The sequence below is a fragment of the Streptomyces sp. NPDC052101 genome, from assembly GCF_040680235.1.
Lineage (GTDB): Bacteria > Actinomycetota > Actinomycetes > Streptomycetales > Streptomycetaceae > Streptomyces.
Genome location: NZ_JBFAWH010000033.1, coordinates 1 through 57671, shown reverse-complemented (window position 1 = coordinate 57671; position 57671 = coordinate 1). Strand labels below are relative to the sequence as shown.

At 69.7% G+C, this 57671-nt stretch carries 40 protein-coding genes and 3 pseudogenes; 19 read left to right on the top strand and 24 right to left on the bottom strand.

The features are described from left to right. Positions 1 to 16: 16 nt before the first annotated feature. The 13 genes from AB0L75_RS36565 to AB0L75_RS36505 all read right to left on the bottom strand — a co-directional run bounded on the left by AB0L75_RS36565 (position 17) and on the right by AB0L75_RS36505 (position 12716). The gene (locus AB0L75_RS36565; protein ID WP_365190111.1) at positions 17 to 580 is read right to left on the bottom strand and encodes an MBL fold metallo-hydrolase; all 564 of its coding nucleotides are present in this window, start codon (positions 578 to 580) and stop codon (positions 17 to 19) included. A gap of 82 nt (positions 581 to 662) precedes the next feature. Continuing rightward, positions 663 to 1556 carry an amidohydrolase family protein gene (locus AB0L75_RS36560; protein ID WP_365190108.1) on the bottom strand — a complete coding sequence of 298 codons (894 nt, stop codon included), beginning with the start codon at positions 1554 to 1556 and terminating at the stop codon, positions 663 to 665. 317 nt (positions 1557 to 1873) lie between these two features. After that, a complete protein-coding gene (locus AB0L75_RS36555) occupies positions 1874 to 2569 on the bottom strand; it encodes a FadR/GntR family transcriptional regulator (protein ID WP_365190105.1) in 696 nt (231 codons plus the stop codon). Next, positions 2560 to 3573, bottom strand: a complete 1014-nt coding sequence (locus AB0L75_RS36550) for an aldo/keto reductase (RefSeq protein ID WP_365190103.1) — start codon at positions 3571 to 3573, stop codon at positions 2560 to 2562. The genes AB0L75_RS36555 and AB0L75_RS36550 overlap by 10 nt, the downstream gene beginning before the upstream one ends. Before the next feature lie 34 nt (positions 3574 to 3607). Beyond that, on the bottom strand, positions 3608 to 4645 hold the full coding sequence (locus AB0L75_RS36545) for a sugar kinase (RefSeq protein WP_365190100.1): 1038 nt from the start codon (positions 4643 to 4645) through the stop codon (positions 3608 to 3610). After that, positions 4642 to 5301, bottom strand: coding sequence for a bifunctional 4-hydroxy-2-oxoglutarate aldolase/2-dehydro-3-deoxy-phosphogluconate aldolase (gene eda, locus AB0L75_RS36540; protein ID WP_365190098.1), 660 nt, complete (start codon positions 5299 to 5301; stop codon positions 4642 to 4644). The genes AB0L75_RS36545 and eda overlap by 4 nt, the downstream gene beginning before the upstream one ends. Next, the gene (locus AB0L75_RS36535) at positions 5298 to 6059 is read right to left on the bottom strand and encodes an SDR family oxidoreductase (protein ID WP_365190096.1); all 762 of its coding nucleotides are present in this window, start codon (positions 6057 to 6059) and stop codon (positions 5298 to 5300) included. Before AB0L75_RS36535 ends, eda begins: the two co-directional genes overlap by 4 nt. Further along, positions 6056 to 7108 carry an alcohol dehydrogenase catalytic domain-containing protein gene (locus AB0L75_RS36530; protein WP_365190094.1) on the bottom strand — a complete coding sequence of 351 codons (1053 nt, stop codon included), beginning with the start codon at positions 7106 to 7108 and terminating at the stop codon, positions 6056 to 6058. The genes AB0L75_RS36535 and AB0L75_RS36530 overlap by 4 nt, the downstream gene beginning before the upstream one ends. Continuing rightward, positions 7105 to 7542: an RbsD/FucU domain-containing protein gene (locus AB0L75_RS36525; RefSeq protein ID WP_189956716.1), complete on the bottom strand. Its 438-nt coding sequence runs from the start codon at positions 7540 to 7542 to the stop codon at positions 7105 to 7107. Before AB0L75_RS36525 ends, AB0L75_RS36530 begins: the two co-directional genes overlap by 4 nt. Before the next feature lie 33 nt (positions 7543 to 7575). After that, entirely contained in the window at positions 7576 to 8910 is a 1335-nt protein-coding gene (locus AB0L75_RS36520; protein ID WP_365190091.1) for an L-fuconate dehydratase, read from the bottom strand. Between the two features lie 95 nt (positions 8911 to 9005). Beyond that, positions 9006 to 10040 (bottom strand): ABC transporter permease, encoded by a 1035-nt coding sequence (locus AB0L75_RS36515; protein ID WP_365190143.1) that lies wholly within the window; start codon positions 10038 to 10040, stop codon positions 9006 to 9008. Positions 10041 to 10044: 4 nt separating this feature from the next. Beyond that, positions 10045 to 11607, bottom strand: a complete 1563-nt coding sequence (locus tag AB0L75_RS36510; protein ID WP_365190089.1) for a sugar ABC transporter ATP-binding protein — start codon at positions 11605 to 11607, stop codon at positions 10045 to 10047. Positions 11608 to 11651: 44 nt separating this feature from the next. Next, the gene (locus AB0L75_RS36505) at positions 11652 to 12716 is read right to left on the bottom strand and encodes a sugar ABC transporter substrate-binding protein (protein WP_365190086.1); all 1065 of its coding nucleotides are present in this window, start codon (positions 12714 to 12716) and stop codon (positions 11652 to 11654) included. Between the two features lie 461 nt (positions 12717 to 13177). Between AB0L75_RS36505 and AB0L75_RS36500 the strand changes: the two genes are divergently transcribed. From AB0L75_RS36500 to AB0L75_RS36490, 3 genes and pseudogenes are all read left to right on the top strand, one after another. Then, entirely contained in the window at positions 13178 to 15409 is a 2232-nt protein-coding gene (locus tag AB0L75_RS36500) for an alpha-L-fucosidase (RefSeq protein WP_365190084.1), read from the top strand. A 129-nt stretch (positions 15410 to 15538) separates the two neighbouring features. After that, positions 15539 to 17092 carry an RICIN domain-containing protein gene (locus tag AB0L75_RS36495; protein ID WP_365190081.1) on the top strand — a complete coding sequence of 518 codons (1554 nt, stop codon included), beginning with the start codon at positions 15539 to 15541 and terminating at the stop codon, positions 17090 to 17092. A 232-nt stretch (positions 17093 to 17324) separates the two neighbouring features. Further along, positions 17325 to 19780 (top strand): annotated as a pseudogene (locus AB0L75_RS36490) (SpoIIE family protein phosphatase). Between the two features lie 210 nt (positions 19781 to 19990). On the opposite strand, the gene AB0L75_RS36485 reads toward AB0L75_RS36490, so the two are convergent. After that, the gene (locus tag AB0L75_RS36485) at positions 19991 to 20488 is read right to left on the bottom strand and encodes a hypothetical protein (RefSeq protein ID WP_365190078.1); all 498 of its coding nucleotides are present in this window, start codon (positions 20486 to 20488) and stop codon (positions 19991 to 19993) included. A 557-nt stretch (positions 20489 to 21045) separates the two neighbouring features. Continuing rightward, on the bottom strand, positions 21046 to 21831 hold the full coding sequence (gene trpC / locus AB0L75_RS36480) for an indole-3-glycerol phosphate synthase TrpC (protein ID WP_365190075.1): 786 nt from the start codon (positions 21829 to 21831) through the stop codon (positions 21046 to 21048). A 765-nt stretch (positions 21832 to 22596) separates the two neighbouring features. On the opposite strand from trpC, the gene AB0L75_RS36475 reads away from it, so the two are divergent. From AB0L75_RS36475 to AB0L75_RS36455, 5 genes are all read left to right on the top strand, one after another. Then, complete coding sequence (locus AB0L75_RS36475; RefSeq protein ID WP_365190072.1) at positions 22597 to 23016, top strand: beta-galactosidase; 420 nt, start codon at positions 22597 to 22599, stop codon at positions 23014 to 23016. Then, positions 23013 to 25148, top strand: coding sequence for an alpha-galactosidase (locus AB0L75_RS36470; protein WP_365190070.1), 2136 nt, complete (start codon positions 23013 to 23015; stop codon positions 25146 to 25148). Before AB0L75_RS36475 ends, AB0L75_RS36470 begins: the two co-directional genes overlap by 4 nt. 44 nt (positions 25149 to 25192) lie before the next feature. Continuing rightward, positions 25193 to 26704: a glycoside hydrolase family 43 protein gene (locus AB0L75_RS36465; protein WP_365190068.1), complete on the top strand. Its 1512-nt coding sequence runs from the start codon at positions 25193 to 25195 to the stop codon at positions 26702 to 26704. 116 nt (positions 26705 to 26820) lie between these two features. Continuing rightward, complete coding sequence (locus AB0L75_RS36460; RefSeq protein WP_365190066.1) at positions 26821 to 28590, top strand: cellulase family glycosylhydrolase; 1770 nt, start codon at positions 26821 to 26823, stop codon at positions 28588 to 28590. A gap of 527 nt (positions 28591 to 29117) precedes the next feature. Then, a complete protein-coding gene (locus tag AB0L75_RS36455; RefSeq protein WP_365190063.1) occupies positions 29118 to 30065 on the top strand; it encodes an expansin EXLX1 family cellulose-binding protein in 948 nt (315 codons plus the stop codon). A 101-nt stretch (positions 30066 to 30166) separates the two neighbouring features. On the opposite strand, the gene AB0L75_RS36450 is transcribed toward AB0L75_RS36455, so the two are convergent. The 7 genes from AB0L75_RS36450 to AB0L75_RS36420 form a co-directional block, all read right to left on the bottom strand. Further along, entirely contained in the window at positions 30167 to 30883 is a 717-nt protein-coding gene (locus AB0L75_RS36450) for a hypothetical protein (RefSeq protein WP_365190061.1), read from the bottom strand. Positions 30884 to 30926: 43 nt separating this feature from the next. Then, positions 30927 to 33131: a glycoside hydrolase N-terminal domain-containing protein gene (locus tag AB0L75_RS36445; protein ID WP_365190058.1), complete on the bottom strand. Its 2205-nt coding sequence runs from the start codon at positions 33129 to 33131 to the stop codon at positions 30927 to 30929. Next, the gene (locus AB0L75_RS36440; protein WP_365190056.1) at positions 33128 to 35095 is read right to left on the bottom strand and encodes a beta-galactosidase; all 1968 of its coding nucleotides are present in this window, start codon (positions 35093 to 35095) and stop codon (positions 33128 to 33130) included. The genes AB0L75_RS36445 and AB0L75_RS36440 overlap by 4 nt, the downstream gene beginning before the upstream one ends. Then, positions 35095 to 35250, bottom strand: a complete 156-nt coding sequence (locus AB0L75_RS36435; protein WP_365190054.1) for a hypothetical protein — start codon at positions 35248 to 35250, stop codon at positions 35095 to 35097. Before AB0L75_RS36435 ends, AB0L75_RS36440 begins: the two co-directional genes overlap by 1 nt. 79 nt (positions 35251 to 35329) lie before the next feature. Beyond that, on the bottom strand, positions 35330 to 36256 hold the full coding sequence (locus AB0L75_RS36430) for a carbohydrate ABC transporter permease (protein WP_365190051.1): 927 nt from the start codon (positions 36254 to 36256) through the stop codon (positions 35330 to 35332). Continuing rightward, positions 36253 to 37305 carry an ABC transporter permease subunit gene (locus tag AB0L75_RS36425; protein WP_365190049.1) on the bottom strand — a complete coding sequence of 351 codons (1053 nt, stop codon included), beginning with the start codon at positions 37303 to 37305 and terminating at the stop codon, positions 36253 to 36255. The genes AB0L75_RS36430 and AB0L75_RS36425 overlap by 4 nt, the downstream gene beginning before the upstream one ends. After that, positions 37305 to 38969 (bottom strand): extracellular solute-binding protein, encoded by a 1665-nt coding sequence (locus AB0L75_RS36420; RefSeq protein ID WP_365190046.1) that lies wholly within the window; start codon positions 38967 to 38969, stop codon positions 37305 to 37307. Before AB0L75_RS36420 ends, AB0L75_RS36425 begins: the two co-directional genes overlap by 1 nt. Positions 38970 to 39293: 324 nt before the next feature. On the opposite strand from AB0L75_RS36420, the gene AB0L75_RS36415 reads away from it, so the two are divergent. Next, a complete protein-coding gene (locus AB0L75_RS36415; RefSeq protein WP_365190043.1) occupies positions 39294 to 42134 on the top strand; it encodes a glycoside hydrolase family 3 C-terminal domain-containing protein in 2841 nt (946 codons plus the stop codon). Positions 42135 to 42486: 352 nt separating this feature from the next. On the opposite strand, the gene AB0L75_RS36410 is transcribed toward AB0L75_RS36415, so the two are convergent. Beyond that, a complete protein-coding gene (locus AB0L75_RS36410) occupies positions 42487 to 44628 on the bottom strand; it encodes a beta-galactosidase (protein WP_365190040.1) in 2142 nt (713 codons plus the stop codon). Between the two features lie 982 nt (positions 44629 to 45610). On the opposite strand from AB0L75_RS36410, the gene AB0L75_RS36405 reads away from it, so the two are divergent. The 6 genes and pseudogenes from AB0L75_RS36405 to AB0L75_RS36380 form a co-directional block, all read left to right on the top strand. Further along, positions 45611 to 46036 carry an acetylxylan esterase gene (locus AB0L75_RS36405; RefSeq protein ID WP_365190038.1) on the top strand — a complete coding sequence of 142 codons (426 nt, stop codon included), beginning with the start codon at positions 45611 to 45613 and terminating at the stop codon, positions 46034 to 46036. Then, positions 46033 to 47460 carry a GH1 family beta-glucosidase gene (locus AB0L75_RS36400; RefSeq protein ID WP_365190141.1) on the top strand — a complete coding sequence of 476 codons (1428 nt, stop codon included), beginning with the start codon at positions 46033 to 46035 and terminating at the stop codon, positions 47458 to 47460. Before AB0L75_RS36405 ends, AB0L75_RS36400 begins: the two co-directional genes overlap by 4 nt. Further along, positions 47457 to 49739: an alpha-xylosidase gene (gene yicI, locus AB0L75_RS36395; RefSeq protein ID WP_365190036.1), complete on the top strand. Its 2283-nt coding sequence runs from the start codon at positions 47457 to 47459 to the stop codon at positions 49737 to 49739. The genes AB0L75_RS36400 and yicI overlap by 4 nt, the downstream gene beginning before the upstream one ends. A gap of 460 nt (positions 49740 to 50199) precedes the next feature. Further along, on the top strand, positions 50200 to 51633 hold the full coding sequence (locus AB0L75_RS36390) for a glycoside hydrolase family 43 protein (RefSeq protein WP_365190034.1): 1434 nt from the start codon (positions 50200 to 50202) through the stop codon (positions 51631 to 51633). Between the two features lie 170 nt (positions 51634 to 51803). Continuing rightward, positions 51804 to 51989 carry an RICIN domain-containing protein gene (locus tag AB0L75_RS36385; protein ID WP_365190139.1) on the top strand — a complete coding sequence of 62 codons (186 nt, stop codon included), beginning with the start codon at positions 51804 to 51806 and terminating at the stop codon, positions 51987 to 51989. 13 nt (positions 51990 to 52002) lie between these two features. Then, a pseudogene (locus AB0L75_RS36380) lies at positions 52003 to 52244 on the top strand (IS701 family transposase); the annotation flags it as partial. Positions 52245 to 52267: 23 nt separating this feature from the next. Here AB0L75_RS36380 and AB0L75_RS36375 read toward each other — a convergent pair. Beyond that, positions 52268 to 53773, bottom strand: coding sequence for an alginate lyase family protein (locus tag AB0L75_RS36375; protein ID WP_365190032.1), 1506 nt, complete (start codon positions 53771 to 53773; stop codon positions 52268 to 52270). Positions 53774 to 53959: 186 nt separating this feature from the next. Between AB0L75_RS36375 and AB0L75_RS36370 the strand changes: the two are divergent. From AB0L75_RS36370 to AB0L75_RS36355, 4 genes and pseudogenes are all read left to right on the top strand, one after another. Continuing rightward, a pseudogene (locus tag AB0L75_RS36370) lies at positions 53960 to 54661 on the top strand (sigma-70 family RNA polymerase sigma factor); the annotation flags it as partial. A gap of 25 nt (positions 54662 to 54686) precedes the next feature. Beyond that, a complete protein-coding gene (locus AB0L75_RS36365; protein ID WP_365190030.1) occupies positions 54687 to 56627 on the top strand; it encodes a radical SAM protein in 1941 nt (646 codons plus the stop codon). Between the two features lie 199 nt (positions 56628 to 56826). Then, a complete protein-coding gene (locus tag AB0L75_RS36360) occupies positions 56827 to 57246 on the top strand; it encodes a helix-turn-helix domain-containing protein (protein ID WP_365190027.1) in 420 nt (139 codons plus the stop codon). Between the two features lie 331 nt (positions 57247 to 57577). Continuing rightward, positions 57578 to 57671 (top strand): VOC family protein (locus AB0L75_RS36355; RefSeq protein ID WP_365190137.1); only part of this gene is annotated, 94 nt, incomplete at its 3' end.

The following is a 57671-nucleotide window of genomic DNA, read 5'->3' as shown; positions in this document are numbered from 1 at the left end:
CACGCTGCCGGGCAGGCTAGACCGGCGTGGACGACGACGGCACGAACGGTGCTCCGTGTCCGGGCACGATCAGGACCGGGCCGAGGGCCAGGACCTTCTCTCTGGCCGCCCGCAGCTGCTCGCGGTCGGGGGCGAAGGGGTCGTCGGCCGGTCCCTCGGCGGTCCACCACAGGTGCGTCAGGACCACCAAGCCCTCGGCGGCCGTGACCAGGGTGCTGACGTCCTGCGCGGTGTGGCCGGGGGTCGTCATGAGCGCGATCGACGGGGAGAGCCGGTATCCGTCGGCATCACGGTCCTCCCAGATGTCGTCGTGGTAGATGGCCATGTGGTCGTGGAAGCGGGCTGCGGGGAACAGGGCCGCGTTCAGCGTGTGGTCCGGGTGGTGGTGGCTGAAGATCACGTCGGTGACGTCTTCCGGGCTCAGCCCATGGTGCGCGAGCGGATCCAGGATGAGTCGGCGGTCCGCCACCATGCCCGGATCAACGATCGCGACCGTCTCGCCGTCGACGAGCAGGGTGACCGTGCCGGCCACCCGCGTGTCGGCGTAACCGGTGGTCAGGACGTGGAAGGCGGCGGTCATCGGAGACTCCTCGGGTGAAGGGTGTGTGGGGCGTGCGAACCGCGCCGAGCACAGTCTGACTGCCCGTAGGCCGAACGGACTCTCACAGGTCTTCCTTCCTCAGTCGGTAGGCACGGGCCGCCGTACCGCCGAAGACCTCGGAGCGCTCGGCTTCGGTGAGGCCCGCGGTCAGCTCTTCGGCTACGGCGACGACCTCCTCGTAGGAGGCGGCCAGCAGGCACACCGGCCAGTCCGAGCCGAACATCACCCGCTCCGGGCCGAAGGCATCCAGCACCACGTCGGCGTACGGGCGCAGGGCGACCGTGTTCCAGTGGTCCCGCTCGGCCTCAGTGACCATGCCGGACAGCTTGCAGAACACGTTGGGCTGCGCGGCCAGTTGGCGGATCAGTGACGCCCACGGCTGGAGTTCGCCCCGGGCAATGGGGGGCTTGGACAGGTGATCGAGGACGAATGTCAGCTCAGGCAGCGCTCTTACGGTGGCGATGGCGGCGGGCAGTTGATGCGGAAGGGTGAGCAGGTCGTAGGTGAGACCCGCGGTGGCAACCGTGTGCAGGCCCCGGTGTACGTCAGGCCGGTTCAGCCAGTCGGGGTCCGGCTCACTCTGCACCAAGTGGCGTATGCCTACCAAGAGTTCACCACCGGGCGCCGACCGTAGGGCGGCCAGGGTGTCGGAGAGGCGGTTCGAGGTGAGGTCGGCCCAGCCGACGACACCTGCCACCAGGTCGGTCCGCACGGCCAGGGCCAGGAACTCCGCGGTCTCGTCCGTCTCGGGCAGGACCTGGACCAGGATCGTGCGGTCGATGCCCTCCGCCGAGGTCTCCCGTGCCAGGTCCGCCAGGGTGAAGTCCCGCCGTACGGAAGCCATTTCCGGCGCGTCGAGCCAGTTGTGTGCGCGGCGGCGGGGGCCGGGGCCCGTCGCCGGACGGGAGGCGGACATCGGCCGCCAGATGTGATGGTGTGCGTCGATCCTGGTCATGGTCTTTCCGGTCCGAGGGGTGCGGTGGAAGGTCGTGCGGTGCCAGGCGGTCCTGTTCCGCCCCCCAGCGATCGCCGCCGATCGGCAGGGCAGCGTTCCAGGATCTCGATCAGAGAGCGGTAGACGCCCCGGCGCCGTCGTGAGGAGCGCTGCCGACGTAGGTGATGCCGTCGGCCAGGCGGCGTCGAGGACAGTCTTAGGACCTGCCTCAGGACGTGAGTGCGCCGTCCTGGCTGTCCGACGCCCGCGAGAGATGCCTGATGCGGTCGATGGCCAGGTCGGTCAATGTCATGATTCGCCACTCCCCGCGGTCAACGTCAGACCAAGGGATCGCGCAGGTGCTCCCTCAGCCACTGCTCGGTGTTGCTCACGTGCAGCAGCGCGGCGGCCTGGCTGAGGGCGGGATCACGGGTGGACAGGGCGTTGAAGATCGCCTCGTGCTCGGCGAGGGTGCGGCCCGAGGCCTTGTCGTCGACCAGACCACGCCAGATGCGGGCGCGCAGTGTGCGCCCGGAGATGCTTTCCAGGAGCGTGAGCAGGGTCTCGTTGCCCGTGGCAGAGACGACGGCGCGATGGAAGGCCACGTCGTGGGCGTTCAGCTGTTCCACGTCGTCGCGGGCCTCGCGCATGGCGTCCAAGTGCCCTTCCAACTCGGCCAGTTGGGCGTCGGAGATCCGAGTGGCGGCAAGGGCCGTGGCGACCGGCTCCAGGAGCCGCCGCACCTCCATGAGGTCCCGCAGGGCGACCGAGTCGCCCTGGAGCAGTTCCACCGCCCCGCCGAGCCCCTCCAGGAGCAGGCTCGGCTGCAGGCTGGTCACATACGTGCCGTCGCCCCGCCGGACATCCAGGACCCGCGCGACCGCCAACGCCTTGACCGCCTCGCGGGCGAGGTTACGGGAGAGCCCCAGCTGGGCGGCCAGGTCCGACTCAGGCGGCAGCTTTGAGCCCGGAGGCAGGGCGCCGGTCCGGATCAGCTCACGGATCTGTTCGATGGCCTTGTCCGTCAGAGACAACGTGGCTCCCTCCCCCGGCCGTGCTCCGCGGGCACGTCCGACCTGATCAGCCCCTGAGCGCGGAGATCGGCCCAGAGCCCGTCGGGGATGTGCTGACGATGGAGTTCCACGTTTCGTACGACCTGTTCCGGGTTCCGCATGCCGAGGGTGACGTTGATGATACTGGGATGCGTGTGGGGGAAGGCGATCGCGGCGGCGGGCAGCGTGGTGCCGTGGGCCGTGCAGACCTCGGCGATCGCCCGTGCACGGGCGACCAGAACCGGTGGGGCGTCCTGGTAGTCGTATTTCATACCCTCGGTGGGCCGGTCCTGGGACAGCAGTCCCGAGTTGAAGACACCCACCGCCACCACGCTCTTGCCCAGTTCCCGCGCGGCGGGCAGCACGTCGTCCAGCGCCGACTGGTCCAGGAGGGTGTAACGGCCGGCCAGCATCACCACGTCGGCCGCGGTCTCACGCAGGAAACGTGCGAGCATCGCCGACTGGTTCATGCCGGCGCCGATCGCGCCGATCACGCCCTGGTCGCGCAACTCCGCGAGCGTGGGCATGGCCTCCTCGGCCGCCTGCCTCCAGTGGTCGTCCGGATCGTGCAGGTAGACGATGTCGAGGCGGTCCAGGCCGGTGCGCTCCAGAGTGTCCTCGATGGACCGGAGCACTCCGTCCCGGCTGAAGTCCCACTGGCGGCGCAGGTCGTCCCGTACGACGAAGCCCTCGGTGTCGACGCCGCGTAGCTCCGCATTGGGCACCAGCAGTCTGCCCACCTTGGAGGAGATGACGTACGCGTCACGCGGGTGGCCCCGCAGGGCGGCGCCCAGACGGCGTTCGGAGAGGCCTAGGCCGTAGTGCGGTGCGGTGTCGAAATACCGCAGGCCGGCCTCCCAGGCCGCGTCGACGGCGGCCCTCGCGTCGTCGGCCGGGGTGACGTGGTAGAGGTTGCCGATCACGGACGCCCCGAAGCCGAGTTCGGTGAGCGAGACGGAGGTGTTCTGGATCTTTCGCTGGTGCAAGTGGTGCTCCTGGGATACGGATGGCGGGTGCCGGTCAGCGTCTGACGTGGGCCGACCCTCCCGTGATGAGCGCCTCGACCTCGGCGAGCGAGGCCATGGAGACGTCTCCGGGCGTGGTCATGGTGACCGCGCCGTGGGCGGTGCCGTAGGCCAAGGCGCGCTCCAGGCCGGTGCCTGCGAGCAGTCCGTGGATGAGACCGGCGGCGAAGGCGTCACCGGAGCCGATGCGGTCCAGGACGTGCAGGCCGGTCATCCGGGGGCCGGTCACGAAGCCGGTGTCGAGGGACCAGGCGGCCGAGGACCAGTCGTTGACCCCGGCCGAGGGCACGTCGCGCAGGGTCGTGGCCAGTACTTTCACCTCGGGCAACAGAACGGCCACCTCGGCGAGCGCGCCCGTCACCTCCTCGGCCCCGATGCACGCCTGCCCCGGGTAGGTCCCGGCCAGGCCCAGGGCACCCACCACGACGTCGGCGTGCCGGGCGAGCCGCAGGTCGACCTCGCGGGCCCGGTCCGCGCCACCGCGGCCGGCCCAGAGGCTGGGGCGGTAGTTGGGGTCGTAGGAGACGGTGACACCGTGGCGGCGGGCCGCGGCCATGGCCTCGTCCGCGACGTCCGCCGTGGTGTCGGACAGGCCGGCGAAGACACCGCCGGTGTGGAACCAGCGCACCCCGGCAGAGAAAACGGCGTCCCAGTCGACGTCCCCTTTGCACAGCTGGGAGACGGCGGTGTGCGCGCGGTCGCTGACGCCGAGCGCGCCGCGGATGCCGTAGCCGCGTTCGACGAAGTTGAGGCCGTTGCGGGCGGTGCGGCCGATGCCGTCGTCGGGCACCCAGCGGATCAGTGAGGTGTCGACACCGCCCTGGAGGATCAGGTCCTCGACGAGTCGGCCGACCGCGTTGTCGGCGAGGGCGGTGACAACGGCCGTGCGCAGCCCGAAGCAGCGGCGCAGTCCGCGGGCGACGTTGTACTCGCCGCCGCCCTCCCAGACCTGGAAGGAGCGGGCGGTTCGGATCCGCCCCTCCCCCGGGTCGAAACGCAGCATCACCTCGCCGAGAGCCACCACGTCGATCACGTCATGCTCCTCTCCACTGCCTCCACGGCCTCCACGGCCTGCACGGCCTCCGCGGTCAGCCGACGGATCTCCTTGTAGTCGCCCCGCCGAAGGTGGTCGGTGGTCGCCATCCAGCTGCCGCCGACGGCGAGGACCGCCGGGTGGGCGAGATAGGCGGCCAGGCGGGAGGCCTCGATCCCGCCGGTCGGTACGAAGCGCGCCTGGGGGAAGGGAGCCGCGAGCGCCCGCAGCATCCGCAGGCCGCCGAGCGGTTCGGCGGGGAAGAGCTTGACGGTGTCGAGGCCCGCCTTCAGAGCGCGCATCAGCTCGGTGGCGGTGGCGATGCCGGGCACCACAGGCACGCCCAGCTCGCGGCACGTGGCGACGACCTCCGCGTCGAAGCCGGGCGAGACCACGAAGCGGGCCCTGGCTGCCACGGCCCGTTCCACCTGCTCGGGCGTGAGGACCGTGCCGGCGCCGACGGCCAGACCACCGTGGGCGGCCATCTCCTTGAGCACCCGCTCGGCGTCCGGTGTGCGGAACGTGACCTCGGCGCACCGGGCACCACCCGCCGCAAGCGCGTCGGCCAGCGGGCCGGCGGTCGAGACACGCTGCACCGTCAGTACCGGCATCACACGGGCTCCGGCCAGCACGGAGGCCAGGTCGGTGGCGGTCATCGGCCGAGCCATCCCCCGTCCACGGGCAGGACGACGCCGTGGACGTAGGCGGCGGCGTCCGAGGCGAGAAACACCGTGGCGCCCGCCAGGTCGTCGGCATCCCCCCAGCGGCCGGCCGGGATGCGGTCCAGGATCGCCTTGCTGCGCACCGGGTCGTCCCGCAGGGCCTGGGTGTTGTCGGTGGCGATGTAGCCGGGCGCGATGGCGTTGACGTTGACGCCGTGCGGAGCCCACTCGTTGGCCAGCGCTTTGGTCAGACCCGCGATGCCGTGTTTGGCGGCGGTGTAGCCGGGAACGGTGATGCCGCCCTGGAAGCTGAGCAGGGACGCCGTGAAGATGATCTTCCCCTGGCCGCGGGCCACCATCGACGCGCCCACCGCACGGCTCAGCGCGAACTGCGCGTTGAGGTTGACCTGGAGCACCAACTCCCAGTCGTTGTCCGGGTGTTCGATGGACGGAGAGCGGCGGATCGTGCCCGCGTTGTTGACCAGGATGTCCACTGGCCGCTCGCGCCCGGCGAGGTCCGCGCCCAGGGCACGTACGGCCTCGGGATCGGCGAAGTCGGTGCGGATCGCCTCGAACGTACGGCCCGCGGCGACGACGTCCTTCTCCACCGCGCTGCCGGATTCCTCCAGCGAGGCGCTGACGCCGATGACGTCCGCGCCCGCCTCGGCGAGCGCGCGGGCCATGGCCCGGCCGATACCGCGCCGGGCTCCGGTGACGACGGCGAGCTTGCCGGTGAGGTCGAAGGCGGTCATACGGCGCCTCCCTGGGCGTCGTCGGTTTCGTCCGTGCAGTCGACGAGGATCTTCATGACGTCACCGCCGCCCTCCAAGGCCTCGAAGGCGGCGGGCGCCTGGGTGAGCGGCACTACCTTGCTGATCAGCCGCTCGGCCGGGATCGTCCCGTCCGCCACCAGGGTCACCGCCTTCTCGAAGTCACCGCGGTCGTACAACCGGGCACCCACCAAGGTCAGTTCCCGCCAGAAGAAGCGGTGCAGGTTGACCTCGCGCGGCCGGGGGTGGATGGCGACGAGGCAGAGACGGCCGCGCACACCCAGCACGTCGACCGCCGTGTCCACGCCGCCCGCCGCGCCGGACACCTCGAAGGCGACGTCCGCGCCCGCGTCCCCGGTCCACTGCCGCACCAGCGCCGGCACGTCGTCGTCACCCGGACTCCACACTGTCAGCCCCAACTCCTGAGCCAGCAGACGGCGGTGGGCGTTCAGCTCCACGACCCGGACGTCAGCGCCCGCGGCTCGCGCGACCAGCGCGATCAGGACTCCGACCGGGCCGCCGCCGACCACGACGGCGTTCTCACCCTCAGCGACCTGAGCGCGGCCCACGTCGTGCACAGCGACGGCAGTGGGCTCGACGAGCGCGGCGAGGTCCAGGGGCAGGGAGTCGGGCAGCCGGACGAGTGTCGAGGTGGGCACGGTCCAGCGCTGCTGCATCGCGCCCGGGGAGTCGATGCCGATGAAGTCCAGGTGCTGACAGATGTGCTGGTGCCCGGAGCGGCAGGCCGGGCAGGTGTCGTCCCAGCGCAGCGGCATCACGGTCACCGCGTCGCCTGGCTGCCAGTCCTCGACGCCCGGCCCGACGCGTACGATCCGGCCGGACATCTCGTGTCCCAGGACGACGGGCGCCGCGACCCGGGCGTCCATGTCGCCGTGGAAGATGTGCAGATCGGTGCCGCAGATACCGACGTAGGCGGGGGCCAGCTCCACCTCGCCGGGTCCGGGCGGCGTACTGGGTGCGACGGCTGTGTCCAGGGTGCGGGCGGCCGTGTAACGGACGGCGAGTGTCATCGTGTCGTCAGGGTCCCTTCAGCGCGGACGCCGATGGTCAGCAGCAGGTTGGCGTAGGTACGGGTGTCGGCGGTGACGATCGCCAGCGCCAGGTCGGGCGAGCGGGCGGCGTCGTAGAACTCGAAGCGCCCGAGCGTGTCGACCGGGAGGGGCGCCAGCATCGAGCGGTACTCGGCGATGGCCGGTGGCTCCGGTTCGCCCTCGGGCGGGACCATCACGTGGGCCGACTCGACGGGCAGGGCGCGCAGCAGGACGTCGAGCACGGTGGTGACGTCCAGGAGGCCGGGGGCCAGGTTGAGGTGGACGGTTCTGGCGCGCGCGCCGGTGGCGGTGCTGGCCGGGTAGTGGCCGTCGGCGAGCAGGACGCGGGCGCCGTGACCGGCTCCGGCCAGCGATTCGAGGATGCCGGGATGCAGTAGTTCGGTCAGGAGCACGGGAGTTTCCTCTCCTTCCAGAGGTTCGGCCCGTCAGACACGGGAGGACCAGACCGGACCGTCGGGGTACGCGAACTCCTTGAGGGACTCGGGGTGCATCTGCGCACTCAGGCCCGGCAGCGTCGGCGTCAGGTAGTGGCCGTCGACGATGCGCACCGGCTCGACGAAGTGCTCGTGCAGGTGGTCGACGTACTCGATGACGCGGTCCTCGGTCGTGCCGGAGACGGCGACGTAGTCGAACATCGACAGGTGCTGGACCATCTCGCACAGGCCGACGCCGCCGGCGTGCGGGCACACCGGCACCCCGAACTTGGCGGCGAGCAGCAGGATCGCGATGTTCTCGTTGACGCCGCCGACCCGCGCGGAGTCGATCTGCACGATGTCCACCGCGCCCGCCTGGAGGAGCTGCTTGAAGACGACCCGGTTGGCGACGTGCTCGCCGGTGGCGACCTTGATGGGGCTGACGGCCTTGCGCACGGCGGCGTGGCCGAGGATGTCGTCGGGCGAGGTGGGCTCCTCGATCCAGTACGGCTGGTAGGGGGCCAGGGCGCGCATCCAGTCGATCGCGGCCTGGACGTCCCATCTCTGGTTGGCGTCCACCGCGATGCGGATGCCGTCGCCGACCGTCTCGCGGGCGGTGCGCATGCGCCGTACGTCGTCCTTCAGGGACGCGCCGACCTTCAGCTTGATCTGGGTGAATCCGTCGGCGACGGCCTCGCGGGCGAGGCGGGCCAGCTTCTCGTCGGAGTAGCCGAGCCAGCCGGGTGTGGTGGTGTAGGCGGGGTAGCCCTGGTCGATCAGGTGGCCGATGCGCTGTTCACGGCCGGCTTCGGCGCGGCGCAGGATCTCCAGGGCCTCCTCGGGGGTGAGGGCGTCACTGAGCCAGCGGAAGTCGACCTGCGCGACCAGCTCCTGCGGGGACATCTCGCCGAGGAAGCGCCACACGGGCTTGCCCGCACGCTTGGCAGCCAGGTCCCAGGCGGCGTTGACGACCGCTCCGGTGGCCATGTGGATGGCGCCCTTCTCCGGGCCCAGCCAGCGCAGTTGGGGGTCGTGGACCAGGGTGCGGGAGAACGCACCGAGGTCGGAGCAGACCTCCTCGACCGAGAGGCCCACCACGTGCGGGGCGAGAGCCGCGATGGCGGCGGCCTGTATGTCGTTGCCGCGGCCGGTGGTGAAGGCCAGGGCGTGGCCTTCGAGTCCGTCGCCGGCGTCGGTGCGCAGGACGACGTAGGCGGCGGAGTAGTCGGGTTCCGGGTTCATCGCGTCCGACCCGTCCAGGTGCTCGGACGTCGGGAAACGCACGTCCAGCACGTCCAGGGCGGTGATGCGGGCAAAGGCCGGGGAAGCGGGCAGGGCGGATGACATGGCGGCAACTCCTGTGAGGGCAGGGGCGGTACGGCCCCTTGCGACGAGGTGTGGGGCGGCGGAGGGTGTCGGGGCGGCCTGGACGACCGCCCGGATCACTCCTGGACCTTGCCGCCCGTGATGCGGGAGATGGTCAGCGCGACCAGGATGATCAGGCCGTTGAGGGCGCCGATCCACTGGGCGGGGACCCCGGCCAGCGTGAGCACGTTCTGGATCATGAACAGCAGCAGGATGCCGCTGAACGCCCCGAACATGGTGCCCTTGCCGCCATTGAGGCTGATCCCGCCGATGACGGCGGCGGCGAAGACGGTGAAGATGTAGCCGTTGCCCTGCGCCGAGGCTACGGAGGCCAGGCGTCCGGAGAGCATCAGCCCGGCGAGGGCCGCGAGCACGCTGCCGGTGACGATGACGATCCACAGCACCCGGTCGGTGTGGATGCCGGCCGCCTTCGCGGCGTCGACGTTGCCGCCGATGGCGTACAGCGAGCGGCCGAAGCTGGTCCAGCCGAGGACGACGATGGCGACGGCGAACAGCAGCAGGCAGATCCAGATGGACGCGGGCATCCCGAACCATTCCGCCGTGCCCAAGTACAGCATCGAAGGCGGGAGTTGGAAGAAGGTCTGACCGCCGGAGATGCCGGTGAGGACACCGCGCAGGACGATCAGCATGCCGAGGGTGACGATGAAGCCGTTGAGGCCGAAGCGGATGATCAGCAGGGCGTTGACCACGCCGACCAGCGCGCCCACGGCGAGCGTGACCGGGACCGCCCAGGCGCCGGGCAGGAGCCCGAGGCCGTGTCCCGCGCCGGTCGGCACCACGAGCCAGGCCGCCACTCCGGGCGCGAGGCCCATGGTGGACTCCAGGGAGAGATCCATCTTCTTGACGATCAGGATCACCGCCTGGGCGAGGACCAGCAGGGCCATCTCGGACATGGTCTGCAGGACGTTGATGAGGTTGTCCGCCTGCAGGAAGACGGGGTTGACGATCTGGCCGACGATCGCGATGACCACGATCGCCGGTACGAGTGCCAGATCGCGCAGTCGCGCCAGGGGTATCCGGCCGCCGAGCAAGGCCGTCCGCTTGGCCCGCGGCTCGGCGGCGGCCGTGTCCGCGAGGACGGTTTCAGGCATCACCTCAGGCATGCAGGTCCACTCCTTCCATCGCGGCCACGAGGTCGTGGTCGTGCCAGCCGCGGGCGATCTGTGAGGTCACACGGCCCTGGAACATCACCAGGACCCGGTCGCACATGCGCAGGTCGTCGAGCTCGTCGGAGACGATGAGCACCCCCGTGCCGGCCTGCGCGGTCTCCTCGACCTTGCCGAGGAGGAACTCCTTGGAGCGCACGTCCACGCCCGCGGTCGGGTTGATCAGGACCAGCAGACGCGGATCGTCGGCCAGGGCGCGGGCCATGACGACCTTCTGCTGGTTGCCTCCGGACAGGGCGGAGACGGGCAGTTCGGGCCCGGGAGTCTTGATCGCGAGGTTCTCGATCAGGCCCTCGGCGAGCCGGTCCCGGCGGCCGCGGCTCAGGAACCCGCCCGGCCCGAGGCGCTTCGGTACGGACAGTGTGGCGTTGTCGGCGATCGACATATCGGGGACGAAGCCCTGATGGTGCCGGTCCTCGGGGACGAACCCGGCGCCGGCGGCGAGCGCCGCGGGCACACTTCCCGGCCGTGGCCGGTTTCCGGCGATCTCCACCTCGCCTGCCGTCGGCGCCCGCAGACCTACGACGGTCTCGGCGACCTCGGTGCGCCCGCTGCCGGCGGCGCCCGCGAGGCCCACGATCTCCCCGGCGGCCACCTCGAAACCGACGTCGTCGTAGGCGTCGCCCCGCAGAGCGCGGACGCTCAGTGCGGCCGTGGCGCCGGGGGTGAGGGTGCTCGCCCGTTGGCCCTGCCGGTGGGCCGCCGCCTCGCCGGTCATGGCGGCGACAAGCTCGGCGCGGGGCAGTTCCGCGACCGGCGCCGTGATGACGTGCCGGGCGTCGCGGAACACCGTCACCATGTCGCAGATCCCGTAGATCTCCTGGAGATGGTGGCTGATGAACAGGAAGGTCACGCCTTGGCGCTGCAGGTCCCGGATGCGGCCGAACAGACGGTTGACGGCAGAGCCGTCGAGTTGGGCGGTCGGCTCGTCGAGGATGATGAACCGCGCCCCGAAGGACAACGCGCGGGCGATCTCGACGAACTGCCTCTGTTCTACGCTCAGTTCTCCGGCCGGGGCGTGCGGGTCGACGTCCACCGACCAGGTCGACAGCACATCCTGTGCGCGGCGACGGGTGGCCTGCCAGCTGATGAGCCGGCTGCGTCCGTGGTCGTGCCGGTTCAGAAAGAGGTTCTCGGCGACGGTCAGCGCGGGAATGATCGTCGACTTCTGGTAGACGCAGGCCACATGTTTCCGCCAGCCGTCTCGGTCGCTGGGCCGAGGAGCGGGCTCGCCGCCGAAGGTCACCGTTCCCTCGTCGGGGGTCTGCAGGCCGGTGAGGACCGATACCAGGGTCGACTTGCCGGCTCCGTTGCGGCCGACGAGCGCGTGGGTCTCGCCGGGCCGGACGGTGATCCGGGCGCCGTTCAGAGCCACCGTCGGACCGAATCGTTTGACTATGCCCGTCGCCTCGACGACGGGCGGGTCCACCAGGACCCGTCCGTCGTCCGCCGGGGCGGGCGCGGGGGTGACTGCTCGCTCCCCGTCGCTCATCTCAACCGCCTTGTGTTCGTGGGCCGTCGCGGACCGGAAGGGGATCAGCCGAGGTTGTTGCCCCACAGGGACTTGTCGTCGCCCTTCAGGCTCGGGACCCCGCCGTAGGTGCCGCCGTCGGCCGTGACCAGCGGGGCGGAGAGCTGGTCCTCAAGCAGGCCGTCGCGGACCTGGATGATCGTGCTGTCGTGGTCGGTCTTGCCGGGCTTGAACGTCTTTCCGTCGATCGCGGCCTTGAGGTAGTACAGGGCGTACTTGGCATAGAGGTCGGCCGGCTGGGAGACGGTGGCGTCGATCTCGCCGGCGGCGATGTCCTTGAGTTCCTCGGGGATGCCGTCGTTGGAGACGACGAAGACGTGCTTCTTGTCCTTGGGGCCGACCAACAGGCCCTTCTGCTTGAGCACTTGGAGGCTGCCGGAGAGGGCGAAGCTGGACTGCATGTAGATGCCCTTGATGTCCGGGTTGGCGGTCAGATCGGTCTGGAGCTTCTGCGCCGCGACTGCCCCGTCCCAGTTGGTGGCCTCCCCGAAGACCTTGATCCCGGGGTAGTTCTTCTTCATGCACGCGTTGAACGCCTCAGTGCGGTCACGGCCGTTGATGGAGGACAGGTCGCCCTGCAGCATGGCGACCTTGCCCTCGCCGCCGAGCTTGGTGCCGAGGAACCGGCAGGCCTTCTCGCCGTAGGCACGGTTGTCGGCGCGTACGACCATGTAGACCTTGCCGGTGTCGGGGCGGGTGTCGACGGTGACGACCGGGATGTGCTTCGCCTCCATCTGCGCCAGGGTGGGCGCGATGGCGGCGGTGTCCTGCGGAGCCATCGCGACGCCCTTCACGCCCTGACTGATGAACGTCTGTGCGTTGGCGGTGAGTTTGGCGACGTCGTTCTGCGAGTTGGTGGTCTTCAGCTCCAGGCCCAGCTCCTTGGCCGACTGGGGCGTGTACTTGATGTACGAGTTCCAGAAGTCGGTGTCGGAGCGCGGGTAGTCGACGCCGACCAGCGGTGTGCCACTCGACGACCCCGCACTGGTGGCGCCGCTGCCGCACGCGCTGAGCAGCGCCAGTGCGGACAGGGCGGTGACGGCGGAACAGAGGGCGTGTCTGACTCTCATCGGTGCTTCCTCGCGCCGGTCCCGTAGCGGGAAATGTTGCGCCTCGACGACATCTGCGCATCGCCGCGCGCTAGAGATGGGATGTTTATAGAGCCACGATCGAGGGCCTGTCCAGACCTCCGTACAAGTAGCACTGATTGCCCAGGTCATACGTGTTCACAAGTCGAAGGGTGGTGACCGAAGGGGATATCCATCCCATCAATAGCCATCGCCTGATGGCCTGAGTTGGTCACAACACGCCGCAAGACATTCCATGTTTGCACGCTCTCGATATATGACAGAGCGAATTAAATGGTGCAACTCGCCTGACCTTGCGGCCGCTTTCATCCCTGCACACCGGTTGACATCCCAGGGATACATGACGGACCTTCATGCGTAACAAGCGGCGCCTCATGCACAGCAGCCACGCCGACTCGTGTTGGCCTGTGTCCCCCTTTCCCCTTCGCACCAGGGATGTCTCCATGTCGAGTTCGATCAACAGACGCCACTTCCTGGCCGGTGCCACCTGCGTGGCCGCAGCGACCGTCGCCGGAGGTGTGTTCGGCGCCGACGTCGCCCAGGCGGCGCCCAGCACATACACACCCGACTGGAACTCGGTCGACCAGCACCCGCCAGCCCCGGGGTGGTTCCAGGACGCGAAGTTCGGGATCTACTTCCACTGGGGCGTCTTCAGCGTCCCCGCCTTCGACAACGAGTGGTACCCGCGCAACATGTACCAGGCCGGAAGCAACGCGAACCAGCATCACATCGCGACGTACGGCCAGCCGTCGGCATGGCCGTACCACAACTTCATCAACGGGGCACAGGACCTCGCGGGCAACTTCGTGAAGTTCGAGCCGAAGCTGAAGTCGGCCGGCGGGAAGTTCGACCCCGACGAGTGGGTGCAGTTGTTCGTCGACGCCGGCGCCCGGTTCGCCGGCCCGGTCGCCGAGCACCATGACGGCTTCTCGATGTGGGACAGCCAGGTCAACGAGTGGAACTCGGTGAACAAGGGCCCGGGACTCGACCTGCTGCACCTGTTCTCCACGGCCATCCGCGCCAAGGGACTGAAGCTGCTGGTGGCCATGCACCACGCGTACCACTTCAACGGCTACTACGAATTCGTCCCCGCGCAGACGGATCCCAGCCTCAAAAAGCTCTACGCGCAGACGGGTTCGGCCGCGGAGAACCAACGCTGGTTCGACAAGCTCAAGGAGGTCATCGACCGCGCTCAGCCCGACATCCTGTGGCAGGACTGGAAGCTGGACGCCGTCGACGAGACCCAGCGCCTGAACTTCCTGGCGTACTACTACAACCAGGCCATCAGCTGGGGCCGTGAGGTGGTCGCCACCTACAAGGACGGCATGGACAACAAGGGCGAGGTCTTCGACTACGAACGCGGCGGCCCTGCCGACCTCACCACTCCGTACTGGCTGACCGACGACAGCATCTCCAGCAGCAGCTGGTGCTACACGCAGGGCATCGGCTACTACAGCATCCAGCAGATGCTGCACTCGTTCATCGACCGGGTCAGCAAGAACGGCAACGTGCTGCTGAACATCGCGCCGATGGCCGACGGCACCATCCCCCAGGCCCAGAGGGACATCCTGCTCGGCATCGGCGACCATCTGAAGCGCTTCGGCGAGTCGATATACGCGACCCGCGCCTGGACGGCGTACGGCGAGGGCCCGACGAAGATGGGCGGCGGCGCGTTCACCACCCCGCATGCCGGCACCGCGCAGGACATCCGCTTCACCCGCAACAAGGCCGACAACGTCCTGTACGCCACCGTCCTGGGCTGGCCCGCCAGTTCGCTGACGATCAAGACCCTCGGCTCGGACCGGATCAACCTCTCCTCGCTGACCTCCGTGCAGCTCCTCGGCGACACCGCCGGCACCTACATCGACCTGCCGACGCCGACCCAGAGCTCCTCCGGCCTCACGGTCACCCTGCCGTCCTCGGCGCCGTACAACGCCAACGCCTACGTGCTGAAGCTCGCCTTCTCCGGTGCGATCCCCGTCCTGAAGCCGCTCGTCGGCGCCGTCGTCTTCGCGGACGTCGACTACACCGGCAAGGCCGCCGTGCTCACCGTCGGCGACTACACCGCGGACGACCTGACCGCTGCCGGACTGGGCGCGCGCACCATCTCCTCCCTCCGGCCGGCCGCCGGCTACCAGGTGATCGGCTACTCGGAAGACAACTTCACCGGCACCTCCTGGACCTTCACCGCCGACGACCCCGACCTCCGGGTCACCGGCAACAACGACCAGATCACCTCGCTGAAGGTCCAGTTCAACCCGGCGACGTACTTCCGGATCACCAACGTCACCAACGGTCTCGCCCTGGACAGCGGCGGCGGCGTGGCCTCCGGCGCCAACCTCAAGCAGTGGACCTGGGACGACAGTTCGAACCTGCAGTGGCAGGTGGAGGCGGTCGGCGGCGGCTACTACAAGCTGGTCAACCGCACCAATGGCATGGTCGCCGACGGCTGGGGCGCCACCGCCGACGGCTCCGCCGCGAGGCAGGCCCCCTGGAACGGTGGCACCAACCAGCAGTGGACGATCACCCACCGGGGCGGCGACCGCTACTCGATCGCCAACCGCACCACCGGCCTGGTCCTCGACGGCGGCGGCAACGTCGACTCGGGCTCCGTCACCAAGCAATGGACCTACGGCAGCAGCACCAACCTGCTGTGGACCTTCACGGCGCTGTAGTCGGCGAAGCCCGCTGCCGACAGGGCGGGCGCAGTTCGACGCTGCTGGGCCCTGCCTCGGGGCACGTGTCCCGGGGACTGGCAGCCTCACTCGGTGAAAGAGAAACGAATGCAGATGGATGACATGTATATGACAGTCAAGCGGGTTCCGTGGTGGGGGCGTGGGAGGCGTGCGGGGGTGCTCGCCGCGGTGGCCGCCCTGCTGGCGGCGCTGCTGACGGGGTTGGGCACGGCCGGGACGGCGCAGGCGGCCACCGTGGATACGAACGCGTGGTACGTGCTGGTCAACCGGGGCAGCGGCAAGGCGCTCGATGTGTCCGGTGCGAGCAGCGCCGACGGGGCGGCCGTCCAGCAGTGGACCCGCAACGACGGGGCCAACCAGCGGTTCCAGTTCGTGGACTCGGGCGGCGGTTACTACCGGCTGAAGGCACAGCACTCCGGCAAGGTGCTGGACGTTTCCGGCTACTCCACGGCCGACCATGCCGGCGTCGTGCAGTGGAGCGACACGAACGGGAGCAACCAGCAGTTCCGGCTGGCCGACTCGTCGGACGGTTACGTGCGACTGCTCAACCGCAACAGCGGCAAGGCCCTCGAGGTGGACAACGCCGGCACCGCGGACGGTGCCAAGGTCGTCCAGTTCACCGACTGGGGCGGGGCCAACCAGCAGTGGCAACTGGTCCGCGCGACGGGAGTACTGGCCCAGGTGCACACCGCGGGGCGGGTCAAGGACGCCGGAAACACCGTGCAGTACAGCTGGCCCGGGGTGTACTTCGAGGGCCGCGTCAGCGGCACCGGCGTCGGGATCGTACTCAACGACTCGGCCGCCGACTACGACGTCCAGGTCGACGGAACCACCGTCACCACACTCGTCACACCCGGCGACACCACGCACTGGATCAACGGCCTGCAGAACGGTGAGCACACCGTCCGGCTCGTCAAGCGCAACGACACCCCGGGGGACATCAGTACGTTCGGAGGCTTCGTGGCCGCGCCCGGCGGTGCCGTACTGACCAAACCGGCGGCCCGCAACCGCCAGATCGAGTTCATCGGTGACTCCCTCACGGTGGGCTACGGAAACCTCTCGAACTCCAGAGACTGCACCTCGGACCAGCTCAAGCGGACCACCAACGCCGACGTGAGCTACGGCGCCCTCACCGCGCGGCAACTGAACGCCGACTACCAGATCAACGGCTTCTCGGGCCTCGGCATGGTGCGCAACTACGGCGGAGGCTCCCCGGACGTCACCTACCGGACCTTCTATGACCGTGCCCTGCAGAGCGTCTCCGGCGACGTCTGGCAGAACCCGGGCACCTGGCGTCCCCAGGTCGTGGTGGTCAACCTCGGCACCAACGACTTCTCCCCCCTCAAACCCGGTGAGTCGTGGACGCCCGACAGCCTCGCGGCCGCCTACCGCAGCGCCTACACCGACTTCCTCCAGAAGCTGCGGACACGCTACGGGGCCGGTACCACCATCGTGGTCGTCGGCACCGGCCAGTACGCCGAGCACGTCCAGCAGGTGGTCAAGGCACGCAACGACGCCGGCGACAGCGGGGTCCGCTACTGGCCCCTCGACAGCTCGGGCCTGGACTTCCTCGGCTGCAACTACCACTACTCGGTCCACGACGACCGGATCATCGCCGACCGGCTCACCTCGTTCCTCTCCGGTCTGCCGACAGGCTGGTGACGGCCCCACCGCCCAGCCGCGCCACCGTGTCCGTGCATGCTGCACTCAGGGGCGAGACGCCGTTGTCGTCGAGCAGGGCGCGGAGGCGCCGGCCCCGCCCACTCCGACACCCGGCGTTCCGGAACGCACCGGCCGGGGCGCCGTGGAGCGGAAGTGGATCTAGGCTGGAAGCTGTGGCTGGGAACCGGCCCTGACGGGCCCGGCTGTCCGGACGGAGGTGTCGCGCGTGGACATGGCCGGCAAGCAACATACCCCCATTGCCGCGCTTGTGCTGGGCCCGGACGGCGTGGTGAGTGGCTGGAGCGAGAGCGGGCACCGGCTGCTGGGCTGGACGGCGGAGGACGCCGTCAGGCGCCCCGTGACCGACCTGCTGGCCTCTCCCCCACCACCCGGCTTCCCCGACAGCGACGGCAGCGGCCCCGACCATCCGGGGCTCATCCCCCTGCGCCACCGGGACGGTTCCACGCTGGACGCTCTCGTGTCGGCCCACCCGCTGTTCGACGCCGACGGCCGGGCGCTGGGCCATGCGGTGACCGTCCAACGCTGGGAACTGCGCCCGCTGATCGCCGACCTGGCCTTCGAACAGTGCCCCTTCGCTCTGGGCGTCTACGACCCTGAGCTGCGGTTCCTGTGGATCAACGCCTCCTCGGGCCGGGTGATCGCGCACTCCGAGGAGCAAGTGCTGGGTAAGAAGTACCGAGAGGTGCTTCCCGAATTTGACCGCTCGCTGTTTCCCGAAAGGGACGACAAGCCCTACACCGACCAACTCTCCGAAGTGGCGAGGACGGGCAAGCCCGCGCGTCTCATCACCGTCTTCCGCCCCCTCGGCAGTAACTACGCCAACGCCTGGGCCACCAGCATATGGCCCGTCCGGGACGCCGAGGGCAGGGTCCGCGCGGGTCGCCAACTGGGGATTCGACATGAGCGCCGAGTACTGGGCCCGGCAGCGCCTGCTCATGCTCAACGAGGCCAGCGGCGGCATCGGCCGGACACTCGACGTGATCGGCACCGCCCAGGAACTGGCCACGACCCCGGTGCCGGCGTTCACCGACCTCGTCACCGTGGATCTCTTCGACGAGGTGCTGCGCGGAGAGGAGCCGCCCTCCGTGTCCGAGTTCACCCCCGGCGAGACCGTCGTGCTCAGCCGTGCCGCCCAGCACAGCGCGAAGGAGGACACCGACCGGGCTCCCGGGCCCACGACGCCGGTCAGCCACGCTCCCGGTTCCGTCGCCGCCCGCTGCATGGCCACCGGCAGGTCCACGGTCCAGCTCGCGGCCGAACCCGGCCAGGGCGGCGAATGGGCCTTCGGGCCCGGCCTCGCCGCCGACCCGGCTCACTGGCCTCCGGGCAACCCGTTGATCGACGAATCCATCGCCGCGCACGGGCTGACCGGCCGGATCACCGTGCCGCTCCGCGCCCGCGGTACGCTGCTCGGCGTCGTCGAGTTCTCCCGCAGCGACCGGCCCGAGGCCTTCACCGCCGACGACCTGATCCTCGCCGAAGAGCTGACTGCCAAGGCAGCCATCGCCATCGACAACGCCCGCCGGTATGCGCGCGAGCGCACGACCGCGCTGACCCTGCAACGCAGCCTGCTGCCGCAGGGGCTGCCGAGCCAGGAGGCGCTCGAGGTGGCATCCCGCTACCTGCCCGCCGGGACCGGCGCGGAAGTGGGCGGTGACTGGTTCGACGTCATCCCGCTCTCCGGTGCCCGGGTCGCCCTGGTCGTCGAGGATGTCGTCGGTCACGGCCTCCACGCCTCGGCCAGCATGGGCCGGCTGCGCACGGCGGTCCGCACCCTGGCCGACGTGGACCTGCCGCCGGACGAGTTGCTGACCCACCTGGACGACCTGGTCATCCACCTTTCCAGCGACCTGCAGCCCGCCGGTGGCTTCCAGCCGACCGGCGAGTTCGGGGCCACCTGCCTGTACACCGTCTACGACCCGGTTTCCCGCCGCTTCGCGGTGGCGAGCGCAGGTCATCCGCTACCGCTGATCATCTCCCCGGACGGCACCAGGCTCCCGAGCTCCGCACAGCCGGGACCGCCGCTCGGCGTCGGTGGGCTGCCTTTCGCAGGCGACCGAAGTCGAGCTGCCCGAGGGCAGCCTGCTCGCCCTCTACACCAACGGGCTGGTGCAATGCCGCGAGCGCGACGTCGACCAGGGCATCACCGAACTGCTGCGTGTCCTGAACCACTCGGCCACCTCGCTGGAGGACCTCTGCGACACGGTGATGGACGCCATGCTCCCCGAACGCCGCACCGACGACGCCGCTCTCCTGCTTGCTCGCACTCTGGCGCTGAATCCCCAGCACGTCGCCGACTGGGACGTCGAAGCCGACACCGCGCAGGTGCCGCACGCCAGAAGATTCGCCGTCGACCAGGTGGATGCCTGGGGCCTGGAGGAGATGTCGTTCGTCACCGAACTGGTCGTCAGCGAGCTGGTCACCAACGCCATCAGATACGGCGAGCCCCCGATCAGGCTACGGCTCATCCGCGACACCTCCCTGATCTGCGAGGTCTCCGACGCCAGCAACACCGCCCCGCACCTGCGCCGGGCGCGCGCCTTCGACGAGGGCGGTCGGGGCCTGCTGCTCGTCGCCCAGCTCACCCAGGGGTGGGGCACCCGGCACACCACCGAGGGCAAGACGATCTGGTGCGCGCAGACCCTTCCCGAGCCCGAGCCGCGATGAGGTCCGAGCCCGGCGGGCCGTCGCCAGGCTCCCGGCAGGGCGACGACGGCCTGCGCGTCAGTGGGGGCCGTTCCGGAGGACCCGGCACCGGCCGCTACGCGATCGGCACGCTGGTGGAGCCGCACGATCGGGTTCGCCATGGCAGTCCCAGCTGTTCCACCCCACCGGCACACGCGCCTGGTGCGGGGGGGATCGGGCGGGGCTGTCGGGTCATCGCTGATCGCGTTCGGAGCGAGCGCGCACGACGCTTTCCGTGCGGGTGCGCAGCACGGTGAAGGAGCAGGGCGGGAGGTCGCGGACCGGGCCGGTCACGCGGTCCTCGACCGGAGAGGCACGGGCGGGCGCGAAGGGGCTCGTGGCGTGCGGCCGGGCCGCGAGCATGGTCCGCGTGAACTGCGTGTCGCCATCCGTGCCGGCCAGGCGCAGCCGTGCGGTGACGGTCTCGGCCGTGGCATGCGCGATCTCGGTGATCACGTCGCCGTGCGCGCTGCCGCGGACCGCTGACACCGCGAGGACTTCCGGCTCGGGCCGCACGTCCTCGATGTCGTGGAGCAACTCGCCGTCGCGGTAGCAGCGGATGTGCCGCCCGTCCACCTCGACCCGCAGGTCGTACCAGCGGCCGGCATCGACGGGGCCGGCTCGGCGTCGGTGATGTCGTGGTGGATGCCGTCGTCCACGCGGCGCCGACCGACCACGGGTACCAGTCATCGGCGGAGGTCCCGGCGAAGCCGAGGACGAACCCTTCGCCTCCGGCCGTCTTCCGAATCCGGGGCCGCCTCCGCACCCAAGGAACCCAGGCGGACGTCCGTGAACTACGCAGATCTGTCCCCCGGAGTGACGGGCAGCGCTGTATCGCCGGAGTCGACCGAATGCATGCACGGGACGTGGCAGTGGAGCGTGGGCCAGACGTGGATGTTGTCGAAGTAGCCCAGGTCGGGCGCCCAGTGGACGTCGTCCTGCTTGCCGAGCAGCTGGAGCAGGAGGCGAGCCGCCGACGGATGGTGGTCCTATTGCCTGACGGACCCGGACGGTGCCGCAACATCTCCCAGGCGTTCCCGCGCAACGCGATCCGCCCAGCCGGTCCCGTCGAGGTTCGGAGTTCGAAGCGGTCGGCCCCGCGACCACCATCCGGCTGTGCGCAGTACGTCTGCTGCGCTGACGTGGCCGGGCAGCCGTGCTGCACCTGAGCGTCAGTGAGGGGCCCTGCCACGGAGCATGGCTCGGCTCGACATTGCCAGGCATGCCATTGGCCGAGCCATGCGCCATCACGCCCCGGCAGCCTCGATGAACTCGCCCACGGCGCTTCGCGGGTCCCCCGACCGCACCAGTGCCTCGCCGACCAGCACCACGTCGGCTCCCCAACCGCGGTACTCCGCGACATCCTTCGGGCCCGTCACTCCTGATTCCGCGACCCTGACCGTGCCTTCGGGGATGCCGGTCACGAGGTCGGCGAACACTGTGCGATCCACGTCCAGCGTGGTCAGGTCCCGCGCGTTGATTCCGAGGAGCTCAGCTCCCGCGGCGACGGCGCGCCGTACTTCGTCGGCCGTGTGAGCCTCCACGAGCGGCGTGAGGCCCAACTCTTCGCACAGCCTCATCAAGTCGGTGAGCCGGCCGTCGTCCAGCGACACGACCATGAGAAGCGCGAGATCGGCGCCATGCGCGCGAGCTTCCCACAGCTGATAGGGGTCGACGATGAAATCCTTGCGCAGGACGGGCACGTCTACCCGGGCACGTACGGCGTCCAGATCAGCGAGGGAGCCGCCGAAACGCCTGCTCTCGGTGAGCACGCTGATCGCGGCGGCGCCCCCGGCCGCGTACTGGGCCGCGAGGGACGCAGGGTCGGGGATGTCCGCCAGCGCGCCCTTGCTGGGGCTCTTTCGCTTCACCTCGGCGATGATGGACACCCCAGGCGCGCGGAAAGCAGGCAGGGGATCAAGCGCGGGTGCCACGTCAGCTGCCCGCGAGCGCAACTCCGCCAACGGCGTCGCACGCTTACGTTGTTCCAAGTCTTCGCGAACTCCCGCGAGGATCCCGTCGAGAACGCTCATCAGCCTCTCCTCGTCGAACCGTCCGACGCTCCGGACGTCCCCCGGTTTGTGCGACCGTCCATCACCCACGTCCAAGCCGTACTCGGAACGGAGGTTATTCGAATCGATCATGGCGTGCGTATCGGCCGGCCTCGGGGGACGGGCGGGGACGGGCATTGAACTTCTCGTGGATGCCCGGTGAAATGCGGTGGCACCCGACCTGGCGACCTCTGCCACCGGCCGGCGGCCATCCGTACCGAAGCATGAGCGCGAACCGGGAATCACGGCGCCTGGCCCCTCAGGCTGCATGAAGGCGATGCTTCCCATCGGCACCACCGGGTCATCACAGTCGTCGGCCTTCTCTTCACCTCCGCTCGCCGGTGCTCGGGCGCAGCGGGCCGGCGCGGCCTCCGGGATCACCGGGGTCATCTTGCCCGGCGTGATCGACGAACCCGCCTGCACCGGTGGCAGCTTGATCGCGCCCAGACCCGCGGTGTGGCCGGATCGGGCAGCGGGCCAAGCGGCGGTCCATGACCATGAGGTCTAGGAGTCGAAGCGCTTCGACACTGCCAGTTTCACTCTCGAGCTGTCAATGCCCCAGCATGGAAAGTTTCCTACGGGAGAAGCCCTTGTTTCACGCGAAAGCTGTCCGTTAACTTTTCTGCCTAAGTGAAGCGCTTCGACACTCGCCTGCGAGGCGAGCGCCCGGGACGAACCAACACTGTTGACACCAACCTTGAGGGGCCGTCACAGCACAACTCACCTTTCGGTAGCCAAGGAACCGGAATGACGGCACGCAGCATCACCGCCCGCCTGGGCGGCCTCGCCTTCGGCGGTGACTGCCACCCCAAGCAGTGGGACGAGCCGGTCCGGAAGGAGGACGACGAGCGCAAGCGCCGGGTCAGGGTCAACCTGGCCGCCGTGGCGGCATTCTCCTGGACCCTGCTCGAACCGCAGGAGGAACGCTACGACTTCGCCTGGCTCGACGCCCACATCGACGAGCTGCCGGGTCTGCCGGCCGTTGTCGAAACCGTCACCCGGCACGCACCCGACGGCCGCCACCAGCACTTCCTGATCGACCACGGCACCGCTGCCGTGCCTGCCGAAGCCCGCCCATGGCCTGCTCACCGGTGCAGTCACGCACGAAGTCCCGCCCGGTGGCTGCGCCGTCCTGCGCGGGCACTGACCTCGAAAGGGCCGCCATGACCAAGGAACGAGAGACCTTCCATTGGGGGCACGAGGCCGTTCAGCTCGAGATCGTCCTCGATGACGACGGCAGCCCGCGCCTGACGCACCTCGGGCTGCCCGGCGAGGCGCAGAGCATCCCCTGTGCGTCCCTGTCCCTGGTGGAGGTGACGGCCGCGGGACACGGCCGCGGCTGGTCGGGCAACCGCCTCGTGGACACTGCTCTCGGCCGGCGTCTGCGCCACCGGACCCACCGCGCGACCCGCGACGGCGACTGGCACACACTGACCGTCCACCTCCACGATCCGGAAACCGGGCTGGTCGCGGAGGTGACCTACCGGTCACCGAACGGCATCCCCGTGCTCCGCAGCGAGGTGACCCTGCGCAACGAGGGGCAGACCACGCTGCACGTGGAGTCGGTCAGCTCGCTCGTGGTGGGCTGCCTCACCCCGCAGGTCCCGGCCGCCGTCGACGCCGCGGACCTGCTGTGGGCGGAGAACGACTGGCTCGCCGAATGCCGCTGGCGGCGCCAGCCGATGCGTCTGACCACACCGGCCCACAGCGGACGCGTGAGCCACGCGAACGGCAGAGCCGGCTTCGTCCTGAACGGGCAGGGCACCTGGTCCAGCTGCGGACACCTCCCCATGGGCGGCCTGACGGACCGGCGCACCGGCCGCACCTGGGTGTGGCAGATCGAGCACAACGGCGGCGGCTGGCGCTGGGAGTGCGGCGAGCACGACCGAGCGGCCTACACAGCACTGTTCGGACCCACCGACACCCACCACGGCTGGCGGCACTCCCTTGAACCCGGCGCCGCTTTCCGCACCGTACCCGCCGCCCTGTCCTACAGCGCCGACGGCGGCCCCGACGAGGCCTTCGCCGCGCTGACCCGCTACCGCCGCGCCCAACGCCGCCCGCACGCCGACCACCAGCGCCTGCCCGTCATCTTCAACGACTACATGAACTGCCTGATGGGCGACCCCACGGCCGAGAAGCTGCTGCCTCACATCGACGCGGCCGCCGACGCAGGCGCGGAATACTTCGTGATCGACGCCGGCTGGTACGACGGCGACAACGGCGGGTGGTGGGACAGCGTCGGCGCCTGGGAGCCCGCCGTCTCCCGGTTCCCCGGGGAGCGCGGGATCCACGAGGTGCTGGACCGCATCCGGGAGCGCGGCATGGTGCCCGGCCTGTGGCTGGAGCCGGAGGTGATCGGCGTACGCAGCCCCATGGCCGAGTCCCTGCCCGACGAGGCGTTCTTCCTCCGCGACGGCGTCCGCGTCACGGAGTCCGGCCGGCACCACCTGGACCTGCGCCACCCGGCCGCCCGTGCCCACCTGGACCAGGTCGTGGACCGCCTGGTCGGCGAGTGGGGCGTCGGCTACCTCAAACTCGACCACAACATCGACCCCGGCTCCGGCACCAGCGCCCACCCCGACGAGACTCCGGGCACCGGCCTGCTCGGCCACAACCGTGCCCAACTCGACTGGCTCGACGGCGTCCTCGACCGGTACCCGCGCCTGGTCCTGGAGAACTGCTCCTCCGGCGGCATGCGCTGGGACCACGCCCTGCTGTCCCGGATGCAGCTGCAGTCCACGAGCGATCAGCAGAACCTCCACCTCTACGCACCCATCGCGGCTTCCGCGCCCACCGCCGTCACCCCCGAACAGGGTGCCGTCTGGGCGTACCCCCAGCCGGAGGACTCCCTCGACGAGGTCGCCTTCACCATGGCGGGCGCGCTCCTCGGCCGGATCCATCTCTCCGGCCGCGTTCCCGAACTCGGGCCGGAGGCCCGCTCCCTGGTCCACGAGGCGGTGGCGGCGTACAAAGCCATCCGCGCCGACCTGCCGCAAGCCGTGCCCTCCTGGCCACTCGGCCTTCCTGCCTGGGACGCACCCTGGATCGCCCTGGCCCTGCGCACTCCAGCCACCACCTACCTCACCGCATGGCGCCGCCCCGGAACCGACGCCACGGCAATGCTTCACCTGCCCCATCTGCGGGACACCGCCGCCCGCGTCGACCTGCTCTATCCCTCGGCCAGTAGGGCCGTTCCCGCCTGGATGCCCGACACGGCCGAGCTGAGCCTGACCCTGCCCACCGCGCCCTCCGCCGTCCTGCTCCGCATCACCCCCACGGACCCCGGCGCTCCCTGAACCGCACAACCCCCGCATCACGACTCGACGAGAGGACCCATCGGGTGCCCCCTCTGCTCCAGCCGGACGAAAGCTTCGCCAACCCGGTGATCCCCGGCCTCCACCCCGACCCGAGCATCTGCCGCGTCGGCGACGACTACTACCTGGCCTGCTCCAGCTTCGAGTACTTCCCCGGCGTGCCCCTCTTCCACAGCCGCGACCTGGTGCACTGGACGCAGATCGGCAACGTCCTGGACCGGCCGGAGCAGCTGCGGCTGTCGGACTCGTGGTCCTCCGCCGGAATCTACGCCCCCACCCTGCGCCACCACGACGGACGCTTCTGGCTGATCGTCACCAACGTCAGCAAGGGCGGCGGCAACCTCATCGTCACGGCCACCGATCCCGCCGGACCCTGGTCGGACCCCATCTGGGCGCCGGGCGTGCCCGGCATCGATCCCGACCTGGCCTGGGACGAGGACGGCACCTGCTGGTGCACAGTCGCCGGGGTGTCGCAGGTCCGTCTCGACCCGTCCACCGGGCAGACGTACGGAACACCGCACAAGGTCTGGTCCGGTGGGCCCGGCGCCAAGGCCCCCGAGGCACCGCACCTGTACCGGATCGGCGACTACTGGTACCTGCTCATCGCCGAGGGCGGCACCGAGCGCGGCCACGGTGTGTCGATCGCCCGCGGCCGTAGGCCCGCCGGCCCGTTCGAGCCGTGCCCGGCCAACCCGATCCTCACCCATCGCGGCACCGACCACCCCGTCCAGAACACCGGGCACGCCGACCTGGTCCAGGCCCCCGACGGCTCCTGGTGGATGGTCTTCCTCGGGGTGCGGCCGCGCGGTGGCACGCCCGGCTGGCATGTGCTCGGCCGGGAGACTTTCCTGGCCCCCGTGACCTGGGTGGACGACTGGCCGGTCGTCGGCGAGGTCGCCCTGGACCTGCCCGAGCTCCCATGGCCGCTCTCCCCCTGCCCCGTCGAGGAGCACCGGGACGACTTCGAGCACGCCGCACTGCGACCGTCCTGGATCTCCCTGCGTGACCGGCCCGCCGAGCACTGCACCACCAAGGAACGCCCCGGCTGGCTGACGCTCCGCGCGCGGGGCGGTTCCCTGGACGAGCCCGACGTGGTGTTCACCGGCCGGCGCCAGCAGCATCTGTCGTGCCGGGCGCGCACTCTGGTCGATGCCGCGGAGGGAAGCGGCGGGCTCGCCGTCCGGATCGACGAGCAGCACCACTATGAGATCGAGGTGTCCGGCACCGAGGTGCGGGTGGTCGCGCGCGTCGGCTCCCTGCGTACGGTCGCGGCCACGCAGTCCGTGCCCGCCGCGCCGGTGGTCCTCGCCCTCACGATCACGGATCCGCCGCCTCCGCACGGGCCTCGCAGCGGCCCCGACATGATCTCCCTCGGCGTCGAGCAGCCCGACGGCACGTTCACCGAGCTCGCGACCCTCGACGGCCGCTACCTGTCGACCGAGGTCGCCGGCGGCTTCACGGGCCGGGTCATCGGCATGTACGCCGCGGCGGGCACCGTCCACTTCGACTGGTTCGACTACGAGCCCCTGGATGGCTGAACCCGCCTTCTCCTGCCACTGAACCGGTCCCTTCCTGACCTGGCCGGACCCAACCCGTACCGCCAACCGAAGGACCCGACCGCCCTTTAGGCACGACCTACCGAAAGGCATGACACGTGAAGGACATACGGAGCTCCTCGCACCACCGCAGCCGCGGCCCCGGGCGCCTGGCCGGCCTGCTGATGGCGCTGCTCGTCGTCCTGGGACTGTCCGGCAGCACCGCGCTCGCCGCGCCCGGCGGCACGGCACAGCAGACACGCTCCGCGGTCAGAGTTCCGGCCCGCGCCATGGACGCCGTAGCCGCGATGCAGCCCAGCTGGAACCTGGGCAACACCCTGGACGCGATTCCGGATGAGACGTCCTGGGGCAACCCCAAGGCCACCAGAGGGCTGTTCGAAGCCCTCCGGGCGCAGGGCTTCCGCAGCGTCCGCATCCCGGTGACCTGGAGCGCACACCAGTCCGCCACCGTGCCCTACACCGTCGACGCCGCATACCTGAAGCGCGTCAAGGAGGTGGTCGACTGGGCGCAGGCCGAGAAGCTCTACGTCGTGCTCAACGTCCACCACGACTCATGGCAGTGGATCTCGAAGATCTCCACCGACCACGACAAGGTGATCGCCCGCTACAACGCCCTGTGGACCCAGATCTCCGCAACGTTCCGGGACGAGCCGCGCACCCTGCTCCTCGAAAGCGTCAACGAGCCGAGCTTCGACAACGCCACGGCCGCGCAGAAGACCGTGTTCATGAACGAGCTGAACACCTCGTTCCAGAAGACCGTCCGCGCTTCGGGCGGCGCGAACAAGAGCCGCCTCCTCGTCCTGACCACCCAGGGCGGCACCCCCTCCCAGGACCTCATGGACGACCTGTACACCACGATCAGAGGGCTGCGCGACAGCAACCTGGTCGCCACCGTGCACTACTACGGCTGGTACCCGTTCAGCGTGAACGTCGCCGGCGGCACCCGGTACGACGACACCGCCCGCAACGACCTGACCGACGCCTTCGCCCGCATGCACAACACCTTCGTCGCCAGGGGCATCCCCGTCTACGTCGGCGAGTACGGCCTGCTCGGATATCCCGACGCCAACCACCCCTCCCGCATCGAGCGGGGCGAGGCGCTGAAGTACTACGAGAACATCGGACACGCGGCACGCGTCGCCGGTGTCACCACCGCCCTGTGGGACCCGGGAACCTACGCCTACCTGAACCGGGAGACCCTGAAGTGGCGGGATCCCGCCCTGTTCGCGTGGATCAGGTCGAGCTGGACCACCCGCTCGGGAACCGCCTCCTTCGACAAGGTCTTCGTGACGAAGTCGAGCCCGATCACGGCCCAGTCCCTCACACTGAACCGGAACGGCACCGAGTTCCGCGGATTGTGGCACGGCGACACCAAGCTGGCCGAGGGCCGGGACTACACCGTTTTCGGGGACCGGCTCACCCTCACGGCACCGGCCCTGACCCGGCTGACCGGCGATGGCCGCTACGGGGTCAACGCGACGCTCCAGGCCCGGTTCTCCAAGGGGCTGCCCTGGCAGATCGACGTCGTCACCTACGACACTCCGGTGCTGTCGAACGCCACGGGCACGGCCGAGAAGTTCACCATTCCCACGAAGTATCAAGGTGACCTGCTGGCGACCATGGAGGCCACGTATGCCGGCGGCACCAACGCCGGCCCGGCCGGCTGGACTCCGTACCAGGAGTTCAACGGCGCCTTCTCGCCGGACTACGCGAACGGCACGATCATCCTGACCACGGACATGCTCAAGTCACTGCGTGACGGTGAACAGGCGACGCTGACCTTCCACTTCCACAGCGGCGCCAAAGTGAAGTACAAGGTCACGAAGTCCGGAGACTCGGTCACCGGTACGTCTGTCAAGGAATCCTGACCGACCACCGGCCGCACCCCGCCCTGGTTGCCCACGTCCCGGGCAACCAGGGCACCGGCGACTCTCCGCGCCGCCTCACTCCGCCTTCGGCGGGGCTGTGCTCTTCCGATCGGTCAGGTTGGTGGCGATCTCCGGCCCCAGCTGCGGCACTCGCTCACCGCGGCAGAGCACCAGGCTTGGCTCGGTGGCGACTGCCGCCATCTCGCCTTCGCCGACGCCGCTGAACGAGGCTCGTCGGCAGGGCTGCTGGGCCCCTTGACGAAGACCAGGAACCGGTCGTCGATCGTCGTGGTGCCGGTGTTGGTGAGGGTGATGTGCGCGGCCAGGCCGGTGCTCCGGTCGCGGACGGTGTCGGTGGTCCGGCCGAGCGCCCCTCAGGCCGTGCACCCCGAGGTAGGCGACGGGCTGGGTGCCGCCGCTGCATACGCTGAGCTGTCCCTGCGAGAAATCGTCGGCAACCCTTGCGCTTCCTGCGGCCACTAAGCAGTGCAGTGCACCATCGGCTCGATCTGGCGAACGGACGGGAAATGAACACACCGAGGCAGGCCGCGCGGCAGCGCAGACACAGACGCACGTTCATGCTGGGCGCCACATCGGCGGTGATCGCCGTGGGTGTCCTCGCCTACCTGGTCATGGCGCTGCTCCCCGGCCGCAACGCCGATGCAGAGCCTGCCGCGGCCACACCTCTCGCCACCACCCAGGTGAAAGCCACCACCGCCGACGAGACAGGCACCCCGACCACGACGGCGAGCCAGACCGGCTCCCCCACCCCGACGGGTGCCGCGACCACCACGTCGGCACGACCGTCGCCCACTGACACCACCCCGCGGCCCCAGCGACATCCCGCCACGACCTCGCAGGCAGGACGGCTTGAGCCCAACACCAGCCACCAGGGCGTCGCCACCGCCTACGAGGCCGGGAACGGAGACGGTGCCTGCCTGTTCGGCCCGAGTCCCGACCTCATGATCGCGGCCATGAACACCACCGACTACGAGACGTCCAAGGCGTGCGGCGCATACGTGCTCGTCCGGGCGGCCGGCGGCAAATCCATCACGGTACGGATCACCAACGAATGCCCCCTGCCCTGCGCACCCGGGCAACTCGACCTCAGCCAGCAGGCGTTCGCCAAACTCGCCGACCTCAAGGTCGGGCGGCTCCCCATCACCTGGAGCGTGGTGAGCCCCAGCATCTCCGGCACGATCTCGATCCGGTACAAGACCGGCTCCAGCCGCTACTGGTGCGGCATCCAGGCGATCGACCACCGCAACCCACTCGACAGGCTGGAAGTCCGCACCACAGGCGGCTGGCGGCAACTGCCCCGCACCTCCTACAACTACTTCGTCTCCGCCGACGGCAGCGGGTGCGGCAGTGCGATCAGACTCACCGACATCTACGGCGAACAGCTGACCGTCAACGGAATCCCGGTGCGGCCGAACGTCGTGCAACCCACCCAGGTCCAGTTCGCCCGGCACTGAACCCGCCGCCCGAGGCCGCCTCCGGGGACCACAACGCGCCACGGGCCGAGTCCGACCGCGCCAGACGAAGGGCGCGGACCGGCCTCGGCCCCGGTGTCGGGTCAGCCTCCGCTGACGGTCAGGTTGTTGGTGCTGAAGTTGAGTCCGCCGGACGACGAGGTGATCTCATAGCCGAACTGCACGTCGCCGATGGTCTCGTTGCCGGGCATCCAGCCCTTGGTGTAGGCGATCCAGTTGAGGATCGGCTTGATGTCCACGCTGCCGGAGGTGGAGTTGGACGTCCGCAGGAACGAGAACACCTCGTTCGAACCGTTGGTGCCCTTGTAGACGTTCCAGTTGTGGCCGCCGGCCGTGACGTTGTCCTGGTAGGAGCCGATCGGGCCGACGGCTCCCGTCTTGTTCATCCAGAGCATGATCTCGTACTTGTGGTTGGTGTCCCAGATGTCGTACGCCGTCTCGTACGCGCCGGACGACGGGACGCTGACGTTGTAGTCGCTGGTCAGCCAGCCGAGGGAGTCGATTCTCTTGTTGATCGATTTGGTCGAGTTGGCGTAGGACTTGATGCCGCCGGTGTTGGGGTGGTCGGCCCAGACGCCCCAGCTGGTCCCGGAGTTGGCCCAGGTGCACTGGCTGCCCGCGCCGGAGCCCCAGACGTTGTTGTAGAGCGTGTAGCCGTCCAGGTTGGTGCTGCCGTACCGGTCGCAGGTGTTCCAGACTGCGGCCGAAGCGGGGGCGGAGGCGAGGGCGACGGTGGCACCGAGAGCCATCGCCGGCGCCAGCACCGCCATGCTGATCTTGCGTATCGCGCTTTTTACCATGGTGTCCCTTCCATGGGTGGGGGGAATTGTGGGGGTGGGGCTGCTACCACGCCCCCTGGCTGAGGACGTGGTCCTCTCCGGCGACGAGGTCGATCGGCTCCGCGTCGCCGGAAGAAGTCCTGACTTCGATACGGACCGTGCGAGTCGGCTTCACAACCGCCCTCGCCCGGCCGGGCGCCCAGGTCAGGTCGACCTTCGCGCCGAACCGCGTACGTACGCCCGTGAGCCGGCCCGCCGGGAGGGACGGCGGCAGCGCGGGCAGGAGGACCAGTCGGTGGGGGGTCGACTGGACGAGCATCTCGATCAGTACGGCGGGCAGGGTGTGCGCGGCGTCGGCGTTGTAGACGTGGAGGTTCGGGTAGTGGGCGCTCATCAGGGAGGCGTGGAAGAAGTCGCCGCCCAGGACCTGGTCGAGGGCGTGGGCGACGTGTTCGCCGTCCCGGAGCCGGGCCGCGATGAGGGCGTGGTGGAGGTGGCCGTGCGCGGAGTCGTTCTCGGCACCCCGCAGTTCCAGGGCGCGGTGTGCGGCCGCCGCGAGGTCGGGGGTGTCGTAGGGGGTGATCTCGTCGAGCGGCCAGACGCCGTAGAGGTGGCTGAGGTGACGGTGGTCGTAGTTGTCCGCCACGCCTGGCCAGGCCCACTCGGCGAGGGCGCCGTCGGCGTTGATCCGGTGCGGCGGGAGACGGTCGGCGAGGGCGCGCCAGCGGTCGGCGTCGGGGGTGTCCGGGTGGTAGTCGGCGGCGGTGAGCAGCGCGTGCCGGGCCGCCGAGAGGTCCATGGCCGCGTTGATCGTGCCCCAGCTCGCGTTCGCCGGGCGGTTCTCGGGTGAGTAGGAGGGCACGACGACCAGGTGGCCGTCGCCGTCGGTCCGGGTGAGGAAGTCCTCGTAGAACAGGGCGACTTCGGTGAGAACGGCGGCGGTGCGCGGATCGCGTTCGCCGCGTGTCTCGTCGTGGTCGACGAGCGGCTTGAGGAGCCAGTCGGCGCCGGCTGTCCACAGGTGCAGAGGGTACTCATGGCGGAAGTGGTACGCGTGACCGGTCTCGCCGTCGGTGTGCGTGGGGGCGACGACGCCCCGGGCACCGAAGATCACGCGGGCGTTCTCGCGCCAGTCCGGGAGCTGGGACTGGATCAGACCGGCGTGGGCTTCGGTGACTTCGGGCAGGGCCGCGGCCGCGGCTGACGCGGTCTGGAGATTGAGGTTGGCGTTGGTGGTGAACGCGCCGCACCACGCCGGGTGCCACTCGCCGTGCCACAGGCCGACCAGCCGGGGCGGGAACAGGCCGCTGGCGGACAGCAGGTGGTAGCGGCCGGCCGCGAACAGCCGCTCCAGCAGGGCGGCGTCACGCGGGCGCTTCAGCAGCTCCGAGCCCGGCAGCGCCCGTTCAGCCGGATCGGCGGCGAGGTCGAGGGTGACGCGCTCGTAGGCGGTGCGGTGGAGGGCGGCATGGCGGTCCAGAAGCTCGTCGTAGTCCAGGGGCAGGTCGCGCAGGGCGCGGCCCTCCGCCGTCACGTCGAGTTCGCCGGTGTGCCGCAGGACGCGGGTGAGAAGCAGTGCGGACCGGGCTCCCTCGATCTGCGCGCCCGGCGGGGCGAGGGCCGTCGTGCCGCCGGTGACGGCGACCAGCGTGACGCCGGTGAAGGCACGGTCGCCCTCGGGATAGCGGGCGCGCAGGCTCAGCAGGGCGCCCTCGGGGGTGAGGACGGCACCATGGCCGACGGCCAGCCCGGCGGGGGCGCCGGGAAGGCGGTGGTCCAGGGAGATGCCGAGGGTGCGGCCGGGTGCCGTGACGTGCTGGACGATCACGTCGTCGGCGCGGGAGACGAAGACCTCGCTGGTCCAGTCGGCGCATTCAGTCCGGACGATGCCCGTGGCGAAGTCGACGGACCGACGGTAGTCGTGCTCTTCGCCGGACGGCCGGTGCAGAAGGATCTGGAAGGCGGGGTGGAAGGGCCGCACCCACTGGCAGGGGCGGTCGTCGGTGAAGCTCTCCGCGGCGGTGAGGTCGCCTGCCAGGAGGCGGTCCTGGAGCGCGGGGAGTTCGGCGGCCAGCCGGGGCGGCCGCCGGTTCGCGCCATCGCCGCCCGGCGCTACCAGGGTGTGGTGCGTGACGACGACCCGCTCCGCGTCGGGAGCACCGAACACGAGGGCGCCGTGCCGGCCGTTGCCGCTCAGGAAGCCGTCCTCCCAGCGAGCGGCCGGCTGCGGCTCCCACGTGCCGTGGGTGGGACCGGTGAGTGCTGTCATGGCTGGAGCACCGCCACCCCGTAACGGCCGAGGGTGACCCGGTCGGTGACGACCGTCCCCGTCAGCAGGTCGTGGTGGGTGCCGGGCACCTCGACGGTCACCGGCTCACGGCCGTGGTTGAGGACGAACAGCACCTCGCCCCGGCGTACCGCCTCGACCTGCTCGGGGAGGCCGTAGAGCACGGGTCTCACGCCCGCGCCGTCGGCGATCCGGGCCAGTAGCTCGCGCAGCGCCTCTGGCTCCGGGAGCGTGGAGACGTACCAGGCTCGGCCCTTGCGCAGGATGGCGGGCAGTGCGTCGAGTTCGCCGCCCTTGTACGGGACGGTCTCGTCGGCGGTTCCGTCGCCCTCCAGCTCCTCGGACCACAGGGAGGCGTGGAAGCCCTCGCAGGTGACGGTCTCCCCGGCGTCCAGCGGCCACCACTCGTGCAGGATGCGGATGCCGAACAGGTCGCGCAGCCGGGGGTCCATGCCGCCGGGGCGGACCCGGTCGTCCTCGTCGGCGACGCCGGTCTGGAAGCCGCAGACGAGGGTGCCGCCGCCGTGGACGTACGCGAGGAGGTTGTCGATCGCCGCGTCGGTGAGCGCGTACAGCTGCGGCACGACGACCACCGAGTACGGCGTCAGGTCGTGCTCGGGGTGGGCGAAGTCGGTGGTGAGGTGGGCCTGCCAGAGGGCTCGGTGCCAGGCGCGCAGGACGTCCGGATACTCCACCTGGGTGGACAGGCGGCCGTCCTGGGCGCCGGCCCACCAGGCGTGCCAGTCGTGCAGGACCGCGATGTTCGCGGTGATGTTCCGGCCTGCCACCTCGGCGGCGATCCGCTCCAGGTCCGCGCCGAGCTGTTTGACCTCCTGGTGGGTACGGCCCTCCTCCCCGGCATGGCTGAGCATGCCGGAGTGGAACTTCTCCGCGCCCTGCCGGGACTGCCGCCACTGGAAGTAGCAGACGGCGTCGGCGCCCCGGGCCACGGCTTGGAGGGACCAGAGCCGGTTGAGGCCGCGTGGCTTGGGGTGGTTCACCCCCCGCCAGTTGACGGGCCCGGCGGCCTGTTCCATGAGCATCCACGGCCCGCGCGCCTGGGAGCGGGTCATGTCCTGGACGAGGGCGCCGTTCTGCGCGCCGAGCGGGTCGTGCGGGTCGGGGTAGATGTCGACGGAGACGACGTCCTCCTCCTGCGCCCAGCGCCACGCGTCCTGTCCGAACCACAGCGGCATGAAGTTGCTGGTGACCGGCAGGTGCGGGGTGTGGCGGCGGACGATGTCCCGCTCGGCGACGAAGCACTCCAGGAGCATGTCGGAGGTGAAGCGCCTGAAGTCCAGCCCCTGGGTGGGGTTGCGCATGTAGTGGGGCAGGCGGGGCGGCAGGATGCCGTCCCAGGTGTCGTAGCCCTGGCTCCAGAAGGCGGTGCCCCAGGCCTCGTTGAGGGCGTCGAGGGTGCCGTACTTCCCGCGCAGCCAGCGGCGGAAGGCGGCGGCGGCCTCGTCGCCGTGGTCGAAGGTGCAGTACTCGTTGCTGATGTGCCACATGGTGAGGGCCGGGTGTCCGCTGTAGCGGGCGGCCAGGTCCTCGGTGATGGCGGCGGCGTAGCGCCGGTAGGTGGCGCTGGAGTGCGAGAAGTGCTGGCGGCCGCCCCACCACTCGGTGCGGCCGTCCTCGGTGACGGGCAGGGTGTCGGGGTGCAGCCGGCCCATCCAGGGCGGGGGCGAGGACGTGGGGGTGGCGAGGACGACGCCGATGCCGTTCTCGTGCATCAGGTCCATCAGCGTGTCCAGCCAGCCGAACTCCCTTGCCCCGGGCTCGGGTTCGAGCTTCGACCAGGAGAAGACGCCGAGGGTGACCGAGTTGACGCCGGCCGCCTTCATCAGCCGGACGTCCTCGTGCCAGGTCTCCTCGGGCCACTGCTCGGGGTTGTAGTCGCCGCCGAAGAGCAGACGGCCTCGTGTCGCGTCACTCAGGCTGGGCATCAGGCGATCTCCCCGTACCGCACACCGCGTCCGTCGGTGGCGGTGATGAACCCGGTGCCGCCCATGGCGGCGTCGCGCCACCGGTAGCCGCTCTTCGCGGCGGCGGCAGCGGAATCGGCGGGTGCAGAGCGTCTGTCGAGGAGAAACGTGCCCATCACATACCTCGGTCTTCACGAAGGGGCGTCGAGCTGGAATCAGGGGTGGCACTGGGGCGGGGCCCCGGAGCAAAGGGCTTCAGCCCTTGATGGCTCCCGTGAGCATGCCCTTCTTGAAGTGCCGCTGGACGAAGGGCGAGGCGACCGCGACGGGGATCAGCGCGAGGACCATGACAGCCATCTGCAGTCCCAGCGCGGAGAGCTGCCCGGTGAGGACCGCCTGCTGGAGGCCGGTCGGCGCCTCGGTGTGCTTCTGGACCAACTGGATGAGCACGTTCTGCAGCGGCATCATGTCCTGGTCGCTGAGGTAGATGGAGGCGTTGAACCAGGCGCTCCAGTACCCGACCGCGTAGAACAGCGAGATGACGGCCAGCACCGCCCGGGACAGCGGCATGATGATGGTCAGCAGGATGCGCAGGTCGCTGGCCCCGTCGATGCGGGCGGACTCGGTGAGTTCGGGCGAGATCCCCATGAAGAAGGCCCGCAGGACAAGGAGGTTGAAGACACTGACCGCGCTCGGCAGGATCAGCGACAGATAGGAGTCGGTGAGGCCCAGCGACTGCACCAGAAGGTACGTCGGGATGAGCCCGGCCCCGAAGAACATCGTCGCCATCATGATCATCAGGAAGAGCCGGTGGCCCAGACTGCCCGGCCGGGACAGCCCGTAGGCCCCGAGTACCGACACCGTCATCGAGAACAGCGTGCCGAAGAACGTGACACCGACCGAGACCATGATCGCCCGGCTGACCTGGCCACCGCCGAGCAGTTCGGTGTAGTTGACGAAAGTGAGGCCCTTGGGGATCACGACGAGGCCGCCGGCCTGGTCGATCACACGCTTCGGGGAGAGGCTGGTGACGATCACGATCCAAAGGGGACCGAGCACGCCCAGGCAGCAGAGCAGGAGGAAGCCGCTCTTGGCGGTGAGTCCAGCCTTGCTCGGCGGCTCCTCCCACACAGGACGGGCGGGGGCCTGGAGACTGCGGATGAGCTGCGTGTTGAGACTCACTTCTGGTACACCCCCTGCTCGCCGAGCAGGTGCGCGATCTTGTTCGCACCCAGGACGAGACACACTCCGATGACTCCCTTGACGAGGCCGACCGCGGCCCCGTAGCTGAAGTCGCCGTACTTGATACCCACGCTCCACACATAGGTGTCGAGGACCTCGGCGGCATTCGTACCGACCGCGTCCCGCTGGAGCAGGAACTGCTCGAAACCGACGCTCAGCGCGTCGCCCACCCGCAGGACCAGCAGCAGCGCGATCACCGGGCGCAGCGCGGGCAGCGTCACGTGCCACATGCGCCGCCAGCGCCCCGCGCCGTCCATGGCGGCCGCCTCGTACAGATCAGTGCTGACGGCGGCCAGCGCGGCAAGGAAGACGATGATCCCCCAGCCGGCGTCCTTCCAGACGGACTCCCCGATGACCAGGAACTTGAAGATGCCCGGATCGGTCATCAGGTCGAAGCCGCTCCACCCGTGGTTCTCCAGGGTCTGGGCAATGATGCCCGCGCCGCCGAAGACCTGCTGGAACACGGTGATCACGAGGACCCAGGAGAAGAAGTGCGGCAGATACATGATCGCCTGCGCCACGGCCCGCACCCGCGGCCGGATCACGCTGTTGATGACCAGCGCCAGGGCTATGGGGATCGGGAAGAACAGCGCCAGCTGGAGCGCGAACAGCACGAGGGTGTTCTTCACCGCGGCCCAGAACAACGGGTCGTTGAACATCCGCGAGAACTGCTCCACCCCGACCCAGGGGCTGTGGAAGATCGCCGTGACGCCGTTGCTGGAGACGTACGGGTCGTAGTCCTGGAAGGCGACGACATTGCCGAGCAGCGGAACGTAGTTGAAGAGAAGGAGCAGCACGATGACGGGCAGCGTCATCAGGATGAGCGCGCGGTCGCGGCGCAGGCGGATCCGCCAGGGCACCTTGCCCGCCTTGCCCGCCCTGCGCGGCGCCCGCACCTTCGCCGTGGCGGAGGTGACCGCGGCCGTCGGTTCCTCGACGGCCGCGGGGGGACGAGTCCCGCCGGTCCTGCTCCTGGCCGTGAGGGACATCAGTTGCCGCTGCCGTTCTTGTCGAGGAGTTCCTTGTACCAGTCGCGCAGCTTGTCACCGCCGGAGGACTTCCAGGTCGAGATGGCCTGCTGCACGTCGGACAGCTTCTTGTTGCCGCGCACGAAGTCGATCTCCAGCTGCTCGAACTGGCTGGAGAGGGTCGCGTAGCGGGTCGGCTCGACGATGGTCATACCGTAAGTGGACGTCTTCTTCAGGAAGGCGCCCATCCGCTGCTGGTACTCGACCTGCTTGCGGGCGATCTCGGGGAGGTCGGGGTGGGCGAGATAGGGAGCCGGGGTCGCCAGCATCACCCAGGCGTTGATCACCTCGGCGTTGCCCTTGTCGGTCTTGACCGGGACGCCGTCCTTGACCGTGTAGTGGGTGCCCTGGACCCCGTAGTCGACGAACATCCGCTCCTTGGTGCCGTACGGTGCGGCCGCGAAGTTGGCGGCGGCCAGCGCGTTCTCCACCGTCTCCTTCGAGGCGCCCTTGCGGATCATCGACCAGATGTTGGCGGGCGAGGTCGCCCAGATCGTCGGGTTGCCGCCGTGGGCGCCGAAGAGGTCCATGGCCTCGATCTTGAAGTCCGGGTTGGCCTTGGCCTGTTCGGCCGCCTGGTTGTACCAGCCGGACAAGTCGCTGTTGAAGACCAGGACCTGCCCGGCGGCGAAGCGCTGGCCCGCGTCGCCGGTTTTTGCCTTGTCGTCGGGGTGGACCACGCCGGCCGCGAACAGCTTGCGGATCCACTCCAGGCCTTCGAGGTATTCGGGCCGCTCCTTGCTGAACCTCAGCTTGCCGTCGGGATCGATGTTCCAGCCGGGGGCGTTGGGGAAGATGTTCCCCCCGATCCAGGACATGTCACCGCAGGCCCACACCTTGGCCTTGGCGCTCGTGGCGTCCTTGGCCCAGCTGAGGAACTCGTCGGCCGACTTGGGGACGGTGTAGCCCTTCTTATCGAAGATGTCCTTGCGGTAGTAGGGCGTGATGAAGCTCGCGGGGGCGACGGACATCGGGATGCCGCGCAGCGCACCGCCGAAGATGCCCATGCGCCAGGAGTCGGACGGAATCGCGGCCAGGTTCGGGTACTTCTTGACCTTGTCGCCCTGCAGATAGGGGCCGAGGTCCATGAACTTCGCGGTGACCGCGTTCGCGATCTTTCCGCCGTTCATGATCCACTGAGGCACGACCACCATGTCGGGTATGGAGCTGGAGGCGAGGACGGCACCGATTTTCTGGGGGTAGGTCTGGCCGTCCTGGTTCTGCCAGGTGATCTTGGTGCCCGCCGCGGTGTCGAGCGCCTTGTAGTAGGCGCAGTCGGCCTTCGGCGGGGTGCCCCAGAGAGGGGACATGATGGTGAGGGGAGCGCCGGTGCCGAGCTTGCCCGGGACCGATGCGGTCAGGGCCGCGAGGTCGATCTTGCCGGTGTAGCCGTCCGCCGAACCGTTCTTCGCCGGAATGTCCGGCTTGGCGAACTTGCTGGCGACGTACGCAGGGAGCAGCTTGTCGGCGGCCTTGCCCGACGTGGCTCCCTCCCGTGAACCGCTGTCCGAACCGCCGCAAGCGGTGAGCAGTGGCGCTCCCCCGGCCACCGCGACGGCGGCGACCGCGGTGGAGGCGAGGAAGCTTCTCCGGCTCGGTCCGGAGGGGGCGGAGTTCAGCGTCATTGCGTCAACCCTTCATGGCGCACATGGAGACCCGGCGGAGGCCGTCGGCTGCGGTGTCGCGAGTGGAACTGGCTGAGCTGGAGCAGACATCCAATCACTGCGACCACGATCCAGAGTCGAAGCGCTTCGATGTTGCAGTGAGGTTAAATGAACACCCATGGGCACACAAGGGTCGCTTCCAAGATTCCACCGAGCCCCAAAAGAGGTTCCTTCCTTATGTATTGCTTGAAGAAGCGATGTTGATCTCTTGACACCCGACCGTCGGTCGAATGAGCATCGAAGCGCTTCGAAATCTCTTACCGGTCCGTCTCAAGGGGATCCCACGTGACCGCACGCACGCCGCACACGCTGCCTTTCCGCGATCCGCAGCTGCCGTTCGCGAAGCGCATCGACGACCTTCTGTCGCGGCTCACCCTCGACGAGAAGATCGGATTCCTGCACCAGTTCGTCCCCGCCGTCGAGCGGCTCGGCATCGCCGCGTTCCGCACGGGCCAGGAGGCGCTGCACGGCGTGGCCTGGATGGGCCCGGCCACCGTCTTCCCTCAGGCGGTCGGCCTCGGCGCGACCTGGAACACCGACCTCGTACGCCGGGTCGGCGATGCCGTGTCCAAGGAGACCCGCGCGATGCGCGCCCGCGACGACCGCGTGGGGCTGAACGTCTGGGCGCCCACCGTCAACCTCCTGCGCCACCCCCTGTGGGGCCGCAACGAGGAGGGATACTCGGAGGACCCGAAGCTCACTTCGGCCATCGCGACCGCCTACACGCACGGCCTGCGCGGCGACCACCCCACGTACTGGCGCACCGCCCCCGTACTCAAGCACTGGCTGGCCCACAACAACGAGACGGGCCGCGACGTCACGTCCTCCTCGGTGCGCCCTCGCGTTCTGCACGAGTACGACCTGCGCGCCTTCCGCGAGACGGTCGAGGCGGGCGCGGTGGCTGGTGTGATGCCGGCGTACAACCTGGTCAACGGACGCCCGAACCATGTCTCGCCGTATCTGCGCGAGCAGCTGCGCACCTGGACCGACGAGGAGGTGCTGGTCTGCTCGGACGCGGGCGCGCCGTCCAACCTGGTCGACTCCGAGCACTACTTCGACACCCACGAGGAGGCGACGGCCGCCGCGCTGCTGGCCGGCGTCGACAGCTTCACCGACCACGGCACCGACAGCTCGAAGATCACCGCACGGGTTCGCGGCGCTCTGGAGCAGGGCCTGCTGACCGAGCCGGACATCAACACGGCCGTACGCCGCCAGCTCTCGGTCCGCTTCCGCCTCGGCGAGTTCGACCCGGAGTACGACCCGCACGCGCTCACCACGGACTTCGACACGCTGGCCCACCGCGCCCTCGCCCAGGAGGCGGCCGAGCAGTCGGTCGTGCTGCTCAAGAACAGCGGCGGCCTGCTGCCACTCGCCCCGGACACCCGGCTCGCCGTGGTAGGCCTGCTCGCCGACGAATGCAAACGCGACTGGTACAGCGGCACGCTCATCCACCGCTCCACCCCGCTGGCGGGCCTTCACGAGCGGTTCGGCGCGGAGCGCGTGCAGTTCGCGGAGGGCGTGGACCGCATCCGCCTCAAGACATCGGACGGCGCGTTCCTTCAAGTGCCGCAGGCCGAGGCCGCCGACGAGGTGCGCGCAGCGGAGGGCGCCCTGGACCCGGCCCTGCTCGCGGGCCGCACCGACCTGCCGCCGCTGGGCACCGACGCGACCGGCACCGAGTTCTCCCTCGTCGACTGGGGCGAGGGCGTGCTGACCCTGCGCGCGCCGGACGGCCGCTACCTCTCGGTCGCCGAGGACGGTTATGTGCGAGCCTCCGCCGACCAGCCCGGAGGCTGGGTCGTCCAGGAGACATTCCGCCTGGAACCTCATGAGAACGGGCACCTCCTCAGGCACATCGGTACAGGCCGCCACGTCTCTGTCGCCGCCGACGGCGTGAAGGTTGCCGATGCGCATCCAGAGGCGTTCGAGGTCGTCGTCGTCGAAAGCGGCGAGGACGCGGTGCACAGGGTCGCCTCGCAGGCGGACGTGGTCCTGGTGGTCGCGGGCAACGATCCGCACATCAACGGCCGTGAGACCGAGGACCGTACGACCCTGGCCCTCCCCGCCCACCAGGAGCGCCTGCTGCGCGCGGCCCGCACGGCCAACCCGAACACGGTGCTGACGCTGGTGTCGGCGTACCCGTACGCGGTCGATCACGCGGAGGTGCCGGCGCTGCTGTGGACGGCCCACGGCGGCCAGGCGGCCGGCACAGCCCTGGCCCGGATCCTGGCCGGCGACGTCTCCCCCGCCGGCCGCATCCCGCAGACCTGGTACGCCGACGACGCCGACCTGCCCGACCTGCTCGACTACGACGTGATCGGCGGCCGCCAGACCTACCTCTACTTCGAGGGCACACCCCTCTTCCCGTTCGGCCACGGCCTGTCGTACGCGTCCTTCTCCTACGGAGGCCTCACGACGCGCGTCGAGGACGGGATCCTGCACGTGTCCTTCACGGTCGGCAACACCGGTGACGTCACCGCGGACGAGGTCGCCCAGCTCTACACCCGGGCCGTGGAGCCGTCGGTGGTACGGCCCCGCAGGGAACTGGCCGCGCACCAGCGGGTGACGCTCGCGCCCGGCGAGGTCACGGAGATCGCCTTCCGGGTGCCGCTGTCGGCCTTCGCGTTCTGGGACGTGGCGCAGGGACGTCAGCGCGTGGCACCGGGCCTCTACGAGGTCCTGGTCGGCGCGTCCAGCGAGGACATCCGCCTGGCCCGGACCCTCGACCTCGACGGCGAGCCGCCCGTCCCCCGGCCGGTCATGGCGGACGGCCTGCACGCGGTGGACTTCGACGACCAGCACGACACGGAGATCGTGGACCGCACGAAGACGTCGGGTGACTCCGTCACCCCTGTGGCCGGCCGGAGGGGCGAGCTGGTGTTCCGTGACGGCGACTTCGGAAACGGGGCTGCCGGGATCACGGTGGAAGCCGCGGGTGAGGGCACGGTCGAACTCTCGCTGGATGACGGTCCGGTACTGGCCGTGCTCACTCTTTCCCCGGGTACGGCCGGACCCTACGACTACGCCATGGTGAGCGCCTCAGCCGTCATCGGGGCCGGTGTGCACGACGTCCGCCTCGGACTGCGTGGCCCGGTGCGGCTCGCGCGCGTCACCTTCTCCGTCTGAGGTCCGCATCGACCCGCTGTACGTGGGAGTCGCTGCACATGAGTCCGGCACCGGAAGGCTTCGGTGCCGGACTCGTTTCTTCAAGCCTGCGGTCGACATGGCCTTCGTCGCCCGGCCCGTTCGGGCGCAAGGTCCGCCGGCTCACCAGCTCGCCGGCGCACATCGTCGCGACGCCGGCATCGGGCTCCAGGCCGACGAGCGCGTCCCGCGTTCCGAGAGGTCCGACCGCTGCCCGGCCGAATGCAATTCCCAGCCCTCCCCCGGCGGCATGCCTGCATGACGTGGAGGCACGCTTACGAGCCCGAAGCCCTGTCGACCTGCCGGCCTGTCTCCGGTTCCACGGTGGCGGCTGTCACCGGTCCTCCGCGACCGCCCCCGGTGCGGCAGCGAGGACGCGGACGTCCCAGGCGCCGAGCCGCACGGGCGTACCGGCCGGGACCACGCTGCCGTCCAGGGCGTCGGTCAGGTCCACCGGGGCCTGGGCGGTGGCGGGCTGCCAGCTCCAGTTGTGGACGACATGGACGCGCCGACCGTCGGGAGCGGTGCCGGTGGCGACGGTGACCGAGTCCGGCAGACCCTGCCAGCCGCTGCGCGGGTCGGGCGCGAGCCACGCGGCGAGCGCGCGGGCCAGATCGCGGCCGGGCACGGTGCCCACACACGTGACGCGGCCCGCGCCGTGGCGGCGGGTGGTGACGGCTGGCCAGCGCCCGAAATGCGGGTGGTCGTACTCGGCCAGGACGTCGGCGTCGTCGACGGCCAGGCCCTCCACCCAGCGGGTGGCCACCGCGTCGCCCGGCAACTGGAGCGGGCTGTCCGGTGCGGTGCGCAGCGGCAGGTCGGCGTGGAGGTTGCTGAACTCGTCGTACCGGACGCCCGCGGCCTGGATCAGTCGTGCTGGTGTCACCTCGTGGCGTGCCCGCGCCTCATGGTCGCCGTAGCCGGTGCGGGGACCGAGAACGAGGTGGCCGCCCGCCTCCGCGTAGGCACCGAGCCAGTCGAGCATCCCGTCGTCCGCCACGTACAGCGCGGGAGCGATGAGCACGGGGTGCTGCTCAGCCACTGACTCCGGGGCCGGCCCAGGGCGTTCGCCGCCTGGGTCGTGCAACTGACGGGCGTGCAGGATCCGTACCTGGCGCCCTGCCTCGAACGCGCCCCGGTAGAACGGATCGAAGATGCCCTCGTACGCACCCGCGTCCGGACCGCCGTCGGGGCCGGCGAGCGGTGGGTACTTGCGCATCAGCCACTTGCTCGGCGCCGAGTACACCATCGCGATGTCCGCGTCCGGTGCGATCCCGGCGACGAGGTCCCCGGCCCGCTCGAACTCGGCGCCCAGTCGGGCAAGTTCCCGGTAGGCGCGCCCCGGTCGTCCGCTGTGCGGGAGGATCCCGCCCCAGTACGTCTCGGCGCCGAAGTGCAGCGTGTGCCAGTGCCAGTACTCGATCATGCGGGCCCCGCGCGCGACCAGCGCCCACGCGGCCTGCCGCCACTGCCCGTCGAAGGCGGGCCGGTTGTCGGAAGTGCCGCCGATGGCCTGGGCGTTGGTCTCCGTGATCAGAAACGGCTCCTGGCGCGAGGAGTAGATCCGGTCGGCGCTGTGGTGCAGGGCCCACGCGCCGTACGCCATCCACTGCTGCGGGAGCTTCTCGCGCGGCGGCTCGGGCATCGTCAGGCTGTCCTGCATGTCGTAGTACGGGTTGCCCGCGGTGACGTCCAGGCTGTCGGTCAGCTCGTCGTCCTCCAGACCGGGAGAGCCGTAGGCGAGGCACGTGGTGACGAACTGGCCGGGCCGCGCGTACGCACGCACGACGCCTGCCTGCCAGGCGATGAACTCGGTGGTCTGGCGCGCCTGGAACGCCTGCCAGGCCAGCTCGTACTGCGGCTGCGCGTTGCCCTCCGGCTTCCACAGGTCGGCCCAGGTGGACAGCCGGTGCGACCAGTACACCAGGCCCCACTCGCGGTTGAGGGTCTCCACATCGCCGTACCGCTGCCGAAGGTCGTCCACGAACCGCTGGAAGACACCGTGGTTGTGCGGCAGTCGCGGGCCGGGCTCGTTGTCGACCTGGAAGCCGATGACCGCGGGGTGGGCGGCGTAGCGGGCGGCGATCGCGCGGATCACCCGCTCGGCGTGGAAACGGAAGGCCGGGTGCGTGAAGTCGACCTCCTGCCGGGCGCCCCACGCGGCGCGGCGCCCGGTGGCGTCCTCGGCGGCGATCTCCGGGTACTGCCGGGCCAGCCACGGCGGCACCGCGTAGGTGGGAGTTCCGAGGACGACGGAGATGCCGCGCTCGTGTGCGCCGTCGAGGACGGGTTGCAGCCAGTCGAGTTCGAACCGGCCGTTCTCCGGTTCCCAGGTGGACCAGACCGACTCGCCCACGCGGATGACGGTGAACTTCGCCTCCGCCATGAGATCGAGGTCGGTCTTGAGCCGCTCGTACGGCTGGTACTCGTGGTAATAGGCGGCGCCGAACAGGACGCGCGCGGGCAGATCAGTCATGCGAAGCCCTTGTCGGTGAGGGGGGTGGTGTTGTTCTCGGCGTGATCGCCGGTCAGCCTGGTCAGTGCGCGATGACAGGCTGATGCCTCACCCCTGCCAGCGGCTCGTAGCCGCACCAGTCGAAGTGGTTCACGCCCTGGGCGCCATGCAGGTCCGCCGGTCACACGGCCGGTGAAATCGCCGACCGCCCCGGTCGGCAGACAGCCGCCGTCGCGACTCGCGAGCGAGGTGAAGGTTCCGTCCGGCAGTTCGACGCCGAGGGCGATGACGTCGGGGAGGTGCGTGCATCACGCGGTGTGGGCGGCTCGGTTGTCCGAACGCCGAGGACGATCGGGCCCACGGGCACCGGCTCCTGCGTCGGACCGAGCAACATGCGCGCCCGGCGCGCCCGACACCGGTAGCGCCGACAGACGATCCAGGCGCGGCTCACCGTGGAGCCCGCGGACAGCACCAACGGCTCATCTGGTGCTTCATGGCAGCAGCCCCCTCGGAGGATCGTCGAAGCGCTTCACCTAGGACGCAAGGTAATGAGGATTTTGTCGCGAAACAAGAGGATGCAGGCAAGGGAGCCTTTCTTTCTTGCCAGGCATTGACACCACATCTCAGGTAATGACAGCGTCGAAGCGCTTCACCAACCGAGTCTCTCCTCTCGTCGAGGTGCCCCTCCCGTGGGTTCTGCTTTCCTGCCCGCCGTCGGTCGGCGGCCGTTCCGCGTTCCCCGCTGCCGTGGGATCAGCGCATCGACGACCTGCTGCAACGGCTCACACCCGAAGAGCGGATCGCTCTGCCTCACCAGTACGCGCTGCGTGGCCTGGCTCGGCGGGGCCACTGTCTTCCCGCAGGCAATGGGGCTCGGCGTCATCCGGGACGGGGACCTCGTGCACGAGACCGCCACGGCCGTGTCGGTGGCGATGAACGCCTTTCACCGGCGCCGACGGCCGACGATCGGCTCCGACACCAACAGCGCTGGACGTGGCCGCCCGTGGTAGGTCTGTCGCGCGATCCGCACCGGGGTCACAACAAGGACGGTTGCCCGGCGGACCCGCCGCACACCGGTCAGCCGACGACGGCCTGCTGCCGGGGCCTTGGCCGCGAGGGCCAGTACCTGAAGGTCACCAAGTACCCGCACCGGCACAGCCACCGCCGCGTGAAGGCGACCTTCGCCACCCTCGACTGCTTCGACAGCATCCGCTTCCCCCAACGGGCCACCGCTCCGGCGCTGTTCAGCGCCGACGTGATGGCTCCTGTACGCCCGCCCTCGACGGTCTGCGCCGCCATCAACCACTCCGCGGGCCAGGACCGCACCGTCGCCGTGTGGTCGTTCCCCGACCACGACGGCGGCCGCGGCTCCAACCCGCCCACCCGACTGGCCCGGCCGCACCGGCGCGGCCTGTCTCCGGAGCTCTGAACACCGTGTCCAACGCATCCGGGCCCACCGCGCGCCCGTTCCCCGAGCTGCCCCCCGGGTTCCGCCTCGGAGCCGCGACCGCCGCCTACCAGATCGAGGGCGCCCACGACCAGGACGGCCGCGGCCCGTCCATCTGGGACACCTTCAGCCACACCCCCGGCCGCACCCTAGGCGGCGCCACCGGTGACACCGCCTGCGACCACTACCACCGCTACCGCGAGGACATCGGCCTGCTGCGCGGGCTCGGCGTCGACGACTACCGGTTCTCGATCGCCTGGCCCCGCCTGCTGCCCCAGGGCACCGGGCCGGTCAACGCCAAGGGCCTGGACTTCTACGACCGGCTGATCGACGAACTGCTGGCCGCCGGTGTCGCGCCCGCCGTCACGCTCTACCACTGGGACCTGCCCCAGGCCCTGGAGGACCGTGGGGGCTGGCGCGTCAGGGAGACCGCCGAGGCGTTCGCGCAGTACGCGACCGTCGCCGCCGAGCGCTACGGAGACCGGGTGGAGCGCTGGATCACCCTCAACGAGCCGTACTGCTCCGCCTTCGTCGGCCACGCCGAGGGGCGTCACGCACCCGGCGCCGAAGAAGGCCGCGGCGCGCTGGCCGCCGCCCACCACCTGCTGGTCGCCCATGGCCTCGCGGTACGCGCGCTGCGTGCCGCAGGCGCCCGCGAGATCGGGATCACCCTCAACCTCGACCAGATCCACGCCGCCTCCGCCCACCCCGAGGACCAGGCCGCCCTGCGCCGGGCCGAGGTCCTCCACAACGAGGTCTGGACCGAGCCGCTCCTCGCCGGACGCTACCCCGCGCACGAGGACGAGACCTGGGCCGGCCTCGCCGCCGGTCCCTGGCGGCTGCCCGGCGACCTGGAACTGATCGGCACCCCGCTGGACTTCCTCGGCGTCAACTTCTACCGCCCCGTGACGGTCGCCGCCGCCCCCCACCGCACGGCCGACCCCGAACTGCGCACCGCCGTGGACATCGGCGTCACCGAGGTGGACCCGTACGGGACCCGGCACACCACCATGGGATGGCCCGTCGTCCCGGAGGCGCTCACCGAGCTGCTCTGCGGACTCCACACCCGCCACCCGCGGCTTCCGCCGATCTGGATCACCGAGAACGGCTCCGCCGAGACCGACACCGTCGCCCCCGACGGCCGGGTCCACGACACCGCGCGGATCGACTACCTCACGGACCATCTCGCAGCCGTCGCCGCCGCTGTCACCGCCGGGGTGGACGTGCGCGGCTACTACGTCTGGTCCCTGCTGGACAACTTCGAGTGGGCGCGCGGCTACGGCCAGCGCTTCGGCATCGTCCACGTCGACTACGACACGCTGACCCGAACGCCCAAGGACAGCTACCACTGGTACCGGGGCCTGATCACCGCGCACCACGCGCGGACGGAGGAGACCACCCCATGAAGTTCACCGACGGCTACTGGCTGATGCGTCCGGGCGTCACGGCGCGCTACGCCACCGAGGTCGCGGACGTCCGGGCCGACGAGCACCGGATGACCCTCTACGCGCCGGTGAAGCAGGTGCGCAGCCGTGGCGGCACGCTCAACAGCCCGCTGCTGACCGTCGAGTGCTGGTCGCCGGCCGAGGGTGTGATCGGGGTGCGTGCCACCCACCACGCCGGTTCGGTGCGGCGGGGGCCGGAGTTCGCGCTGCCCGGCGCGGAACCGGGCGCCGGAAAGGTGCACCGGGACGGCACGGTGATCGAGCTCAGCGCCGGTGAGCTGTCGCTGCGGGTGGACGCCTCGCAGCCGTGGCATCTGGAGTTCAGCGCCGACGGGCGGGTGCTGACCTCCGTGGGCGAGCGCGGCACCGGCTTCGTCACCGACGCCGCCGGCCGGCACTTCATGCTCGGGCAACTCTCCCTGGGCGTAGGAGAGTCGGTGTACGGGCTGGGTGAGCGGTTCACCCCGTTCGTCAAGAACGGGCAGACGGTGGACATCTGGCAGGCCGACGGCGGCACCAGCAGCGAGCAGGCGTACAAGAACATCCCCTTCCACCTGACCAACCGCGGCTACGGCGTCTTCGTCAACCACCCCGGCAAGGTCAGCTACGAGGTCGGATCCGAGTCCGTCGGCCAGGTCCAGTTCAGCGTCGAGGACCAGTCGCTGGAGTTCTTCGTCGTCCACGGACCGACCCCGAAGCAGGTCCTTCAGCGCTACACCGCGCTCACCGGCCGCCCCGCCCTGCCCCCGGCCTGGGCGCTCGGCCTGTGGCTGACCACCTCCTTCACCACCGACTACGACGAGGCCACCGTCAACCGCTTCGTCGACGGCATGGCCGAGCGCGGCATCCCGCTGAGCGTCTTCCACTTCGACTGCTTCTGGATGCGCGGCTACCAGTGGTGCGACTTCGACTGGGACTCCGACACCTTCCCCGACCCGGCCGGCATGCTGAGCAGGCTCAAGCAGCAGGGGCTGCGGATCTCCGCCTGGATCAACCCGTACATCGCGCAGAAGTCGGCGCTGTTCGAAGAGGGACTGCGCGAGGGCCACCTGGTACGGCGCCCGGACGGCAGCGTGTGGCAGTGGGACCTGTGGCAGCCCGGCATGGCCCTGGTGGACTTCACCAACCCGGCCGCGCGCGACTGGTACACCGGTAAGCTGAAGACGCTGCTCGACCAGGGCGTGGACTGCTTCAAGACCGACTTCGGCGAGCGCATCCCCACCGACGTCGTCTGGCACGACGGCTCCGACCCCGAGCGGATGCACAACTACTACACCCACCTCTTCAACCAGGCCGTCTTCGACCTGCTGCGCGCCGAACGCGGCGAGGGCGAGGCGCTGCTGTTCGCCCGCTCCGCCACGGCGGGCGGCCAGCAGTACCCGGTCCACTGGGGCGGCGACTGCGAGTCCCACTTCAACGCCATGGCCGAGTCGCTGCGCGGCGGACTCTCCCTCGGCCTGTCCGGCTTCGGCTTCTGGAGCCACGACATCGGCGGCTTCGAGGGCACCCCGACCCCGGCCGTGTTCAAGCGCTGGGTACAGTTCGGGCTGCTCTCCTCGCACAGCCGCCTGCACGGCAGCAAGTCGTACCGCGTGCCCTGGGACTACGGCGAGGAGGCCGTCGCCGTCACCCGCGAGTTCACCCTGCTCAAGCACCGCCTCGCCCCCTATCTCCAACGCGCCGCGCAGCAGGCGCACACCACCGGTGTCCCGGTGATGCGCGCCATGGTGCTGGAGTTTCCCGACGACCCCGCCGCCGCCACCCTCGACCTGCAGTACATGCTCGGCGACGACCTGCTCGTCGCCCCGGTCTTCACCGACGACGGCACGGTCGATTACTACGTGCCTGAAGGCACGTGGACCAATGTGCTGACAGGTGCTCAGGTCGCCGGTCCGCGCTGGATCCGCGAGCAGCACGGCTTCCACACCCTGCCGCTGCTGGCCCGTCCGGACTCGGTCGTCCCGCTGGCCGCCGACGACCAGCAGCCGGTCTCCGCCTGGGCGGACGGTGTCGAGCTGCGAGTGCACGCCTTCGCCGACGGTGCCGAGCGCACCGTGGTGATCCCGAGCACCGACGGCCCCGGTCAGACGGCCCTCTTCCACCTGCGCCGCCTGGGCGACCGCCTGCACGTGACCACCGACAGTCCGCACCCGTGGCAGCTGCGGTTCGGCGCCCCGGACGGAACCCTGCACACCCGGCCCGCCGGCACCCCGGAGGCCGACCTGCCGTATCCGGCCTGAACCGTACCGAGGGTTCCCAGCTCGTACCACAGGATGGGCCCCGTCCTGCGGTACGAGTTCGACGACTGAACTTCTGGGCCCTGGTGGTGCTGCCGTTGCCGCAGCCGCCGTTGGCCGAACTGCCGGCGTGGTAGACGAACGGAACAGCGCGCGTCACCCACTCGCCTTCTCCGGTCACGTGCACCACGAATGTCAGAAGTATTGACGCATCCCGCTTCCCACATTTAGCGTCTGCCCGACTATGCGAACGCTGTTCGATTTTTCGGACAACTGATTCCTCATCGGAGAGCCGACCGCCCCCTTCCACGACCGCCCCCAACCGGGCGACACCGTGACTGCGCCCACCCACGTCGTGCGGTAGCCGCGCCTGTCCCGCAAACCGAGACCCAGCCGCCCCCGCCACTCCACCGCGCCCCCTTTCCACCCCGTGGTGGCATTCGCAGAACGACAGGAGACGTACATGTCCACGCTGCGCGCACGGCTGTCGGCGATATTGCTCGCCGCATGCCTCCTCTTCACAGGCCAAGCCCTGACCACACCCGAGCGGGCTGCGGCCGCCGACCCGGGTTACCTGATGGTGCACTTCACCGGGGACGGGTCGACCGGTCAGCAGACGTACCTCTCACACAGCACGGACGGTGTGCACTGGAACGACCTCAACGGCGGCGGCATGGTCCTACGCTCCCCGGTCGGCACGAAGGGTGTGCGCGACCACGCACTGGTGCGCTCTCCCGACGGCAGCAAGTACTGGATCATCGCGACCGACCTGTGCATCGGCTGCGGACAGAACTGGGACGACGCCGTGAACAACGCCAGCCGCAGCATCGTGGTGTGGGAGTCCACGGACCTGGTCAACTGGTCGCAGCCGTGGCTGCTCAACGTCGCCGGCGCGATCCCCGACGGCCGCAACGCCTGGGCGCCCGAGGCGATCTGGGACCCGGCGACCAACGACTACGTCCTGTACTGGGCGACGAACGCGACGCTCAACGGTGTGCTGAAGCACCGCATCTACTACGCCCGCACGTCGGACTTCCACACCATCACCACCCCGCAGGTCTACATCGACCGCCCCGGCACCCAGAACATCATCGACACCCAGATCATCGAGGTGCCGTCGAGCGTCGGTAAATACCGCTATGTGCGGGCCTCCGGTGACGGGCAGATCACGCTTGAAGGCAGCAACTCGATCCTGGGGAGGTGGACCAACCTCGGCAACCTCTCCGGCATCGGCCTGACCGGCTCCCAGGTCGAGGGGCCTATGTGGATGAAGTTCAACGGCACCGACAAGTGGGCCCTCTACCTCGACCAGTACGCCAGCGGCGGCGGTTACATGCCGGTCGTGACGACCGACCCGTCCAATCCCGCGGCCTACCAGAGGCAGGCGCCGGGCAGCTACAACATGGGCGGCACGAAGAAGCGCCACGGCTGGATCCTGAACCTGACGGCCGCCGAGGAGAACCGTGTGCTCGCCCGCTGGCCGGGCACCCCGGCCAGCCGGCTCCAGTCGTACAACTTCCAGGACCGCTACGTACGGCACACCGACTTCGACGCGCGCATCGACCCGAACGTCAATCCGGCCGACGACTCACGGTTCCGGCTCAGGCCCGGCCTGGCAGGCACCGGTACCGTCTCCTTCGAGTCGGTGAACTTCCCCGGCTACTTCCTGCGCCACTCCGACTACGACTTCCAGCTGGTCCACAACGACGGCAGCAGCCAGTTCGCCCAGGACGCGACCTTCCGCCAGGTCGCCGGGCTCGCCGACCCGACCTGGTCGTCGTTCCAGTCGTACAACCACCCCGACCGCTACATCCGCCACTACGCCTACGAGTTGCGGCTCGACCCGATCACCACCTCGACCGGACGCAGCGACGCCACCTTCCGCGTGACGAGTTGACCGCCGGGGATGCCGGCGCCTCCAGGAGAACGGCGGCATCCCCGGCGACTGGATCCACAACGGGTTCGACTTCAGCGAGAACTACAGCCACTCAACCATCGGCAACGCCACCGTGAACGTGGCCGTCCCGGTCACTTCGGCACATCCCGCGTGGATTCCATTGAGGGAAGATCGTCCCCACCGAGAACGGCTACTACCGGATCCTCAACACCCACAGCGGCCAAGTCCTCGGCATCAAGGACGTCTCCAGGACGGCCGGCGCCGTCGCACTGCAGTGGGACGACAACGGCACCGCCGACCACCTGTGGCGCATCGCGGCGAGCGCATCCCCTCTGCCGGGCCGCCGGGCTGAATGAAGACACCGTCTTCTGGCAGAAGCTGCCGGCAGGGGCCGGCGCCAATGGGCACCGCTTCTACGGCTTGGCCGTCATCGACCTGGCCGAACCCCGGACCGGCAGCCAACGGCTGCTGATCGGCGGCAATCGCACTAACGCTGAACTCGCCTATCACCGCTGCCACATGAGCCCCCGGTGCCCCTGGCCACGCTGGTGCAGGGCGCCGGATCGAGCTGGCGGGTGGAGGAGACCTGCCAGTCCAAAGAGGGCCTGGCCGGACGGTTGGGCGTGGGGCCCGGTCAGTCGCTGTCGCGGGCGCCTCTACGGCGCAGGGCAATGATGCCTCCCGCGATGGCCAGCACTCCGGTGGCGGCCACGGCTGCGAATCCGCCCGCGCCGGTCGCCGCCAGGCCATTCCCCTTGCCTCCCTGTGCCCGGGTCCCCCCGGTCCCGTCGGTGGCGGGCTGCTGCGCGGCCGTCGTGGTTCCCGTGTCCGCGGTCGTGCCCTGCGACGGGACCGGTGCACCGGCGGGGACGATCGCCTTGGGGCGGGTGAAGGCCAGGGTGCCGAAGCCGAGTTGGTCGAAGCCGCCGCCCTCGCCGTAGTTCCCGCCACCACCCTCGGGACGGACCTTCTTCGCGTACTCGGTCACGTACGGGGCGTCGAGGCCACGGCGGTTGACGTAGTGGTGGTAGATCGACTCCCAGATCGGTCGGAGCGCTCCCCGGCTGTCCGCCGACGGGGCGGTCAGGTTCTGCGATCCGCTCCAGACACCCGGGGCGCCGTAGTTCCACGTCCAGGCGGTGTAGGGCACGTCATGGCCGAGATTCCACTTGGCGACGTACTCGAAGCCCTTCAGCAAACGGTTGTCGTCGTAGCCGTACAGGTCGATTCCCTGGTTCCAGGCCAACTCGGCGATGGCGCCGGCCAGGCCGACACCCAGGGTCGCGTGCCCCTGATCGCGGCCGACCTCCACCCACTGGCCCAGGCCGCCCGGGTGGATGTGCGGGATGAGGTTCTTGACGGAGCCGTTGCCCTTGCCCGACTTGAAGTAGGTGACGGCCTCGTCGACCTTGTCCCGGTCGTCGCAGAGGATACCGGTGGCCAGGACGCACGCGATGCTCAGCAGATCCCAGCTGCCCCAGTAGTTGGTGATGTAGGCGCCGTTGTGGTGGGCGAGGAAGTCGCTGCTCTGCCGGTAGAAGACGTCGACCAGCATCTTCTGGAAGCGGGCGAGATCGAAGCCCGGGTAGTCGCGCATGATCTCGGCGGCGTTGGCGAACTGGTAGCCGTGCAGGCCCGCCGCGATGAACCGGTCGGCGTTGCCGTCGAGCGCGGTGAGCTTCGCCGACCAGGCGTTGAGGATGTCGCGGGCGGCGTCCGCGTGGGCCCTGTCACCGGTGACCTTCCAGCGCAGGGCGTTCTGGTAGGCGGCGTGCACATCGTGGTACAGCGTGCCGACGTTCGTGCCGTCGCCGCCGCGCACCACCCTCGCCAGCGGGTTGGGCTTCCAGGTGCTCTGGGCGTGCGAATTGGCCGCCAGCACCGCGTAGCCCGCCTTGTACGGCGCCGTGCCCGCCTTCACCTTGGCCGCCATCCGGTCGAAGTCGGCCTGGGTGTGCAGCATCCCCGGATGGACCAGCCCGCCGCTCGCTCTGGCGGGCGAGGAGAGCGCCTCGGCCGCGTCGGCGGGAGCGGCGCCCGCGGTGGCCGTCCCGAGGCCGACGACCGCGACCGCGCCCGTCATCCGCAGCATCCCGCGCCGGTTCATCATCGGTCCGGTGTCGTCCTGGCTCGCTGGCACTGTCTGGGCTCCTGTCGGTTCGGGGCGTACGTACAGGGGACGTGCGAGCCGATCGCTCATAACAGCAAACCGCCGACGAAATTCAGCCGGGACCGACCTTCCGGAATCCACCCGGCTCGCTTCTGGCACACTGTCGCCCCGCGACACATCGGCACGGCCGTATGGCAACGGAAGAAGGGGAAGCGGGTGCGCGCACAGGACGTTCAGTACCGGCCGGACGTCGCTGTCGTCGTGGCAGCGCGCGCCGGGGACCGGCAGGCGTCGGAACAGCTGGTACGGGACTGTCTTCCGCTGGTCTACAACATCGTCGGCCGGGCGCTGGACGGGCACAGCGACGTCGACGACGTGGTCCAGGAAACCATGATGCGGGTCCTGGAAGGGCTGCCCGGTCTGGAGCGGCCGGATCGGTTCCGGTCCTGGCTGGTCGCCATCACCATGCGGCAGATCCGTGACCGGTGGCGCAGCGGGCGAACCCAGGCGATGGCACGGCCGCTGGAGGAATCCGCCCACGAGGCGGATCCGCAGGCCGACTTCGCCGATCTGACGATTCTGCGGCTGGCGCTGTCCGGCCAGCGGCGTGAAGCCGTGGAGGCGACCCGCTGGTTGGAGAGCGAGGAGCGCGAGATGCTCGCGCTGTGGTGGCTGGAGGCCGCCGGTGATCTGACCCGCGCCGAACTCGCGACAGCCTGCGGCCTCACTCCGCAGCATGCCGCAGTGCGGGTCCAACGCATCAAGGAACGGTTGGAGACCGCACGCGCAGTGGTCCGGGCCGTGACCGCCTCACCGCGCTGCACGGAACTGGCCGCCGCGCTCGCCTCCTGGGACGGACGGCCGTCCGCACTGTGGCGCAAGCGGCTGACGCGCCACGTCCGCGACTGCCCGCAGTGCCTGCTCAGCGCGTCAGTTCACCGCGATGCAGGGGGTCCGGTACAGCGTCACCCTCGGCTACCTCACGGCGGCCGCGATCGCCGATCCCGTACTCGACGCGGCCTGCGACTTCCGGATCAGCGTGCGCGAGCAGAGCGGCGGGGAGCAGGCGACGAAGGAGCTGCTCGACACCTGGGACGAGCCGTTCGTCGTCGCGCTGACGGTGTTCTTCTGGAACCGCGCCCAGTCCCTGGAGCTGGCCCGCCAGGTGAAGGAGCGCTGGCCGAACTGCCGCGTCGTCGTCGGAGGCAACGATGTCAGCTACCAGCAGGAGCCGCTGTTCGCCGAGGCGCCCTGGCTGGACGTGCTGGTGCACGGCGAGGGCGAACTGCGCTTCCGCGACCTGCTGCACGCCTTCCTGACCGGCGGGGACCTCGCCGCGATTCCCGGCATCAGCCACTGGCGCGACGGCGCCGTCGTCACCAACCCGGACGCGGACCGCATCACCGACCTCGACCAGGTCCTCTCGCCGATCCTCACCCCGGTGTACTCGGACGAGGAGATCACCGGCTCGTCCCTGATCGTCTACGAGACCAACCGGGGCTGCCCGTACGGGTGCGCCTTCTGCTACTGGGGAGGCGCGACCAACTCCAAGGTCCGCCAGTTCGACCTGGAGCGGATCTTCGCCGAGTTGGACCGGCTGATCCGGCTGATGCCCATGGACGCGACGTTGTTCATCGCGGACGCGAACTTCGGCATCCTCCCCCGCGACCGGCAGATCGCCGAGCACATCGTGGAACTCAGCCGGCGCTACGGCAAACGGCTGATCGTCAGCACCAACTGGGCGAAGAACGGCAACGAGCGCATCGTGGAGATCGCGAGCATGCTGCACGCCGCCGACCTGACCGGTGCGATCACACTGTCCGCGCAGTCCTTCGACGCGGACGTGCTGAAGATCGCCAACCGCGCCAACATCCGCACCGATCACTACCGCCGGCTGCTGTCCCGCTTCCGCGAACTCGACGTACCCACCTACACCGACCTCATCTGGGGCCTGCCCGGTGAGACGTTCGACTCGTACCTCAACGGCATCGAGGAGGTGCTGACCGCGGGCGGATCTCCGGTGATCTATCCGTTGCTGCTGCTGAACAACACCGAGTACTCGCGAGACTCCTTCCGGGACGAACACGCCTTGAGGACGCGCTGGATGCCCGCCGACATCACCAATCCCGAACTCGTTGCCGACGTGGTCGTGGAGCACGGGTGCATGACCGCCGACGAGTGGGTGCGGGGCATGGAGTTCCGGGTGTCCATGACGCTGTTCCAGAAGATCCTGCTGCGCTGTGCGCTCCGCGTCCTCCATACGACCACGGGCGTCCGCATGGTCGACCTGTGCCGGCAGCTGTGGTCGTTCCTGCTGGACGACTGTGCCGACCCGTTCATGCGTGCCGTCGCGCGCGATGTCTCCGCCGTCTACCGGGACCCGTCCTCCCTGGACATGGCGCTGCTGAAGACGGTCATCGGCAACCAGGTCATCGTGCCCGAAGAGGTGCACTACCAGGCGTTGTTGTGCCGCGCCGTGCGCACCGAACGCGCCACCGCGGACCTGCTCGACGCAGCGGTCGACCATCTGTGCACCTGGCTGTCCGGGTCCGGGTTCGAGGTCGACCGCGTCCTGGTCGACAGTGCGCTGACCCTTGACATCGCGGCGACGACGATCCTGCGCGCGAGTCTGCACGGTGACCTCGCCGAGGCGGACTTCGCCGTCCCGAGGCGGGGCTGGAACCTGCTGGTCGCTTCCGGGGACGTGCCGTCGAGTCTCGACACCGGCAACCAGGGGATCATCGTGCGCGGCACGGTGTGGGCGCCGCCGCGCTGGATCCACTTCCCGATCAGTGTCTACGCGTTGTCCATCTGGCACGGTACCGGCCGGCCGCTTTACGACCTGCTGTTCGCTCTGCCCGACGAACTGCCGGCCGTCGCGTGACCCGTGCGCACCCGCCGGGCCCGGTCACCTCCGGGTGCCGACCCTCCGGGATTGACAGCCCTTTGTTAGGACAACATCATGAGCACATCACATGTACCACGCACCTCAGGTGCATTTGCATCGTGCTCACTACGCGCAGCCCGGGACGCTCGCATCCCTCTCAAGGCGGCTACTGCGCCCCGTGAACATTGAGGGGGCCATGACCACCGAACGCCCCGCCTACCGCTCCGACAGCGCCTGCCGCGAAATCTTCGACCAGATCACCGACAAGTGGTCGATGACAGTCATGGCAGTCCTCGACGAGCCGAGGCGGTTCAATGAGATCAAGCGCCGCATCGACGGCGTGACCCACCGGGTCCTGACCCAGACCCTTCGCCGCCTGGAGCGCAACGGGATGATCATACGCCGGGTGCTGCCGACCTCACCGGTCGGAGTCGAGTACTCCCTCACTCCACTCGGGGAATCTTTAAGGGAACCGTTCAACCGGTTACTCGCCTGGACCGTCGCCAACACAGACCAGATCCGGGCGCACCAGGTGGCGTACGACCGGCGGGCGCACGACTGCCCGTACCAAGACTCCTCCGTGCCACGACAGCTGGAGGGCCCGGAACCCGCATGATCCGGCGACGGGCACACAGCCCCAGCGTCCGACCTCACGATCACACGCATCGGTAGGGCAGTCGTGCCCCTCCCTGTCATGGTCTTCGCGGCCCGCAAGAGGGCCGCTGGCCTCCGGGCCCGGCATGACTGGTCCCCCCTGTCGAACGCATGACAATGCCGTTGTCCTGGCCCGGGGTTTAGGCTGATGACGATCAGCGGGCGGTCGTGCGGACCGCCACCGGCTCGCCGAGACTCACCGCGCAGTGAGGACAGAATCTGACCTCATTGGCGCCTACTGTCGCGGCGTCGGCCGGGATGCGGTATCCACGGCGGGAAGGAAGGGGACACCCATGCTGCGAGGGCTTGCCACCGTCAGCTTCTGGGCCGCTGATCTGGCGGCGGCACAGAGCTGGTACACGGAACTACTGGGCGTGGAGCCGTACT

Coding starts and splice junctions, on each gene's coding strand:
- AB0L75_RS36565 (WP_365190111.1), bottom strand. CDS start 580: ATGACCGCCGCCTTCCACGTCCTGACCACCGGTTACGCCGACACGCGG.
- AB0L75_RS36560 (WP_365190108.1), bottom strand. CDS start 1,556: ATGACCAGGATCGACGCACACCATCACATCTGGCGGCCGATGTCCGCC.
- eda (WP_365190098.1), bottom strand. CDS start 5,301: ATGACCGCCACCGACCTGGCCTCCGTGCTGGCCGGAGCCCGTGTGATG.
- AB0L75_RS36535 (WP_365190096.1), bottom strand. CDS start 6,059: ATGACCGCCTTCGACCTCACCGGCAAGCTCGCCGTCGTCACCGGAGCC.
- AB0L75_RS36530 (WP_365190094.1), bottom strand. CDS start 7,108: ATGACACTCGCCGTCCGTTACACGGCCGCCCGCACCCTGGACACAGCC.
- AB0L75_RS36520 (WP_365190091.1), bottom strand. CDS start 8,910: ATGTCATCCGCCCTGCCCGCTTCCCCGGCCTTTGCCCGCATCACCGCC.
- AB0L75_RS36515 (WP_365190143.1), bottom strand. CDS start 10,040: ATGCCTGAAACCGTCCTCGCGGACACGGCCGCCGCCGAGCCGCGGGCC.
- AB0L75_RS36510 (WP_365190089.1), bottom strand. CDS start 11,607: ATGAGCGACGGGGAGCGAGCAGTCACCCCCGCGCCCGCCCCGGCGGAC.
- AB0L75_RS36505 (WP_365190086.1), bottom strand. CDS start 12,716: ATGAGAGTCAGACACGCCCTCTGTTCCGCCGTCACCGCCCTGTCCGCA.
- AB0L75_RS36500 (WP_365190084.1), top strand. CDS start 13,178: ATGTCGAGTTCGATCAACAGACGCCACTTCCTGGCCGGTGCCACCTGC.
- AB0L75_RS36495 (WP_365190081.1), top strand. CDS start 15,539: ATGACAGTCAAGCGGGTTCCGTGGTGGGGGCGTGGGAGGCGTGCGGGG.
- AB0L75_RS36485 (WP_365190078.1), bottom strand. CDS start 20,488: ATGACTGGTACCCGTGGTCGGTCGGCGCCGCGTGGACGACGGCATCCA.
- trpC (WP_365190075.1), bottom strand. CDS start 21,831: ATGAGCGTTCTCGACGGGATCCTCGCGGGAGTTCGCGAAGACTTGGAA.
- AB0L75_RS36475 (WP_365190072.1), top strand. CDS start 22,597: ATGACGGCACGCAGCATCACCGCCCGCCTGGGCGGCCTCGCCTTCGGC.
- AB0L75_RS36470 (WP_365190070.1), top strand. CDS start 23,013: ATGACCAAGGAACGAGAGACCTTCCATTGGGGGCACGAGGCCGTTCAG.
- AB0L75_RS36455 (WP_365190063.1), top strand. CDS start 29,118: ATGAACACACCGAGGCAGGCCGCGCGGCAGCGCAGACACAGACGCACG.
- AB0L75_RS36450 (WP_365190061.1), bottom strand. CDS start 30,883: ATGGTAAAAAGCGCGATACGCAAGATCAGCATGGCGGTGCTGGCGCCG.
- AB0L75_RS36445 (WP_365190058.1), bottom strand. CDS start 33,131: ATGACAGCACTCACCGGTCCCACCCACGGCACGTGGGAGCCGCAGCCG.
- AB0L75_RS36440 (WP_365190056.1), bottom strand. CDS start 35,095: ATGCCCAGCCTGAGTGACGCGACACGAGGCCGTCTGCTCTTCGGCGGC.
- AB0L75_RS36435 (WP_365190054.1), bottom strand. CDS start 35,250: ATGGGCACGTTTCTCCTCGACAGACGCTCTGCACCCGCCGATTCCGCT.
- AB0L75_RS36425 (WP_365190049.1), bottom strand. CDS start 37,305: ATGTCCCTCACGGCCAGGAGCAGGACCGGCGGGACTCGTCCCCCCGCG.
- AB0L75_RS36420 (WP_365190046.1), bottom strand. CDS start 38,969: ATGACGCTGAACTCCGCCCCCTCCGGACCGAGCCGGAGAAGCTTCCTC.
- AB0L75_RS36410 (WP_365190040.1), bottom strand. CDS start 44,628: ATGACTGATCTGCCCGCGCGCGTCCTGTTCGGCGCCGCCTATTACCAC.
- yicI (WP_365190036.1), top strand. CDS start 47,457: ATGAAGTTCACCGACGGCTACTGGCTGATGCGTCCGGGCGTCACGGCG.
- AB0L75_RS36390 (WP_365190034.1), top strand. CDS start 50,200: ATGTCCACGCTGCGCGCACGGCTGTCGGCGATATTGCTCGCCGCATGC.
- AB0L75_RS36365 (WP_365190030.1), top strand. CDS start 54,687: ATGCAGGGGGTCCGGTACAGCGTCACCCTCGGCTACCTCACGGCGGCC.
- AB0L75_RS36360 (WP_365190027.1), top strand. CDS start 56,827: ATGACCACCGAACGCCCCGCCTACCGCTCCGACAGCGCCTGCCGCGAA.